Annotated in this window: 42 protein-coding genes, 1 tRNA gene and 1 riboswitch (1 of these 44 only partly in view); of the genes, 26 read left to right on the top strand and 17 right to left on the bottom strand. The window is 45.4% G+C overall.

Going from position 1 to position 57671, the window contains the following annotated elements:
• A protein-coding gene (locus BQ8014_RS15940; protein ID WP_080905222.1) for a PLP-dependent transferase crosses the window boundary here: on the bottom strand, positions 1–961 show its 5' portion. Its footprint begins 275 nt before the window's first position; only the first 961 of its 1236 coding nucleotides appear in the window; its start codon is at positions 959–961; its stop codon lies beyond the left edge, outside the window.
• Positions 962–1154: 193 nt separating this feature from the next.
• Between BQ8014_RS15940 and BQ8014_RS15935 the strand changes: the two genes are divergently transcribed.
• The 3 genes from BQ8014_RS15935 to BQ8014_RS15925 all read left to right on the top strand — a co-directional run bounded on the left by BQ8014_RS15935 (position 1155) and on the right by BQ8014_RS15925 (position 3519).
• A complete protein-coding gene (locus BQ8014_RS15935; RefSeq protein ID WP_080905221.1) occupies positions 1155–2057 on the top strand; it encodes a glycosyltransferase family protein in 903 nt (300 codons plus the stop codon).
• 90 nt (positions 2058–2147) lie between these two features.
• On the top strand, positions 2148–2822 hold the full coding sequence (locus BQ8014_RS15930; RefSeq protein ID WP_080905220.1) for a peptidylprolyl isomerase: 675 nt from the start codon (positions 2148–2150) through the stop codon (positions 2820–2822).
• An 88-nt stretch (positions 2823–2910) separates the two neighbouring features.
• Positions 2911–3519, top strand: a complete 609-nt coding sequence (locus BQ8014_RS15925; protein WP_080905219.1) for a DUF4294 domain-containing protein — start codon at positions 2911–2913, stop codon at positions 3517–3519.
• Here the strand turns inward: BQ8014_RS15925 and BQ8014_RS15920 are convergent.
• Complete coding sequence (locus BQ8014_RS15920) at positions 3511–4041, bottom strand: RNA methyltransferase (RefSeq protein ID WP_080905218.1); 531 nt, start codon at positions 4039–4041, stop codon at positions 3511–3513. The two genes, BQ8014_RS15925 and BQ8014_RS15920, sit on opposite strands and share 9 nt — an antisense overlap.
• Before the next feature lie 263 nt (positions 4042–4304).
• Positions 4305–5261, bottom strand: a complete 957-nt coding sequence (cysK, locus tag BQ8014_RS15915; RefSeq protein ID WP_080905217.1) for a cysteine synthase A — start codon at positions 5259–5261, stop codon at positions 4305–4307.
• 188 nt (positions 5262–5449) lie between these two features.
• Here cysK and BQ8014_RS15910 point away from each other — a divergent pair, with 188 nt between their 5' ends.
• The 7 genes from BQ8014_RS15910 (at position 5450) to lipB (ending at position 10391) form a co-directional block, all read left to right on the top strand.
• Positions 5450–6751, top strand: coding sequence for a phenylacetate--CoA ligase family protein (locus tag BQ8014_RS15910; RefSeq protein WP_080905216.1), 1302 nt, complete (start codon positions 5450–5452; stop codon positions 6749–6751).
• A gap of 21 nt (positions 6752–6772) precedes the next feature.
• Positions 6773–7198, top strand: a complete 426-nt coding sequence (locus BQ8014_RS15905) for an amino acid-binding protein (RefSeq protein WP_080905215.1) — start codon at positions 6773–6775, stop codon at positions 7196–7198.
• A gap of 66 nt (positions 7199–7264) precedes the next feature.
• On the top strand, positions 7265–8080 hold the full coding sequence (locus BQ8014_RS15900; protein WP_080905214.1) for an outer membrane protein assembly factor BamD: 816 nt from the start codon (positions 7265–7267) through the stop codon (positions 8078–8080).
• Positions 8081–8100: 20 nt separating this feature from the next.
• Positions 8101–8433, top strand: a complete 333-nt coding sequence (locus BQ8014_RS15895; protein ID WP_080905213.1) for a DNA-directed RNA polymerase subunit omega — start codon at positions 8101–8103, stop codon at positions 8431–8433.
• Positions 8434–8512: 79 nt separating this feature from the next.
• The gene (locus BQ8014_RS15890) at positions 8513–8974 is read left to right on the top strand and encodes a DUF4293 domain-containing protein (protein WP_080905212.1); all 462 of its coding nucleotides are present in this window, start codon (positions 8513–8515) and stop codon (positions 8972–8974) included.
• 13 nt (positions 8975–8987) lie between these two features.
• Positions 8988–9719 (top strand): monofunctional biosynthetic peptidoglycan transglycosylase, encoded by a 732-nt coding sequence (mtgA, locus tag BQ8014_RS15885; RefSeq protein ID WP_080905211.1) that lies wholly within the window; start codon positions 8988–8990, stop codon positions 9717–9719.
• 6 nt (positions 9720–9725) lie between these two features.
• A complete protein-coding gene (gene lipB / locus BQ8014_RS15880) occupies positions 9726–10391 on the top strand; it encodes a lipoyl(octanoyl) transferase LipB (protein WP_080906004.1) in 666 nt (221 codons plus the stop codon).
• Here the strand turns inward: lipB and BQ8014_RS15875 are convergent.
• The gene (locus BQ8014_RS15875; protein ID WP_234998068.1) at positions 10359–14807 is read right to left on the bottom strand and encodes a translocation/assembly module TamB domain-containing protein; all 4449 of its coding nucleotides are present in this window, start codon (positions 14805–14807) and stop codon (positions 10359–10361) included. The genes lipB and BQ8014_RS15875 overlap by 33 nt on opposite strands.
• 372 nt (positions 14808–15179) lie before the next feature.
• Positions 15180–15404: a hypothetical protein gene (locus BQ8014_RS15870; protein WP_080905209.1), complete on the bottom strand. Its 225-nt coding sequence runs from the start codon at positions 15402–15404 to the stop codon at positions 15180–15182.
• Between the two features lie 331 nt (positions 15405–15735).
• Positions 15736–15921, top strand: a riboswitch (cobalamin riboswitch).
• A gap of 140 nt (positions 15922–16061) precedes the next feature.
• Between BQ8014_RS15870 and nrdD the strand changes: the two genes are divergently transcribed.
• Positions 16062–18152, top strand: coding sequence for an anaerobic ribonucleoside-triphosphate reductase (gene nrdD / locus BQ8014_RS15865; RefSeq protein WP_080905208.1), 2091 nt, complete (start codon positions 16062–16064; stop codon positions 18150–18152).
• On the top strand, positions 18130–18597 hold the full coding sequence (gene nrdG / locus BQ8014_RS15860; RefSeq protein WP_080905207.1) for an anaerobic ribonucleoside-triphosphate reductase activating protein: 468 nt from the start codon (positions 18130–18132) through the stop codon (positions 18595–18597). Before nrdD ends, nrdG begins: the two co-directional genes overlap by 23 nt.
• A gap of 58 nt (positions 18598–18655) precedes the next feature.
• Here nrdG and BQ8014_RS15855 read toward each other — a convergent pair.
• A tRNA-Met gene (locus tag BQ8014_RS15855) sits at positions 18656–18732 on the bottom strand.
• Between the two features lie 187 nt (positions 18733–18919).
• Here BQ8014_RS15855 and BQ8014_RS15850 point away from each other — a divergent pair.
• From BQ8014_RS15850 to BQ8014_RS15805, 10 genes are all read left to right on the top strand, one after another.
• Positions 18920–19303 (top strand): START-like domain-containing protein, encoded by a 384-nt coding sequence (locus BQ8014_RS15850; protein WP_080905206.1) that lies wholly within the window; start codon positions 18920–18922, stop codon positions 19301–19303.
• A 62-nt stretch (positions 19304–19365) separates the two neighbouring features.
• On the top strand, positions 19366–21321 hold the full coding sequence (locus tag BQ8014_RS15845) for an LptF/LptG family permease (RefSeq protein WP_234998067.1): 1956 nt from the start codon (positions 19366–19368) through the stop codon (positions 21319–21321).
• 3 nt (positions 21322–21324) lie between these two features.
• Positions 21325–22542, top strand: coding sequence for a bifunctional 3,4-dihydroxy-2-butanone-4-phosphate synthase/GTP cyclohydrolase II (locus BQ8014_RS15840; RefSeq protein ID WP_080905205.1), 1218 nt, complete (start codon positions 21325–21327; stop codon positions 22540–22542).
• 79 nt (positions 22543–22621) lie between these two features.
• Entirely contained in the window at positions 22622–23815 is a 1194-nt protein-coding gene (locus BQ8014_RS15835; RefSeq protein WP_080905204.1) for a pyridoxal phosphate-dependent aminotransferase, read from the top strand.
• Positions 23816–24187: 372 nt separating this feature from the next.
• Positions 24188–24397, top strand: a complete 210-nt coding sequence (locus BQ8014_RS15830; protein ID WP_080905203.1) for a hypothetical protein — start codon at positions 24188–24190, stop codon at positions 24395–24397.
• A gap of 163 nt (positions 24398–24560) precedes the next feature.
• On the top strand, positions 24561–24767 hold the full coding sequence (locus tag BQ8014_RS15825; protein WP_080905202.1) for a helix-turn-helix transcriptional regulator: 207 nt from the start codon (positions 24561–24563) through the stop codon (positions 24765–24767).
• A gap of 2 nt (positions 24768–24769) precedes the next feature.
• On the top strand, positions 24770–29659 hold the full coding sequence (locus tag BQ8014_RS15820; RefSeq protein ID WP_080905201.1) for a DEAD/DEAH box helicase: 4890 nt from the start codon (positions 24770–24772) through the stop codon (positions 29657–29659).
• A 36-nt stretch (positions 29660–29695) separates the two neighbouring features.
• Positions 29696–32536, top strand: a complete 2841-nt coding sequence (locus BQ8014_RS15815; RefSeq protein ID WP_080905200.1) for an HsdM family class I SAM-dependent methyltransferase — start codon at positions 29696–29698, stop codon at positions 32534–32536.
• Between the two features lie 2 nt (positions 32537–32538).
• Positions 32539–33228: a hypothetical protein gene (locus BQ8014_RS15810; protein WP_080905199.1), complete on the top strand. Its 690-nt coding sequence runs from the start codon at positions 32539–32541 to the stop codon at positions 33226–33228.
• A gap of 18 nt (positions 33229–33246) precedes the next feature.
• Complete coding sequence (locus BQ8014_RS15805; RefSeq protein WP_080905198.1) at positions 33247–34275, top strand: virulence RhuM family protein; 1029 nt, start codon at positions 33247–33249, stop codon at positions 34273–34275.
• 281 nt (positions 34276–34556) lie between these two features.
• On the opposite strand, the gene cysI is transcribed toward BQ8014_RS15805, so the two are convergent.
• The 4 genes from cysI to BQ8014_RS15785 form a co-directional block, all read right to left on the bottom strand.
• Positions 34557–36254, bottom strand: coding sequence for an assimilatory sulfite reductase (NADPH) hemoprotein subunit (gene cysI, locus BQ8014_RS15800; RefSeq protein WP_080905197.1), 1698 nt, complete (start codon positions 36252–36254; stop codon positions 34557–34559).
• A gap of 13 nt (positions 36255–36267) precedes the next feature.
• Positions 36268–38058 carry an NADPH-dependent assimilatory sulfite reductase flavoprotein subunit gene (gene cysJ / locus BQ8014_RS15795; protein ID WP_080905196.1) on the bottom strand — a complete coding sequence of 597 codons (1791 nt, stop codon included), beginning with the start codon at positions 38056–38058 and terminating at the stop codon, positions 36268–36270.
• 490 nt (positions 38059–38548) lie between these two features.
• Positions 38549–40465 carry a membrane protein insertase YidC gene (gene yidC, locus BQ8014_RS15790; protein WP_080905195.1) on the bottom strand — a complete coding sequence of 639 codons (1917 nt, stop codon included), beginning with the start codon at positions 40463–40465 and terminating at the stop codon, positions 38549–38551.
• Positions 40458–42092, bottom strand: coding sequence for a CTP synthase (locus BQ8014_RS15785; RefSeq protein ID WP_080905194.1), 1635 nt, complete (start codon positions 42090–42092; stop codon positions 40458–40460). Before BQ8014_RS15785 ends, yidC begins: the two co-directional genes overlap by 8 nt.
• A gap of 178 nt (positions 42093–42270) precedes the next feature.
• On the opposite strand from BQ8014_RS15785, the gene BQ8014_RS15775 reads away from it, so the two are divergent.
• The 4 genes from BQ8014_RS15775 (at position 42271) to BQ8014_RS15760 (ending at position 48371) form a co-directional block, all read left to right on the top strand.
• Positions 42271–43830, top strand: a complete 1560-nt coding sequence (locus BQ8014_RS15775; RefSeq protein ID WP_234998066.1) for a DUF3078 domain-containing protein — start codon at positions 42271–42273, stop codon at positions 43828–43830.
• 42 nt (positions 43831–43872) lie between these two features.
• Positions 43873–44907: a UDP-glucose 4-epimerase GalE gene (gene galE / locus BQ8014_RS15770; protein WP_080905191.1), complete on the top strand. Its 1035-nt coding sequence runs from the start codon at positions 43873–43875 to the stop codon at positions 44905–44907.
• 220 nt (positions 44908–45127) lie between these two features.
• Entirely contained in the window at positions 45128–46912 is a 1785-nt protein-coding gene (locus BQ8014_RS15765; protein ID WP_080905190.1) for an oxaloacetate decarboxylase, read from the top strand.
• A gap of 190 nt (positions 46913–47102) precedes the next feature.
• On the top strand, positions 47103–48371 hold the full coding sequence (locus BQ8014_RS15760; RefSeq protein ID WP_080905189.1) for an MFS transporter: 1269 nt from the start codon (positions 47103–47105) through the stop codon (positions 48369–48371).
• Positions 48372–48379: 8 nt separating this feature from the next.
• On the opposite strand, the gene BQ8014_RS15755 is transcribed toward BQ8014_RS15760, so the two are convergent.
• The 7 genes from BQ8014_RS15755 to BQ8014_RS15725 form a co-directional block, all read right to left on the bottom strand.
• On the bottom strand, positions 48380–51250 hold the full coding sequence (locus BQ8014_RS15755; RefSeq protein ID WP_080905188.1) for a PD-(D/E)XK nuclease family protein: 2871 nt from the start codon (positions 51248–51250) through the stop codon (positions 48380–48382).
• Between the two features lie 6 nt (positions 51251–51256).
• Positions 51257–52150: an RluA family pseudouridine synthase gene (locus BQ8014_RS15750; protein WP_080905187.1), complete on the bottom strand. Its 894-nt coding sequence runs from the start codon at positions 52148–52150 to the stop codon at positions 51257–51259.
• A gap of 62 nt (positions 52151–52212) precedes the next feature.
• Positions 52213–53298, bottom strand: a complete 1086-nt coding sequence (gene gcvT, locus BQ8014_RS15745) for a glycine cleavage system aminomethyltransferase GcvT (RefSeq protein WP_080905186.1) — start codon at positions 53296–53298, stop codon at positions 52213–52215.
• A gap of 207 nt (positions 53299–53505) precedes the next feature.
• Positions 53506–54399, bottom strand: coding sequence for an RluA family pseudouridine synthase (locus BQ8014_RS15740; protein ID WP_080905187.1), 894 nt, complete (start codon positions 54397–54399; stop codon positions 53506–53508).
• A gap of 62 nt (positions 54400–54461) precedes the next feature.
• Positions 54462–55547 carry a glycine cleavage system aminomethyltransferase GcvT gene (gene gcvT, locus BQ8014_RS15735; protein WP_080905186.1) on the bottom strand — a complete coding sequence of 362 codons (1086 nt, stop codon included), beginning with the start codon at positions 55545–55547 and terminating at the stop codon, positions 54462–54464.
• Between the two features lie 17 nt (positions 55548–55564).
• Positions 55565–56791, bottom strand: coding sequence for a peptidase T (gene pepT / locus BQ8014_RS15730; RefSeq protein ID WP_080905185.1), 1227 nt, complete (start codon positions 56789–56791; stop codon positions 55565–55567).
• 82 nt (positions 56792–56873) lie between these two features.
• On the bottom strand, positions 56874–57671 hold a 798-nt coding region (locus tag BQ8014_RS15725; protein ID WP_080905184.1), incomplete at its 5' end, for an NAD(P)H-hydrate dehydratase.

Raw genomic sequence — 57671 nt, 5'->3', positions numbered from 1 at the left:
CCAGGCTCAATTCGTAAAAAGGATTGTCCTTCAGTCCGGTATAATTGACTGAAAGGATGCCCGGAAGGGATTGTAATCGTTCGGCCAGTTCCAGGCTGGTTTTTGCCTGCCGCTCGAACCGGAGTTCCATCGTTTCCAGTCCCAATGTTTGCATATAGGCGACCTGCGGCGTCATATAGGCGCCGATGTTGCGATGTATTTCTTTGGTCAGGCGCAGGGTAAAGGCTCTTTTGCCGAACTGGTTATTCCAGAAAGCCAATGCTTTGGCCTTACTCCAGTCGAAAGTTCCGTAATCGATAAGCAATCCTCCGATGCTTGTAGCACCCCCGGAAATGTATTTTGTGCTGGAAACGATTTCGATATGGACACCGAACTTTTTCGCGTCGAACACCGAGAAGGGGACGATAGTCGTATCGGCGATTAAGGGTACTCCGGCCGCTTCAGCCACTTCGCTTAACTGTTTCAAGTCCGCTATTTCCATTTGCGGATTGGTGATTACTTCCAGAAAGATAGCGCAGGTATTTTCATCTACCGCCTTCCGTACTTCTTCTATTTGGGTCAGGTCGCAAAAGCGAGATTCCACACCGAACCCCTTCAGGGTCGTACTGATCAACGAATAAGTGTTTCCGAAAAGATGCGAAGAAGTAACGATATTGCCTCCGGCGCGGGAAACGGTCATCAATGCGTTGGTAATGGCTGCCATACCGGAGTTCAAAGCAGTTACGCTTAATGCACCGGTAATCGCCCGTACGCGATCCTCAAAATAAGTAACCGTCGGATTGCTGATGCGGGAATAGGTCGGGTCGGACGTAATCCCGCAAAAAGCTTCCTCCATTTCCTCCGCTGTCTGAAACTCATAGGCTGCCGTATTATAGACAGGCATGGAGAGCGACGAATAAGCATCCGGCTTTTCAAACGGCGTATGGAGTACTTTTGCTTCAAAACTAATTTCTTCTTCCATTTTTTTATAAATATTCTGAATTGAATAACAAAAGTAACATTCATTTGTCACTTATGAAAGAAATAAAAAGTTTTTCGTGATTTGTCATAATACGGTGTCATCTTCTTTTTGGCGCAAGTTATGGGTACTTGTTAAAAACTTCCTATCTTTGCCCACACAGATCAACATGCTCTTTTATTAATAATAAAAAAATATGAAGCCTACCTTATTTGTATTAGCCGCCGGAATGGGAAGCCGTTATGGTGGTTTAAAGCAACTTGACGGTCTCGGTCCGAATGGGGAGACCATTATGGATTATTCCATTTTCGATGCTATTCGCGGCGGATTCGGGAAAGTTGTTTTCGTGATCCGCAAAGATTTTGAACAAGATTTCCGCGAAAAGATTCTGAGCAAGTATGAAAATCATATACCGGTGGAAGTCGTCTTCCAGGCGCTTACCGATTTGCCGGACGGTTTTACCTGCCCGGAAGGACGGACAAAACCATGGGGTACCAATCATGCCGTACTGATGGGGAAAAGTGTAATCCATGAACCTTTTGCTGTTATTAATGCGGACGATTTTTACGGGCGCGACAGTTTTTCCGTCTTAGGAAAGGAGTTAACGACCCTGACAGGAAAGAAGAATGACTATTGCATGGTCGGCTACCGTGTGGGTAATACGTTGAGCGAAAGTGGTTCCGTAGCCCGTGGCGTCTGCAGTCAGAATGAGGAAGGATTTCTGACAACGGTCGTTGAACGTACGGCCATCGAGCGGATTAACGGGGAAATCCAATTTACTGATGAAAACGGGAAAAAGGTGGTATTGGAAGAAAATACGCCCGTATCCATGAATATGTGGGGCTTTACGCCGGATTATTTCGAACACTCTGAAGACTATTTTAAGGAATTCCTGAAGAAGAACCGGGATAATCTGAAAAGTGAATACTTCATCCCCTTGCTGGTGAACGATTTGATAACGAGAGGTATTGCTCGTGTGAAAGTGCTGGATACCACCTCCAAATGGTTTGGCGTAACTTACGCTGCCGATCGCCAAGGGGTAGTGGATAAAATCCGGGCTTTGATCGACGCCGGTGAATATCCGGAGAAACTGTTCTGATTCGAACCGGTCTATGATAAAAAAGCCTTCGCAATAAATTTCTGCGAAGGCTTTTTTCTTTATATTTACACACTTTTAATTGAAAACAGCATGAAGAAATATACGTTGATTTTGTGTATGATGCTTTTCACACTGAATGCGGTGCAAGCGTGGGGGCAAAAGGAGAAGGAAACCATGGTGTTGATCGAAACGGATAAAGGAAAAATAAAGGTGAAACTCTATAACGATACTCCTTTGCACCGGGATAATTTTATCAAACTGGTAGAGGAAGGAAAGTATGAAGGCTTATTGTTTCACCGGGTAATCAAGCAGTTTATGATCCAGGGGGGAGACATTCACTCGAAAGATGCGCAGGCAGGGCAAAAACTGGGCGAAGATGATCCGGGTTATACGATTCCGGCGGAAATCCGGTATCCTGAATATTTTCATAAGGCGGGGATGTTATGCGCCGCCCGTGAAAGCGATGATGTGAACCCGGAACGCGCTTCTTCTCCCACCCAGTTTTATATCGTAACCGGAAAATTCTATACGGCAATGGAATTGGATAAGATGGAACAGGAAACGCATCGGAAGTTCAGCCCGGAAGAGCGGCAAACCTATATGCTGGAAGGCGGTGCTCCGCATCTGGATGGAAAATATACGATCTTCGGAGAAGTAGTGAACGGAATGAAAGCGGTTGACAAAATACAATATGTGCTGACCGACGAGAACGACCGTCCATTGGAGAATATAAAGATCCGGAAGATGAGGATCGTTAAGAAGTGAAGGCGAACCTTCTTGTCCCGGGAAATTTATCATATAAAGTTTGTAAAAACGGAACGGCTGATTTATTAATCATCTATTTTTGCGGGGTATGAACAGGTATAAGTTTTGGTTGATCGTTTCTTTCCTCATCTGCTTTTTATCTTCGGGTAAAGCACAGGAAGGTATATTGACTTACTCGGCCCCTTTGCCTTATAAGCTCTATTTGCTGAATGGCAAAGATACGGTTCCGGTATTCACGCTTCCTACCGCATTTGTTTTCGGCGAATATCGTTTTAAAAGCAAGAAGCAGGAACAGCAGTATACGAAGCTGGTAAGGGATGTCAAACGTACGTTGCCTTATGCGAAAATGGTTTACGCCACCCTGATTGAGACTTACGAATATATGGAGACCTTGCCGGATGAGAAATCAAAGCAAGCACATCTCAAACGGATGGAGAAAGAATTATATAAGGAATATAAGCCCCAGTTGAAGAAACTTTCTTATTCGCAAGGAAAGCTGCTGATCAAATTGATTGACCGGGAATGTAATCAATCCAGTTACAATATTCTCAATGCTTATCTGGGCTCTTTCCGCGCCGGTTTCTGGAATCTTTTCGCAGGTGTTTTCGGTGCGAGCCTGAAAACGGAGTATGATCCCGGGAATAAAGACCGGCAGGTCGAAATGATTGTCCGGTTAGTGGAAGACGGTTCAATCTGACAGTTGCCGGAAGAAATCCCAAAGTACAATCCCGGCTGTAACCGAAACGTTAAGCGAATGTTTGGTCCCATATTGGGGGATCTCGATGCAGCGGTCGCAGGCATCGACTACTGTTTGCTGTACGCCTTTGACCTCATTTCCTAATACGACGGCATACTTTTTTGTTTTGTCCAACTCCAGAGAATCCAGCAGGGTGCTCCCTTCCGCTTGTTCGATGGCGCAGACGATATATCCTTGCTGCTGCAGCGAACGTACCGCCGGAAGCGCGTCTTCAAAATAGCGCCAGTCGACCGAGTCTTCCGCTCCTAAAGCCGTTTTATGTATTTCGGCATGAGGAGGACAGGCGGTAATCCCACAGAGAAAGATAGACTCGATGCGGAAAGCATCGGCGGTACGGAAGACCGATCCGACATTATTCAGGCTTCGCACATGATCGAGAACGACCACCAGGGGCGTCTTCTTGCTTTTTTTATAAGATTCCGGCGTCAGCCGGTTGAGTTCGGTTATTTTCAGTTTTCGCATTTATTCAATCAATTAACTCTAAAGAATCAGGTTCAACTCCTTCCGCATAATGTATGGTATAATTCATGATCCGGAAGAAAGGAGGCTGTCCAAAAAACCCTGACTTGTACGGAAAAAATCCAGTGCACTGAATTTTATAAATGAGTACACTGGATTTCATAAATGAGTATACTGGATTTTATAAATGAGTATACTGGATTTTCTGGGCGGCGCAGTGCTTTTTAGACAGCTCCCTTTTTCATTCTATTTATTGTTTTATTGGCTTAGTTTTCTTCCAATGGGTATTCGTCGAAAGCATAGAGAACAGTAGATAAATAACGCTCGCCGGTATCCGGAAGAAGTGCGACGATGGTTTTGCCTTTGTTCTCCGGGCGTTTGGCTATTTCCGTAGCGGCGTAAACAGCGGCTCCGGAAGAAATGCCGACTAACAGGCCTTCGCGGTGAGCCAGTTCCCGGCTCGTACGGATGGCATCATCGTTTTTCACCTGGAAGATTTCGTCTATAACGGAGGAATCATATGTCTTCGGAACAAAGCCGGCGCCGATCCCTTGGATTTTATGCGGTCCTGGCTTGCCTCCGGACAATACGGGTGAATCTGCCGGTTCTACCGCTATGATTTTTACATCCGGATTATATCCTTTCAAGACGCTGCCTACTCCGCTGATTGTTCCTCCCGTTCCAACTCCGGCAATGAAGATGTCTATTTTTCCATCGGTATCCCGCCAGACTTCCTCTGCGGTTGTCTTTTTGTGGATTGCCGGATTGGCCGGATTCTCAAATTGCTGCAAAATAAGCGAGTTCGGTATTTCTTCTTTTAAAGCAACGGCCTTTGCGATCGCACCCTTCATCCCGTCTGATCCCGGAGTAAGGACGAGCTTGGCGCCCAATGCTTTTAACAAATTCCGGCGTTCTATACTCATAGTTTCAGGCATCGTCAGGATTAATTTGTATCCTTTGGCGGCTGCAACAAAAGCCAAACCTACACCGGTGTTTCCACTGGTCGGTTCGATCAACGTTTCGCCCGGTTTTAACTTACCGGAAGCTTCCGCATCTTCAATCATTGCGAGGGCGATGCGGTCTTTTACACTACCGGCCGGGTTGAAATATTCGAGCTTTCCGATGACTTTCGCTCCTAATCCTTTACTTTTGTTGTAATTGGACAACTCCAATAGTGGAGTGTTCCCTATTAATTCAGTTAATTTCTTTACAATTTTTGCCATGGCATTAATGTTTTTGACTGTTTTATTCTCATACGGACAAAAGTATGTTTTTTCTGCTATTTACCCAATACCATAATCAGGGTATTTTAATAAATCGCCGCAGAAAATAAACATCCCCGGTTTTATTGGTTATACTGTATCTTTTTGTAGCTTTGTGTTCCGTAAACTATTAGCCATCGAAAAACAAAATGATCTGGAACGAAACAATAGAATGTATGCCTCGCGAGGATATGCGGAAGCTGCAGAGTATACGATTGAGACAAGTCGTTGAAAGGGTATATCATAACACGCCGTTTTATCGCCGGAAGATGCAGGAACTGGGCCTTACGCCCGAGGATATCCAATCCATTGACGATATCGCAAAATTGCCCTTTACGGTCAAACAGGATCTGCGCGACAACTATCCTTTCGGGCTGATGGCGGTGCCGATGTCCGAAATTGTGCGGTTGCACGCTTCTTCGGGAACTACCGGGAAGCCGATTGTCGTAGGTTATACGCGTAAAGATCTATCTATTTGGAAAGAAGCGGTAGCGCGTTGCCTTTATGCCTATGGGATCAGCAAACAGGATTTGGTGCAGGTATCCTATGGCTACGGGCTGTTTACGGGAGGGCTGGGCCTGCATGCAGGCGTCGAGCAGATCGGCGGTACAGTGATTCCGATGAGCAGTGGCAATACGCAGAAACAGATCCAGTTGATGCATGATTTTGGCGCCAAAGCATTGGCCTGCACGCCTTCCTATGCCCTGTTCCTGGCGGAGGCCATCAAGGATTCCGGAATCCCGCGGGAGAACTTTCAGTTGAAAGTCGGAATCTTCGGAGCCGAACCCTGGACGGAGAATATGCGGAAGGAGATCGAAGAAAAATTGGGAATCAAGGCTTATGATATCTACGGGCTGACGGAAATTACCGGGCCGGGAGTAGGCTGCGAATGTGAATATCAGGGCGGGACTCATTTGTGGGAGGATCATTTTTATCCCGAGATCATCGATCCTGAGACCTTGCAGCCGGTAGAGCCCGGGCATCCCGGTGAACTGGTCTTTACCACGTTGACAAAAGAGGGGATGCCGATGATCCGTTATCGTACGCGTGATCTGACAGCTCTTCATTACGAAAAATGCGCTTGCGGGCGTACGGCGGTGCGTATGGACCGCATTTTGGGACGAAGCGATGATATGCTGATCATCCGTGGAGTAAATGTGTTCCCTTCGCAAGTGGAGGCTGTGATCCTCGAATTGGAAGAATTCGAACCGCATTATTTGATAGTGGTCGACCGTGTGAATAATACGGATACCTTTGAGGTGCAAGTGGAAGTACGTTCCGAGTTTTATACGGACGAAATGGGGAAACTGCTGGCGATGCAAAAGAAAATTGCCGACCGCATGCAGAGTGTTATCGGGCTGCGGCCGACCGTCAAGTTGGTCGAGCCCCGAAGTATCGAGCGTAGCCAGGGAAAGGCGAAACGGGTGATTGATAAACGTAAATTTGTTTAATCCAAGAAAACGATTTCAGCGATGCTAATTAAACAATTATCTATTTTTTTAGAAAACAAGAAAGGGCGCTTCACGGAAGTAGCCAAGCTGTTAGGCGAGGCGGGGGTGAATATGACGGCGTTTACGGTTTCGGAAAATTCCGATTTCGGCATTCTTCGCCTGATTGTTTCGGACACGGATGAGGCGATCCGGGTTTTACGCGACAAAATGTATGCCGTGAATGTGACGGATGTCGTTTGCATCCAATGCCCGAACCAGCCGGGCGCTTTGGGAAAGATCATGGAACTGATTACCCGCGCGGGCCTGTTCCTTGAATATATGTATGCCTTTTCACAGGGGGAGGTGGCGCATGTTATTCTCCGGCCGGAAGATGTAGACGCCTGCCTGGAAGTCTTGAAAGCAAATAAAATAGAACTTCTGGCGGCCAGCGAGCTGTATAAGTTGTAATTATTAACGTTTTCATGCTATTACTTAAGAATGGAAATATTACCTTTGTCCGCTAAAAGGGGTTGAATGAAAAAGATTGTTTTTTTATGGATGATGAGCTTGGTCTTGCTGACGTTCTCTGCTTGCGGGGAGTACAACAAGATCTTGAAGAGTACGGACTATGAGCAAAAATATTCTTATGCAAAGAAATATTTCAATGCGAAGCAATATACGAAATCGGCTACCTTACTGGAGGAACTGGTGACAATCTTTAAGGGAACGAAGAATGCGGAGGAGTCGTTATACCTATTGGCCCAAAGTTATTACGGGCAGAAAGATTATCAAACGGCTTCCCAGTATTTCAATACCTATTATACGACCTATCCGAAAGGGGAATACACGGAGTTAGCCCGTTTCTATTCCGGCTACGGATTGTATCTGGATTCTCCGGACCCGAGGCTGGATCAAAAGCAGACCTACGAGGCCATCAATCAGATGCAACTCTATATGGAGTATTATCCCCAGAGCGAACGGGCCAAACAGGCGCAGGATATTTTGTTCGAACTTCAGGAAAAGTTGGCTTATAAGGAGTTTATGGCCGCCCGCTTATATTATAATTTAGGAACTTATATGGGAAATAACTATCTTTCCTGTGTAATTGCCGTTCAGAATGCGTTGAAGGATTATCCCTATTCGAAATACCGGGAAGACTTCATGGTATTGATGATCCGTTCGAAATATGAGTTAGCTCTGGTCAGTGTAGAGGAACGTTTGCAAGGGCGTTACCGGGAGGTCGTGGACGAATATTTCAATTATATGAATGAGTTTCCGGAAGGCAAATACGTGAAGGAAATACAGCGTTATTACGAATACGCCAATTCCCATATTACAAGTGCATACTAATTTAATTTATAGATAAAAAGATGGATTACAAAAAATCGAACGCACCGACGACTACGATTACGCGCGATATGATGAGATTCTGTGAAGATACGGGTAACATATACGAAACAGTGGTCATCATTGGGAAACGTGCCAATCAGATTAGCGTCGAAATGAAGCAGGAACTGGAAAAGAAATTGCAGGAGTTTGCCTCTTACAATGATAACCTGGAGGAAGTGTTTGAAAATAGAGAACAGATAGAAATTTCCCGTTATTACGAAAAATTGCCGAAGCCGACTTTGATTGCGGCACAGGAATATGAAGAAGGGAAAATATATTACAAGAATCCGGCCAAGGAAAAGAACAGTCTCTAAGGCAGATCAAAGAAACAATCGGGGAGGGCTGACCAGTAATGAGTCGGCCTTTCATTTATAATTCAAATGAAGAAACGATATGATACAGAGAATACAGTCCTTATACTTACTGTTAATAACGATATTAACCGTCCTTACTTTGTTTTTGCCGTTAGGGGGCGCTTTATTTAACAATGTGTCTTATGAGGCGACAGTGTTCGGCATGAAAACGCTTGCTTCTCCACCGGAGACGGTTTACAGCAGTTTGCCTCTGGCCGGCTTGACCCTTCTGATTGCTTTGATTGCATTCATAACGATATTCTTGTATAAAAACAGAAAGCGCCAGATATTGCTTTCCAATATTAATTCTTTTCTGATCGTTCTATTCTATGCCTTACTGGCTTACTACCTTTCCTCATTCAAGGAGCAGGCGGAGGAGATGCCGTTTCAGATGAAGATTGCAATCGCTTTTCCGTTGATCGACTTGGTACTTTATTATCTTGCCGTCCGCAAAATTAAAGCGGACGAAGCCTTAATACGTTCATTGAACCGCTTGAGATAAGAAAGGAATAAGCATGAAACGACTTCTCCGTTGGTGCCGGAACCTTGCGTTGTTTCTGTTTTTTTCCAGCCTCGCAATGGTCGTTATATACCGGTTTATACCGGTCTATTTCACCCCTTTGATGTTTGTACGTTTGTATGAACAGATGAGGGAAGATAAACCGTTGAAGCTATCCCATCACTGGATCCCGATGGATCTGATTCCGCAGGCCTTGGCGCAGGCGGTTGTCGCTTCTGAAGACAACCGTTTCCTGGAACATAGCGGTTTCGATCTGAAAGAAATTAAAAAAGCGCGCAAGGAAGCCAGACAAGGCCGCCGGGTGAGAGGGGCGAGCACGATCTCCCAACAGACAGCCAAGAACGTGTTTTTGCTGCCGCATAAAAGTTATCTGCGGAAAGGGTTTGAAGCTTATTTTACTTTTTTGATTGAACTCCTTTGGAGTAAAGAGCGAATCATGGAAGTCTATTTGAATTCCATAGAGATGGGAGACGGCATTTACGGCGCGGAGGCGGTGGCGCTCGCCCATTTCAACAAGTCGGCCTACCGGCTTACACGTTCGGAATGTGCTTTGATTGCCGCCACTTTGCCGAATCCCCGACGATTTAATTCGGCGCGTCCGTCCCGGTATATGCTACAGCGGCAAGGCGCCATTCTTTCATTGATGCGAAAGTTGGAGACAGTCGACATGGGGTATAATTCTCCGAGCCGGGAGAAAATCCAAAAACAAAACAGAAGGGAAAAGTAAATGGAAATGGAAAAATTTCGTTTTATCGATTTAGACAAGATAGGCTATCCTGAAGCCTTGGCCATCCAGACAACAGCCTTTGAAGAATTGCTGCAGGCAAAGGCGAGCGGGCAGGCCGGTGAAAACCGCTTGTATTTTTGCGAGCACCCGCCCGTATTTACTTTGGGCAAGAGCGGGAATGAATCGAATCTTTTAGTCCCGGAATCCTTACTGGCTGAACACGGCATTTCGTATTACCATATTAACAGGGGAGGGGATATCACTTATCATGGCCCGGGCCAAATCACAGGATATCCTGTTTTTGATCTGGAGACTTTCCATTGCGGATTAAAGCAATATATCCATTTATTGGAGGAAGTGATAATCCGCTTTCTTGCCGGATACGGCATTGCCGGCGAACGTTTGCCGGGGGCGACCGGTGTGTGGCTGGATACGATGATTCCGGGGAAGGAACGTAAGATTTGCGCCATCGGGGTAAAGAGCAGCCGGTTTGTGACGATGCACGGATTTGCCTTAAATATCAATACGGACCTGAAATATTATTCCCTGATTCATCCTTGCGGTTTTGTGGATAAGGGAGTCACGTCGTTGGCTAACGAACTGGGGAATCTCCAGGATATGAGTTTGGCGAAAGAGCGGTTACTTTCCTCCTTCCGAACCGTCTTTCTTTAATGGGATCGAATCTTTCTTTCCGTTCGGAATCGTATCGGGCGGCAAAGCAAAAACCGGGATTGACTTTTTCCATTGGAATAAATCGGAGAAATCCGTAAAATCTTTCCGATACATAATACCGATTCCCTGTTTAGTCAGGGCGGTCTGCTTGTAACGGTACATATCATTAGCGTGATTGTAGGCTTTCAGGCGGATATCTCCCCTGCGAGTCAGCTTGTATTCCATATCGAATTCACCGATGAAGGCATTTTGCTGGAATGTATTGTTCTTATAACCGATGTTTCCGTTGATCAGAAGACGGTTATCCAATAGTTGGCTGGAAAGCAGCATTTCTACTTCGGTATCCGTAACGCCATCCTGGCTGGCGCGTATGTTGGTCCCGATTTGTACTTTATCCGTAAAGCTGCTTAGAATCTCAGAGAGTTGGGAAGATACGGCCGACGAGGCCACGGCGCTGAATTCGCTGGAACGGGTTGTGTTCTTGGAATAGTCCGGCGTATAGAATTTATTAAGAACCAATAGATAGACTATCTGGCGTGTCATCATATCTTCCGTATCGACATAGGCTTTTACTTTTTGCTCCAGTTCTTCGGTCGAGCTGGGAAGTTCCAGATTAAACGAAATCGAAGGATTTTGCAATCTTCCTTCGATCAACAGCACACAGTTCACCGGAATATTGGTACGGGCGCTTTCAATCAGAAGGGATTGGTCGAGATCGCCCAGATTGGCTGTCACATTATAGATCGCATTGATATTCAGATTGGCATCATTGGGATCGCCATGGAAATTGATTGTACTGCCCTCCCTTATCTTAAAATCCTTGTGGATGATTTGCTGCATGCTGAAATCATAGTTCCCGCTTTGGATGGTCAGTCCTCCGAACATCGCCAGATTCGATCTGGTCCCGTATTGTATTTGCAGATTCCCGCTTCCGTTACCGATAATTTTATCGCCCGAAGCCGGATCCATCATGAATTCGATCTGAGCGTCCGGCGTAACATCCAGGTTGAAGTTCATCCGGATTTCCGTACTCGTGTCGAGCCGCGGACCGGGAGAGCTATTGGTTGTGGAATCATTCGAAGCCAGTCGCATCGTATCCTTATTGACAAACTGGATGAAATCATATTCTTCAGCCGTCGTAGCATCCATAAAGTTCAGATAAATTTTTGTATTGGGGTTGCTTTGCATGGAAACATCGAGATCGACGAGCTTTTCATTTCCCTTGATGACCGCCGAGCCGCTTCCGTAAGCTTTCCCGTGTATCTGCGGATTCTTCTTTTCGGTTACGTCGTAGAGTAACATTTGATTTGCCAGGACGTTTATATGAAAAGAAAGGTCCTCAAAGTTGTGATGGTTGACCGTCAAGTCGGCGGTTCCCTTGTTCCCTTCGCTGTCGTATAGGGTCAGGTTGCTTGCCCGGATGGAAGAAGGAGTCATGTGGATCGAGTCCGAGAAGGTGTAATAAGTCCCTGTAAAGTCGATGCCGAAGCCACCTTCCCTGATATAAGCGTCCCCTTCGACAGTCAGGTCGCTGAACGGGCCGAACAGATGCACTTTTCCGGAGCCATTTCCCTGTATGTTTTTTGCCACGGTCTGCACAAAAGGTTGCAGGAAGGCAATGTTGATGTCGTTTGCGTCGAAATAAAGGGAAAGCCCTTCCTTCTCACCTACCGGGAAGATATAACCGTTGACATCGGTCCATGTCGTATCGTTCTTATAGATACTTCCCAGCATCAGGATCCCTTGTTGTTCGTTGTCCCATTCGCTGAACAGGTTCAGGCGTCCTACTTCCACTTGGTTAAATGAAAAGTGTTCGACCTCCAGGTCCGTATTAATAATCCGGCTATGGTAAAGATCATTCAGATGGAATGTCCCCGTAGCCCGTCCGCCGAAAGCCAAGGCCTTGATATTGATGATGTCGAAGATATAACTTAGTTCTATATCTTTCAATTCGACGCTCATTGTTTCGTATGCATTATCCGAGACCACCCCGTCGATACGTAGATGCTGGTCTTTTCGCGAGATGTAGAAGTTGTCTATTCGGACATTTCCTTTTGTGATGGTGATGGAAGCCGGTTCGACCTTCCATATCGAATCGTTTACAATGAGCGAACCTTCGTTCATGGTGATTTCCGTCCTGAGGAAAGGACGCTGCTTCTCGTTTTCTTCCTTAACGAAAACGGCAGACGCCGACAATTCTCCCTTGTACAAACTTTTTTGGCTATTTTCCCAACTTAACAGCGTATTGATCTTGTCATTGGCTGCGTCTCCCTTGATTTCAAAATAATTCCTTACGCCCTTATTGTTGATTTGGGTCATCCGGAGTTGAAGGGTTGCTTTGTCGTCCCTGTTTTCGGCGATGAAATAACCGGATTCAAAATCCGATTTGCCCAGTCTGTATTTCGGAAGGAAGCCTTCAAAGCGGAAGCGGTCAATTTTGTCATTATATTCCCCTACCAAGCGGAATCCATTGAGGATCGTAACCGGAAGCTGAAGGGCATTACTCAGCGCTTCCGTGTTTTGTATGGTCAGGGATAAGTTAAAGTTGTTTTCCTCATTCGCTTTTTTCTTCTCTTTTCCTTGCTTGGTTTCAATCAGGGAAGGCAAGAAATGTTTAGTCGTCCGTAGTAGGCTGGAAGTCAGCCCGGAAAACGAATAGGCGCCGGTTATCTCACCGTTCAGAAGTTGAGAATGAATCGACAAACCCCGGTTTCCCGAATGTCCTGAAGCCTCGACCAGCAGCCTGTCCAGTTCGAAATTACCGGAAGCGGTATGGAAGGACAAACTATCCATCCGGATGCTTCCTTCCAGGTTGTCAATATTGTTTCCTGTAAAGTCTGCTTGCAGAGAAAATGCAAGCTCCGTCTCCTTATCCTTATTCAGAAGATGCAGTTTATCCGGACGGAAATGGCGGACCCTTGCGCTGAAATTGAAGGCCGGATTCTTGTGTTGCGTGTTGAACATGCCTTCGGCATACAACTGTACGTTTTCGTCGTTTACCTCCAATATGCCGTCGAATTCATTCTTATTGAAATCACCGGAGATCTGGATATTTTTATATTCATAACCTTTGTATTCCAGCTTGCTGATCGCTGCTTTGGCATATCCGGAGAAATTTCCTCCCGAGGGGCGCTTTACGTCTAATTCGATGGAAAACCGTACTTTCCCATAAGGATTGCCTTCCTTGAACAGGCGATCTACCTGAAGTTCCGTAGAGGCAATCTTCCCTTTCAGAGCCAACGCTATATTCCGGGCTTTGTCACGGCCGATACTCAGGTCGGTCTGAACCGAACCGATGGCGGACTTTAGCTCCCCGTAAGCAATCAAATTATCTAACAATCCGGAGATCTCTCCTTTGAAATCCAAATCCCCCAGCCGGCTGACTTCTTCCGGCAGTTTGATCGGCTTTTCCCCGAAGTTCTTAAGGATCCGGGCCAAGCCTTCCTCCGTGATATGAAGCCGACTGACCTCCCCGTGGAGGTAGGTGCGTTGAGGGGTCGTAACATCTTTCAGATGCGTATTGCCGGTCAAGGCGATTTTCTCATTATCGTAGTTTACCTTTAAATTACGCACGTGGATATCATTGATTGTACCCGAAGCATGCGCCGAAAGGTCGATCCGGTCGGTGAAATACCTGAACGCCGGAACCAGGGCGCTCAAATCCTGCAGGTAAATCTGCGACGGACTGACCTCCAAATCGATCGGAGCAGCATTGAAAAGTTGGCTGAGGCTGTCTATACCTGCCGTCTTAATCCCGGCATGCATTATCTTGAAAGAGGTTTTCGGCAGGAGAAGTTCCAGGTTTTTTACTGTTACGGATTCTTTATTTCCAGCCATCTGGGCGGATAAATTCCTGATCTTTAGTCCGGAGCTTTCTTCCAGGCTGAGGCGGTTTATACTGGCGTTCAGGCTGTCCGCCGTAAAGGCTTTCAGTGACATCTTCGCCGTAATATTTTTTACATCGACGTGCCGGGCATTGAATTTGCCCGGCGTCGCCGGTTCGCTTGCGATGTCATAATGGAAATGTCCCCTTCGTAAAAGGATGGAATTGAATCGTAGTTCGATATTCGGGTTCTTTTTTGTGCTGTCTTTGGAAGCAAAAGCGTCGAGCAGGAACTGGAGGTTCAGCGGACTTTGGGGATCGGCTTTCCGGAGGTGGACGGAGAAACCGAACAAACGGACGGTCGTAAATACCATTTTCCGTTTGAACAAAGGCAGCAATTTGAAACCGGCGGATATATGGCTCGCTTCCAACATAGGCATTCCGGACTGATCTTCCAGATAAATGTCTTCTAAAACCAACCGGTTTATCCATCCGATGTTAACATGTCCTATCTTTACAGGTACGCCCAGGAGGTTCGATAATTCCACCGTTGCTCGTTCAGCTATTTTTTCCTGTACAGACGGAATCTGCAATAAGATTTTAGGACATGCGTAGACTATCCAAAAGAGAGTAAATAAAAAGATTACTATGTATTTAAGTCCTCTGATATGATTCTTGTTTTATTTGTATGCAAAACTAAACATAATCGGCATAGATTGGTTGAATTAACCTTTAAAAGAAGTTAGTAGCTAATTGTTTCCGGTCAGGCACCGGCCAAAGGCATGATTCCTTCTTTCCAAACCATATGCAAAGTTAGGACTAAAACAGAAAGGATGAGGCGAACGATTGGTTGGTGCATTTGCCTAAGGCAAGGCATCCGCGCAAAGAGTTTGTTCTCGAACTGAAATAAACGGAAAAAGCCGGTCTCACTAATGAGAGCCGGCTTTTTAGTTGTTAAGGACAGGTCATTTCTTTTTTGACAGGCTATCCTTCTTGGCGGAAAAGGTTGCTGCATGATGTTTCACAGCCTTCGCGTCTTTTTTAACTTCTTCTTTGGTTGGTTCAACTTTAGCTTTTACTTCGGTTTTAGCTTTGGCCGGGGTTGCTTTCTTTGTAACATCCTGAGCCATTACAGCGCTTGAAGCAATAAGAGCGGAAATCATTAAACAGGAAAGAATCAACTTTTTCATACTGTTTTTTCCATTTGAAAGTTAAACATTTTGTTTAGAAAAACGATGCAAATATAGAGGCGACTTTCTTCTATTATTCTCCGGAGGTGTTAATAATACGAAAAATGAAATCTTTATTTTTAATAAGATGTGAATGGGTAAAAATGAAGCTGAAAATGAAGTTAAAAATTAATACTGAATTATTTTATAATGGTATTTTTGGAAAACTTTTTGATATTAATTATTTTTTATATCGTTGTATTCCAGTTGTTAATAAAAATAATTGGAAAATATTTATTGAAAAATATAGAAAATATTTTCCCAAGTAGAATACTTTATTGCAAAAATCCATTACATTTGTTGCCGATATGGTTCCGGTAATTCCGGATCAAAAGGGAATCCTGTGAAAGTCAGGGACTATCCCCGTAGCTGTAAGTTTCGCTGAAGGGCATGCTTCTCTTTTACCACTGGCCGGAAGGCTGGGAAGGTGCATTGCTTGAAACAAGTCAGAAGACCTGCCATGTCAAACGGAATCCGGTGCTTTCGGGTGAAAGGCGAAAGGATAGCTTTTACTTCACGCCTTTTTTTATGCTTGAAACCAAAAGCTCTTCTTCTTCCTCTTATTCGACCGAATGATATTCCGACTAATAATGGCACTTTAAACAAAATTAGATAAGTATGGAATTATACATTGTCAAAAGAGATGGGAAAAAGGAGTCTTTTTCTATCGAAAAAATTAAGAAAGCGATTGCGAAAGCGTTTCTTTCGGCCGGAAGTTTTGCTGTAGAGGATGTGATAACCAATGTTTTATGCCGGGTAAACATCCGGGACGGAATCACGGTGGAAGAGATACAAAACCAGGTGGAAGTGGCTTTGATGGCCGAAGGGTACTATGCGGTAGCCAAATCCTTTATGTTGTACAGGCAAAAGCATCTGGAAGACCGGGAAGTGCGGGACAAGCTGAAGTTTCTGATCGATTACTGCAACGCCCAGAATGCGGCTTCCGGCAGTAAATATGATTCCAATGCCAACGTGGAAAATAAGAATATGGCGACCCTGATGGGAGAGCTTCCCAAATCCAATTTCATCCGCCTGAACCGCCGGTTGCTTACGGACCGGCTTAAGGAGATGTTCGGCAAGGAGGTGGCCGACCGTTATATCGAATTGTTGAACAATCATTTTATCTATAAGAATGATGAAACAAGCCTGGCCAATTATTGCGCCAGCATCACGATGTACCCGTGGTTGATCAGCGGTACCATGTCTATCGGTGGAAATTCCAAGGCGCCTACCAACCTGAAATCGTTCTGCGGAGGCTTTGTCAACATGGTATTCATGGTTTCCAGTATGTTGAGCGGTGCTTGCGCCACACCGGAATTCCTGATGTACATGAATTATTTTATCGGGCTGGAGTACGGAAATGATTATTATCAACATACCGATGAGGTGGTCGATTTGTCTAAAAGACGGCGGACATTGGACAAGATGATTACCGACTATTTCGAACAGATTGTCTATTCTATCAACCAACCTACCGGAGCAAGGAATTTCCAGGCCGTATTCTGGAATATCTCTTACTATGACCGGTATTATTTTGAAAGCCTGTTCGACAACTTTATCTTCCCCGATGGAAGCAAACCCCACTGGGAATCCTTCAGTTGGTTGCAGAAACGTTTCATGCGATGGTTCAACCGGGAGCGTACCCGCACGGTGTTGACTTTTCCGGTTGAAACGATGGCGCTTCTGACGGAAAACGGCGACGCCAAAGACCGGGAATACGGCGATTTCACCGCGCAGATGTACGCCGAAGGCCATTCCTTCTTTACCTACATCAGCGACAGCGCCGATTCGCTCAGTAGTTGCTGCCGCCTTCGCAATGAAATACAGGACAATGGTTTCAGCTATACGTTAGGAGCGGGCGGGGTGTCCACCGGTTCGAAAAGCGTATTAACCATCAATCTGAACCGTTGTGTCCAGTACGCCGCCCGGAAGGGTATGCCTTACCAGTTCTTTTTGGAAGAAGTGGTGGATCTGGTGCACAAAGTTCAGTTGGGTTATAACGAAAACCTGAAATATCTGCAGGAAAAAGGAATGCTGCCTCTCTTTGACGCCGGCTATATCAATATGAGTCGCCAATACCTTACCATCGGCGTCAACGGACTGGTGGAAGCAGCGGAATTCCTGGGCATCGAAATTTCGGATAATCCCCGTTATGTCGAGTTTGTACGGCAAGTGCTGGGACTTATCGAAACCTATAACAAGAGATACCGCACCAAGGAGGTGATGTTTAACTGTGAAATGATCCCGGCCGAAAATGTGGGCGTTAAGCATGCCAAATGGGATAAACGCGACGGATACAAGGTCAACCGCGACTGCTACAATAGTTATTTTTACATCGTAGAGGACGAATCGATGAATATTCTCGATAAAATCCGTCTTCACGGCCGTGATTATATCGAGCACCTGACCGGGGGATCCGCTTTGCACCTTAACCTGGAGGAGCATCTGGGCAAAGAACAATATCGCCAGTTGCTTCGCATCGCATCCCAGGAAGGCTGCAACTATTTTACGTTCAATGTCCCGAATACAATATGTAACGACTGCGGGCATATCGACAAGCACAATCTGAAAGAATGTCCGGTCTGCCATAGTAAAAATCTGGATTACCTGACCCGGATCATCGGATATATGAAACGCATCAGTAATTTCTCACAACCCAGGCAGCAGGAGGCCTCTCGTCGGTATTATGCTTCGGTTCGTAAATTATGATATTGTCTTTCAGGAAGTCCCGGGAGAGGTGACGCTGGCGATCAACCTCTCCAACTGTCCTTTTCGTTGCAAAGGTTGCCATAGTCCTTATTTACGCGAAAATACGGGAAATGAACTGGACGAGGAAACCCTCTCCGGCTTGCTTGAACGGTATGGGAAAGCCATCACCTGCGTCTGTTTCATGGGAGGAGATGCGACGCCCGAAAGCGTGGAACATCTTTCGTCTTTCCTCAAGAATAAAACGGATGGGCGCATCAAGACCGGATGGTATTCCGGCCGGGAGGCGCTTCCTCCGCAATGTTCCGCACGGAATTTCGATTATATCAAATTGGGAGCCTATGATGAACGTTTGGGAGGCTTGGATTCCCGGACGACCAACCAGCGTTTTTACCGCATAGAGGACGGCCGGATGATCGACGCTACCGCCTCTTTCCTTCAAAAGTAGGGCGTTTATTGAAAAAAAAGAGAAAGGCTGACAGTATATCGTAAACCTTTCTCTTTTATGGTAGCGAGACCCGGGATTGAACCGGGGACCTCATGATTATGAATCATGCGCTCTAACCAGCTGAGCTATCTCGCCATCTTTCGTTAAAGTTGTGCAAAAGTAGAGGTATTTTTTTTCTTGTGCAACAGTTCTTCTTAAAAAAACAGGCTTGCCAGGCCGCATTAGACCGTGGTTCTATTAAAAAGGTTGTTTTTTCAGCAGGCGGAATGGTTCTAATTCGATTCTTTTGAGTAACTTGTGCCCAAATAAACGTTACTGGCAGATGAAAAAAGAGAAATTTCACATCGAGTACATTTTTGATAAAGTCTCGAGGCGTAGTCTGTGGAATCATTTAACAACTCCTCCTGGCCTTTCTGCGTGGTTCGCAGATGATGTTGAAATCAATGAAAACGAGTATACTTTTTATTGGAATAAAACACAGGAAAAAGCAGAACTGGTATCAGCCAAGCCGGAAATAAGCATCCGTTATCGTTGGATAGAGGAGGAGGATCCGTCTATTTATTTCGAATTTATAATCCATACGATCGAACTGACCGGTTCGACGGCTTTGGAGATAACCGATTTCGCAGAATTGGATGAAAAGGCCGATTCGATTAGTTTGTGGGATTCACAAGTTGAAGTATTGAAACGTACCTTAGGCATTTAGTCCGGTTTTAGGCATGAACGTATCGTTTTTTCCACTACTTTTGCCCTTCCAATCAATAGGCAATGCTGAAAATTAAACGATTATATTCTTTTATGTTGCAGACTTTCCTGCCGCTGTTCGCTATGACGTTCGGGATCTGCCTGTTTATCATTTTAATGCAGTTTTTGTGGAGGTATGTGGATGAGATGGTTGGCAAAGGGCTGGAGTTGCATGTCTTGGCGGAAATGTTTTTCTACGCGGCTCTTTCGTTTGTGCCGACCGCTTTGCCGCTGGCCATCTTATTGGCTTCCCTGATGACTTTCGGCAATATCGGCGAGAGTCTGGAGCTCTTGGCGATGAAGTCTTCCGGTGTATCGCTTCTCCGGATTATGAAGCCATTGATAATCACCGTTTCGTTTATTGCCGGCGGGGCCTTCTGTTTCCAGAATTATATTATTCCGGTGTCTCAGGTTAAAATGTATACGTTGCTGTTTTCCATACGTCAGAAATCCCCTGAGTTGGAGATTCCGGTCGGTATTTTCTGCAAGGAAATTCCCGGTTATAATGTCTATATCAAGGGCAAAGACCCTAAAACCGGATTGTTGAAAGATATTATGATTTATAACTATTCCGAAGGATTTAATAATGCCTATGTTGTCAGAGCGGACTCCGGCAGGCTAAAGACTTCTGCGAATAAGCTTTATCTGATTCTTTCCCTGTTTAATGGGGAATCGTTCCAGAATCTGAATACGCGGACTTCCAACCGTTCCTCCGACGCGGTTTCCTACCAGCGGGAATCTTTCTCCTATAAAGATATTCTGATTAACTTCGATGCCAACTTCAGCCGTACAGATGAATCGCTGATGCAGTCGCAATACATTGGGAAGAACCTGGCGGACCTTCAGACTTCGCTCGATTCGATGACCGTACGGTTGGACAGTGCGCGGGCTTTGAACGCCAAAAGTATCTATGATCTTTCATATAAGCGGACTCTTACTCGTCCCGAAATAAAGAGCCCGCTTGAGAAAACTAAAAGCGATGCAGGTCTCCATGTGGACGAAGAAGAGGGCCTCCCGGACCAACCGGTTGTTGCCTTGTCCGTTCCGTTCGACAGCGCTTTCTTTGCCCTTTCGCCCGGAATGCAGTTATCCGTGTTGAACCGGGCGAAATCATCTATTGAAAGTACGCGTTCCGATTATATGTTCAAGTCGTTTTCGATTGCGGATGAGGCGAAAAAGGTAAGGCGCTACCAGACGGAGATGTATAAGAAATTTACCTTGTCCTTCGCTTGCCTGGTCTTCTTTTTTATCGGCGCTCCCTTGGGCGCTATTATCCGGAAGGGAGGATTAGGAATGCCGGTCGTAATTTCGGTCTTTCTCTTTATCTTTTATTATATCATTGATAATATAGGTTTTAAGATGGCTACGAACGGAATCTGGCAAGCTTGGCAAGGGATGTGGCTGAGTTCCGCCATACTTACGCCGCTGGGCGTATTCCTGACTTACAAGGCGACCAATGATTCTGTGATCCTGAATGCGGATACCTATCTAAATGCGTTTAAGAAACTGATTGGAAAAAGCTCAAACCGGAAAATAGAGAAGAAAGAAGTTGTTATATATAATCCGGATTATCCAGCCATCTCCGCACGCTTGCAAAAGTTGATTGCGGATAATAAAAGCTATCTGGATAGCCAAAGAAAATGGATCGGATACTTTTCTTTTTGGCAAACAAGGGGGAAAGACGATAAGGCGAAACAGATTGCAACCGAAGTGGAATCGATCGTGGAAGAATTATCCAATTCGGATCAGATACTGATTTTGAACAAACTGATGGACTATCCGGTTTTGATAGGATATGATTTGTTTTCCGAGCAGGTCACTCCTAAGCTCGGCCGTCTGTTCTCTATCTTTTTTCCTGTCGGGCTTCCGCTTTATTTGCTGGCAAATTATCGGCGTAAGCTGATGTGGCAGGATATGCAGGCCATAAGCAAGATCAACGAAGAATTACAAGAAATGATTAACAAACTAATTAATAAATAAATCATGGCAGATTATTCATTAAATACGATCGAAGAAGCAATCGGGGATTTCCGCGAAGGGAAATTCCTTATTGTCGTGGATGACGAAGATCGTGAAAATGAAGGAGACTTTATTATAGCGGCGGAGAAAATCACGCCGGAGAAAGTCAATTTTATGATGACTTATGGACGTGGCGTTTTATGTGCGCCGCTTTCAGAAGAGAAATGCGAAGCGCTGGAACTGGAGATGCAGGTCACTCATAATACTTCCTTGTTGGAAACTCCTTTCACCGTAACGGTTGATAAACTGGGGGGGGGATGTACGACGGGAGTATCCATGTTCGACCGTGCCCAGACCATTCTGGCCTTGGCCGATCCGAACACCAAACCAGGCGATCTCGGACGTCCGGGCCATGTAAGCCCTTTACGCGCCCGCTCACGCGGTGTGCTGAGGCGTTCGGGCCATACGGAAGCGGCGGTCGATCTGGCCAAACTGGCCGGCTTGCAACCCGCGGGTGCGCTGATAGAGATCATCAATGAAGACGGTACGATGGCGCGCCTTCCCGAATTAATCAAGTTGTCGAAAAAATTCGGCATTAAGATTATCGCCATCCGGGACTTGATTACCTACCGTTTGCGTACGGAGTCCATCGTGGAAGAAGGAGAAAAGGTGGATATGCCGACCGAATACGGCCATTTCAAACTGATTCCTTTCCGCCAGAAGAGCAATGGATTGGAGCATGTTGCATTGATCAAAGGAGATATCAAAAGAGACGAAGCGGTTTTGGTACGTGTCCATTCCTCTTGCGCCACCGGAGATATCTTTGGCTCCCTACGTTGCGAATGCGGTGAACAGCTTCATAAGGCGATGAAAATGATTGAAAAGGAAGGTAAAGGAGTGATTGTTTACCTGAACCAGGAAGGACGGGGAATCGGCCTGATGGAAAAGATACGGGCCTATAAATTGCAGGAAAACGGATTAGATACCGTGGATGCCAATCTGCATCTGGGACATAAGGCCGATGAACGGGACTATGGCATCGGTGCGGAGATCTTACGCAGGGTAGGGGTGTCTAAAATGCGGCTGCTGACAAACAATCCGGTCAAGCGGGTCGGCTTGGAGGCCTACGGCTTACAGGTGACGGAAAACATTCCTATCGAAATCACACCCAATCCATATAATGAATTTTATATGAAGACGAAAAAAGAGCGGATGGGGCATATCCTCCACAATATTAAATAAGGACGAACTGTTGCCGGTACGCCTATTATTATTTATTTTTGTAACGCAAATATAAAATGAACATACAAATTGTATTGAAATGACACAAGTCTCAGATCGTTTAGCTAGATTATCGCCATCAGAAACTTTGGCGATGTCACAAAAAAGCAACGAGCTTAAAGCTCAGGGTATCGATGTAATCAACTTAAGCGTGGGAGAACCGGATTTCTACACCCCCGAACACATTAAAGAGGCAGCAAAGAAAGCCGTTGATAACAACTTTTCTTTCTATTCTCCCGTGCCGGGTTACCTGGATCTCCGCAAAGCTATCGTTGAAAAACTGAAAAAGGAAAACGACCTGGACTATACAACCGACCAAATTGTTGTATCCAACGGAGCCAAGCAATCCGTGTGTAATGTATTGCTTTCCATCATAGGGCCTGGAGACGAGGTGATTGTCCCCGCTCCCTACTGGGTCAGCTATGTGGAGATGGTGAAGCTGGCCGAAGGGACGAATGTGGTGATTTCCGCCGGTATCGAACAGGATTTCAAAATTACGCCGGCACAATTGGAGGCTGCTATTACTCCGAAGGCCAAAGCCTTGATCCTTTGTTCTCCCTCTAATCCGACGGGAAGCGTCTATAGCCAAGAGGAACTGAAAGGGTTGGCGACGGTGTTAGCCAAGCATCCGGATATCATTGTGATCGCAGACGAGATTTATGAACACATTAATTATATAGGGAAACACGAAAGTATCGCCCAGTTTCCCGAAATCAAAGACCGGGTGGTGGTTGTCAACGGCGTTTCCAAAGCGTATGCGATGACCGGATGGCGTATCGGTTTTATTGCCGCTCCCTTATGGATCGCCAAGGCCACGAATAAATTGCAAGGGCAATACACTTCCGGTGCGAGTTCCATCGCCCAGAAGGCTGCAGTAGCTGCCTATACGGGTGATCAGAAGTGTGTCGAGGAGATGCGCGCCGCTTTCCTCCGCCGCCGCGACTTGGCAGTGAAGTTGTTAAAGGAAATTCCGGGATTGAAGATTAATGTTCCGCAAGGAGCCTTCTACCTGTTCCCGGAAGTGAGCGCTTATCTGGGAAAGAAAGCCGGCAATTACGAAGTGGATAATGTAGGCGATCTGGCCATGTACCTGCTGGAAGCAGCCCATGTCGCTACGGTAGGCGGAGCCGCCTTCGGTGCACCGGAATGCATCCGCTTGTCCTACGCGACATCGGACGAGAATCTGGTCGAAGCCATCAAACGAATCAAAGGGGCCCTGGCTGAATTGAAATAAGGAACGGCCGGAAAGATAAAGGCAAATTAGACAGAAGGGGAAAACGGAAAGACATCATGTCTTTTCCGTTTTCCCCTTTTTTGCTTGTTGCCTTGGAATAGAAGATAAAAAACGAAGGGAGAGAAAGAGGGTAATGGACTAATATTCAGAAATTAATGTCCGTTATTAACTTTGAGTGGAGAGTAGCTAAAATGCCGATTTCGGCATAAAAAAGCAAACGTTTCGTCTCTATAACATTACCCATTTTTGACGGAGCAAAACACAGCGTTTCAATGACCTTTAATGTCTGACTATAACGTTGTTTGTCTGAGGTTTACATTGTTCAAATAACTCACATGGAAAGTATTTTATCAACTTAAAAATGTGAGTGTTATGAACAACGAATTAAGGGTGTCTTTTTACCTGAAAAGAGAAAGCAGGCTTGGAAAAAGCAATGCAGGAGAGAATGTAGCTTATCCGATAATCGGCAAAATTATTATCGGAAATAGTATCGCCCAATTCAGCTCCAAGCTAAAAATTGAAGAACGGCTTTGGAATGTCAAATCAGGACGGGCAATCGGCAAAAGCCGTGTTTGGTGCTGATAGAAGCAGGCTTTGTATTTCAATTAATGGAACAAAAGAGGTTGTAGCTATCACAGAGCAATTTAAGCTGCGATTTTTTCAGGAAGATTTAAAAGAAAAAGATTTCGCCTGAATATCCCTTGAAATTTCCTATCTTTGGAGGCGAATTAAAAACAGTAATCCTATGAAAATGAATCGTATTAAAGAGGTTTTGCAAGAGAAAGGATTAACTCAGGTATGGCTTGCCGGAGAACTTGACAAGAGTTTCAAAATGGTTAATGCATACGCTTGTAACCGGAAACAGCCGAGCCTGGAAACGCTCTTTCGGATTGCTGATTTATTACGAATAAAGGTAAAAGATTTGATTACAGATAATAATATTAGGAAATAAATATGACCTCATTTCAAGATATTCTGAACTTATTCCGCAAGGAATCTGCTTCCGAGAGAGAAAAAGGAACTCGCTTCGAACGTTTGATTCAGCTATATCTGCGGACAGAACCATTCTATGCTTCTCGTTTTAAAAACGTTTGGCTTTGGGAGGAGTTCCTTTTCAGAAAAGATTTGGGAGGACAGGATACCGGTATTGACCTTGTGGCACAAACCACGCATGGCGCCTATTGGGCTATTCAATGCAAATGTTATCAGGAATCAGCTACAATAAATAAAGCGGAAGTTGATAGCTTTTTAACTACGGCAGGGCGTTCATTTATGGATGATTCAGGTATGACTACCCGCTTTGAGCATTGCCTATGGATTTCCACCACCAATAAATGGGGAAGTAATGCGGAGGAGGCTATTAAAAACCATACGCCGGCGGTATCCCGTATATCTTTATATCATTTGCAAAACAGCAGTGTTGAATGGGATAAATTAATGCAGGGCTTGTATGGGGAACAATCGCTTAAACCCAAACACAAACCGCTCGAACACCAAAAAGAAGCTATTGCAGAAGCTATTACGTACTATCAGGAACAAAAAGCTGATAGAGGAAAACTTATCATGGCTTGCGGAACAGGCAAAACTTTCACTTCACTTAAAATCGCAGAAAAAATAACGAATGGAGAAGGACTTGTCCTGTTTTTAGTTCCTTCTATTGCCTTGCTCGGGCAAACACTCGAAGAATGGCTTTACAATGCGGAATATCCAATCAGTCCTATATGTATTTGTTCAGATCCGGAAGTGAGTAAGCGGAAAAACAAAAATGAAGATACCGACAGTTTTAGCGTAGTTGATTTGGCTCTGCCTGCTTCTACCGATACAGATGTTATTATAAAGCAGTTGGAACAATCTACTTCCGATTCCGGAATAACGGTTGTTTTTAGTACTTATCAGTCCATTGGTGTTATTAGCAAAGCCCAAAAGGCTTATCAAAAGAAAATAGGTAGCAACAAAGGTATTTTTGACCTCATTGTTTGCGATGAGGCACACCGAACAACTGGAGTAACGCTTTCCAATGAAGACGAATCAGCATTTGTAAAAGTTCACAATAACGATTTTATTCAGGCAAAGAAAAGAATGTATATGACCGCTACGCCTCGTCTTTACCATGACGATGCAAAGAAAAAAGCGGTGGATAATAATATGGTTCTTTGTTCAATGGATGACGTATCTATTTATGGCGAAGAGTTTTATCATATCGGATTCGGCACCGCTGTGAGCAAGGGGCTTTTATCTGATTATAAAGTATTGATTCTGACCGTCAATGAGAATGATATGACTGCTTCGGCTCAAAGGATGGTAGCATGCGGAGAAACCGAAATTCCTGCCGATGACGTCAATAAGTTGATTGGTTGTGTAAATGCGCTTAGCAAAGAAATTGTCGGTGATGAAGGAACCGTAAAAAATAGCGACCCGGAACCGATGTGTACGGCTGTAGCTTTTTGCCAAAATATTAAAGTCTCAAAGCAGATAACCAACACCTTTAATCAGATGAATGACCTTTATTACAAAGAACTTTCTGACGAGCAACAACAAAAGATGGTTGTTGTGGAAAGCGACCATATTGATGGAACAATGGCAGCTACCACTCGCGGACAGAAGCTATCTTGGCTAAAATCTGTCCCGAAAGCCTCCATGCAATGCCGCATTCTGACCAATGTTCGTTGTTTAAGTGAAGGAGTAGATGTCCCTTCGTTGGATGCGGTTATGTTTCTTTCTGCACGAAACTCGCAAGTCGATGTTGTTCAGTCTGTAGGTCGTGTAATGCGCCGTGCGCCGGGTAAGAAATATGGATATATCATTATTCCGGTAGTAGTACCTTCTGATGTGCAAGGAGAAAAAGCATTAAGCAATAACACGGATTATGCTGTCGTTTGGACTGTTCTGAATGCCCTTCGTGCTCATGATGACCGTTTTAAGGCAACAATCAATAAGATAGAACTGAATAAACACAAGCCTGAAAGTATTATTATTGGAGGTGCTTCACATGGACGAGATGACAATGATGGCACCGAAACGGTTGGTGTTTCCGGTGGCGAAGTTGCTTTGCAGATGGCTATTCAGTTTGACAATATGCAATCGTTACTCTATGCTAAGTTAGTCGAAAAAGTCGGTGAGCGACGTTATTGGGAACAATGGGCACGGGATGTTGCCGATATTGCTGTACGCCAGATAGAGAACATTAAAGAGCTTGTTGAGAAAGATAAAAAGCATAAACAGGCTTTTGAAAAGTTTTTGAAAGGGCTTCACAAAAATATCAACCCCTCGGTTTCGGAAGACGATGCGATTGAAATGTTGGCGCAACACCTGATTACCCAACCTGTATTTGAAGCGTTATTCGAAAATTATTCGTTTGTAAAAAACAATCCCATCTCCCAATCTATGGAGAAAATGCTCGCGCTATTGGAAGAGAATAAGGACGAAAAAGATACGGAAACACTACAAAAATTCTACGATTCCGTGCGCGAGCGGGCAAAAGACATAGACAATGCCGAAGCAAAGCAAAAGATTATTGTTGAATTATACGATAAGTTCTTTCGCACAGCTTTCCCGAAAATGGTTGAACGTTTGGGAATTGTTTATACCCCCGTTGAGATAGTTGACTACATTATTCATTCGGTTGATGCGGTGTTGCGAAAAGAGTTCGACCGTACATTGAGCGATGAGAATCTGCATATCCTTGACCCGTTTACGGGTACAGGTACTTTTGTTACTCGCTTGCTGCAAAGCGGATTGATTAAACCCGAAGACCTGAAACGCAAGTATGGCAAAGAGATTCATGCTAATGAAATTGTTTTGCTGGCTTACTATATTGCTTCGGTAAATATCGAAAATGTTTTTCATGATTTGCAAAATAAAGATTCGGAAACTTATGTGCCATTTAATGGAATCTGTTTAACCGATACATTCCAACTGGGCGAGACCAAAGAAAGCGAAGACTTATTTAGTGAAATGTTTCCACAAAACTCTCGTCGAGTGCAAGAACAGCAAAAAGCACCATTGCGAGTGATTATGGGCAATCCGCCATATTCTATCGGACAGAAATCCGCTAACGATAATGCACAAAACCAAAGTTACTCCAAATTAGAAAAGCGAATAGAAGAAACGTATGCAAAAGGGAGTAGCGCAACTTCTGTTAAAGCATTGTATGATGCATATATTAAAGCCTTTCGTTGGAGTAGCGACCGTCTTGACCCGAAAAACGGAGGTGTAATTTGTTTTGTTAGTAATGGGGCATGGATTGATGGGAATGGAATGGATAGCTTTCGTCATTGTCTGGAAAAAGAGTTTTCTTCTGTTTATGTATTCAATCTTAGAGGAAATCAACGAACAAGTGGTGAAATTTCACGTAAAGAAGGTGGTAAAATATTTGGTTCAGGTAGTCGTACTCCCATTAGCATAACATTGTTGGTGAAAAAGCCTGAACAGAAAGGTAAAGCAAAAATATACTATCACGATATAGGTGACTACTTAAGTCGCGAAGAAAAATTGGATATTGTAAAAAAGAAGGAGAGTGTCGCTAATTCAGCAATGCAATGGCAAACATTATCTCCAAACGAGCATAATGATTGGATTAATCATAGGAATACTAAATTTGGTGATTTTACCTCCTTAGCTCCTGATAAGAAATTCGATGCTAATACGAGATCAATTTTTACTACATACTCTCTTGGTATTGCAACTGCAGCTGACACTTGGTTGTATAATTATTCCCAACCTCTACTAAAGAGGAATTTAAAAAAAATGGAAGATTTCTACAATCAGCGACAACTAATACCTGACTCAAAAAAGAACTCAGACCATTTTGATAAAACAAAAATTAATTGGAATGATAAATTATCTAAATCATTTGAAAAAGGAGAAAAATTATCCATTGAATGTAACAATTATACTATTGGAGTATATAGACCTTTTCAGAAGCAAAATCTATACTTTGATAAGAATGTAATACAAAGAACTTATCAACAAGACAAACTTTTCCCTATTCCCGAACTAAAGAATTTAATTATTAGTGTATCTGGTTTAGGTGGAAATAAACCTTTTTCTACAATTATCTCGGATAAAATTCCAGACTTAAATAGTTTAGAAGCAGGAGCGCAATGCTTCCCTCTCTATTGGTATGAAGAAACCAAACAAGAGAAAACCTTATTTGACAGCTTGGCAGAACCGGAGAACGAGTTTTATGCCCGTCGTGATGCCATAAGCGATTTCGCATTGAATCAGGCACGCAAACAATACGGCAATAAAACCACCAAAGAAGATATTTTCTACTATGTGTATGGCTTCCTGCATAATCCGGATTATCGTACTGAGTTCGCAGCCGACCTTAAGAAGATGTTGCCACGCATACTATTTGTTGATGACTCCACTATATTTTGGAAATATGTCAAAGCTGGTCGTGAGTTAGCTGAACTGCATTTACATTATGAGAATGCAGAAAAGTATCCGGGCGTTATCGAAATGTATAACCCCATGACTGTTGCAGACACATTGAAGCAAATGGGTAGCGACGAAATGGAATATCTGAACTATCATGTTGATAAAATGCGTTTCCCGTCAAAAACAGACAAATCAAAAATTATCTACAATAGCCAAATCACAATAGAGAATATTCCTGCCGAAGCGTACGAATATGTTGTTAATGGACGTAGCGCCATTGAATGGATCATGGAATGTTATCAAATCAAGACGCATAAAGAAAGCGGCATTGTAAACAACCCTAACGACTGGGCAAGAGAGCACAACAAGCCAAGATATATCCTTGATTTATTACTGAGTATAATTACGGTGAGTGTAAGGACGGTGGAGATTGTGAAGGGACTGCCGAAAGTGGAATTGTAAGTATTAAAGTATTATTATTTGTAAAACAATAACAGTATGGACAACAAAGAATATATAGCTAATATCCAGAAGCTTGATTTTCAAATAGAGAATCAAGAGTACTCCTCCATTTATCTCGTTGATAAATTGGAAGAATATATTAGACAAGAGAATATTTCTCCATACATTATTATCGCATTAGATAAAGCAAAATTATTCGATGCTGATGCCGTTTATTTTCGTTTTTTTGATGATAATCGTCCACCATTAGCTCAGATTTATTTGTATGATAATATTCAAAAACAAAAAAACTCTGAATATTATGCTGAGAAACACCGTGAAATTTGGAGTAGTTGTGAAGTTGCCGTATTTTTTGTAATAGATAAAACAACAATAAGAATATACGACAGCAGAAAACCAATTGAAACAAATAATGACGGGAGTATTAGCTCGAAAACAATTGATTGTATAGATTTCTTATCCGATGTTAATAACGCGATTAATAAATACAGAGCACAAAACTTTAATAATGGGAGTTTTTGGGAAAATCAAATATCAGGAAATCATTTTCTTAATTCTAAAATTGCCTCTGAACGATTAGTAAATGGGTTGAGGATTGTTCGCAAGGAATTACGAAAAAGTAATTTATCTCATACTCTTATTGACCAACTGTTGATTATATGTATTCTTATAAAGTATTTGGAAGAAACAGGAGTAGATAAAAGTGGAGAAAATTATGCTCGTGCCTTTTTTCAGAAAGCAACAGGTTATGATAAATTAGAAAGTATTATAGCTCAGAATAAATTACATTGCTTATTAACCGAATTGGCAAAGCATTTTAATGGTGGAATTTTTAATATAGATGATCATTTTAAAAATGAGCTTGAAAAGTCAGACATTAGTATTTTAGCTCAATTCTTTGAAGCGGGATATAAAAATGATTTATTTGGTTGGAAAGAATACTCTTTTGAACATATTCCTATAGAGTTGATTAGTAATTTTTATGAAGAATTTATTCCTAAAACAGGGATAAATAATAAAAAAGATACAGGTGCGGTTTATACTCCAAGTTTTGTAGTTAATTTGTTGATTGACGAAAATTTACCGTTAAACAATTTAGAAGAGAATGTAAAGCTTATGGATCCTGCTTGTGGTTCGGGTATTTTTCTTGTTACTGCTTATAAACGGCTTGTACAGCGTTGGCGAATTAAAAATATTACTCAAGATAAATTAGCAGATACTAATCCCCAAATATTGAAAGATATTCTTTCGAAAAACATATTCGGAGTCGATGTAAATCCTAATTCGATAAATTTATCAATGTTTAGTTTGCAATTAGCATTATGTTCTATGCTAACGCCAAAACAGATATGGACAGAACTTCAATTTGTTGATTTGCAAAACGATGAAAATCTTGTACAAAAAGATTTTTTTGAATATCTAATACATGATAATACTTGCTGTGATTACGATTTGATCATAGGAAATCCTCCGTTTAATCAAAGAAAATTAAACGAAAAAACGTATGAATACTATATAGAGTTATTACACAATAAATTTCCGATAAAATTTAAAAATCCTAAAAAAGAATTTGCATTACTTTTTCTTGAAAAAGCAATGCACCTTCTTGAAGAAAGAAAAGGGAAGCTATGCTTGATCCTTCCCTCAGGCTCATTATTATATACCGATAATTCTTTGATTTTTAGGAAGAATCTATTCTCGACTTATAATATTACACAAATCATTGATTTTACTTTTCTTCGTAGAGTCTTATTTGAAGCCACTGTTGCCTCATTAGTTATTTTTGTTGATTGCAACCAACCAACAGAAGCTCCTATATTGCATATCACAGCAAAACGCACGAAACAAAGTAAAGAACGGTTTTATTTTGAGTTTGACCATTATGATTTTTATCAAGTTCCGAAGAATTTGGCTGTTGACAAATTGAATGTATGGAAATGCAATTTATTAGGAGGTTTCAGAGTTTGCGATATTATTGATAATTTAAATAGAATTAAACCGAACTTTGAAACTTGGTGTGGTTCGAATGGAATAACGGTTTTGGGTAAAGTTCTTAAAGATGATTTGTTCGATGGAGTTGAGAAAAAAACAATCGAATTATCATTGTTTGATAAAGAAGTTTTCATACCTAAAAAGCGACTTGATTGTTGGGGGATTAAGAAAAATATTACAAGAGGAATATTTCCTACGGAAATTTTAGCGAAAGATTTCACTACGAAAAAAAAGTTTGATGGAATTGAATTTAAAGGGACTCCTGAAAAAATACAGTCGTTAAAGAATTATTTTAATGAATATTCCGATTTAATTGCATTTTATATTACGGCGATAAGTGGGCGGCAAGGAATAAGGAGTCCCTATGTGTTTGAATTAGTAGATTTGAAAAAAACACCCTACTTCCCGAATAGGAATAAAATTTCAGAATCCGACAAAATTATCATTGACGATATAATAAATTACACATTAGAAGAGTTTGGACAAGGAGAAAAATCACTAATAAACAAAAAAAATGCAAGCAAAAACGATTTAATTGATTTTGCTCGCATTTATTCCGAGAATCTTAATAGATACTATTCTTCTGATGGAAAACAGTATAAGTTGATTAACTTAATACAAGGAGATGCTTATTTTGTTTGCGAATTAAAATATACAGATGAAAAAGTATCTAAAATACCTTTTGAGAAGCGAGAAAACTCATTAGTTAATTTATTGACAGAATGGAATCCGTCAAAAAGCGCAAAAATTCATAAAATCATACGATATTATGATAATGAAAATAAAATCATACGAATAATCAAGCCGAAACAATTGCGATTTTGGTTGAAAAGCAAAGCATTGAGAGATGCGGACGAAACATTTGATGATATTCTAACACATTAATTATGCAGATAATTTCAAATAATACAGGTATTCCTCCATCTTCTCTACCCATTTATGAAAATTTATTTGGTTTCATTGAGTGTAGCTTGCCTGATTTTACTCCATTGAGTAAAACAAACAAAGGGAAACAAGTTGACGAAGAAGATGATATTACCGAAGATTTGGTGAGTTTTTTTGAAGATAAAATTGAAACATTAAATTTGGATGAAAACAAAACATTCAAATTTACTAATCAGAGCAAGCAAGGTAGAAATAAAACTGATATAGGTGTCCGGCTGGGACGCAAATATCTTGCGAGCAACCGTCCGCTTTGCTGTTGGATTGAAGCCAAGCGCTTACCCACGCCTGATTCAGGGAGAACACGTGATGAAAGGGAATATGTTTTTGTTGATAAGACAAAGAATAAATTCAAAGGGAATGGTGGAATTCAGCGATTTAAAGAAGGGAAACATGCTTCAACCTTACCTTTTTCTATAATGATTGGTTATATTCAGTCCGATGATGCATCCTATTGGATAGAGCAAATAAACGGTTGGATAATTAATCTTGTAAATGAGCTCCCAGCATTTTGGAATACAAATGATTGCTTACGAGAGCAAATATCTGACAAGTGCAATAGGTATGTATCTTTACATGAACGAGAGAATAATTTAGGGAAAATTGAGATACACCACTTTTGGATAAATGTTTGATTTTTGAAATATGTAATCATGTCCAACGATAAAATTCAACCAACTAACAGCCAATTTATCCTGTATCAGGACGACAATGGAGTAACTAATGTCAATGTCCGTTTTGACGGTCAGGATGTTTGGCTTTCGCAACAGCAAATAGCTATGTTGTTTGATACTACGCAACAGAATATTAGCTTGCATATTAACGGCATTTTAGAAGAAGGCGAGTTGTCAAAAGAAGCAACTCACAAGTATTTCTTGTTAGTTCGTCAGGAGGGTAGTCGGTCGGTAAAAAGACAGATTGAGCATTATAATTTAGACATGATTATCGCTATTGGCTATCGAGTGAAATCACAAGTGGCAACACGGTTCAGGCAATGGGCAACACAACGGCTGCATGAATATATCCAAAAAGGGTTTACTCTTGACGATGAGCGATTAAAGGGTAACGGTAACCGCTATTTTCGCGAGTTACTCCAACGAATTAGGGATATTCGTTCGAGTGAACGCAATCTGTACCAACAAGTAACAGACATTTATGCCACGGCTCTAGATTATGACCCAAGAGCCGATATTACCCGTCAGTTTTTTGCCACCGTGCAAAATAAAATGCACTACGCCGCCCATCAACATACGGCAGCGGAAGTAATCTATCAGAGAGTAGATGCCGATAAGCCAATGGTGGGTATGACCAACTTCAAAGGGGATTATATAACCCGGGATGATGTCAAAATTGCAAAGAACTACCTGTCGGAAAAAGAATTGCAGGTCTTAAATTTATTGGTCTCCCAGTATTTTGATTTTGCCGAATTGCAAGCTATTGAGCAACATTCAATGACCATGCAGCAGTGGATAGAGAAGCTGGACGACGTGCTGTCAGTAGGCAATCGTCCATTGCTTAGCAATGCAGGGACGATTTCGCATAAACAGGCTATTGAAAAGGCTACGCAAGAGTTTGAAGAATATCGTCGTAAGGAAATGCTGCAATACGAAAGTGATTTCGATAGAGCAGTTAAAGAATTGAAATCTCAGACAGATGACAATAATGGCAATGCATCGGAATAGATTATGTGTAATTTTAAAAATAGTTTTATCTTTGCCTCAAGCTAATCAACTTGCTCAAAGCGAGGCAAATTGATGAAGTTATCTCATTACTTATCTGTTACCTATTCTGAATTACATCCAAGATAAAAGGCTGATTCAGAAAGAAATAATTCAAAGGCATTGTTTAGTTTCTATATCGTTACCCTTTGTTTATCTTCCTTTCGATAATTGTCTGTTATTCAATAGATAATTATCATTTCTTCTATTGTTGCCTTGGGATCGATTATGTCGCAAGCCTTTTCTCATTCATAAAAATCTTTCGCCGGGTTGATGACCGGCTTTACGATTCCCTTCCGGATCGTATAGTCTCCAAACCCTTCGTCCTCGCGCCTTTCCTGCGCCCAAGCTCCGATTAAGGAGTCTAAAATCGCCAGGATCTCTACATCGGTGATGTTCTCTTTGTACATGCGGGGAATGCGGGTTCCTATCCGGTTCCCTCCTAAATATAGATTATACCTGCCGATCGCCTTGCCGACCAACGCTACCTCGGCCAGCATCGCGCGGCTGCATCCGTTGGGGCATCCGCTGACGCGTAAGACGATAAATTCCCGGCTGACGTTATGTTTGCTCATGATGGCTTCGATCCGAGTCGTGAATTGGGGCAGAAAACGTTCTGATTCCGCCATCGCCAACGGGCAAGTCGGAAACGCAACGCAAGCCATCGAGTTCTTACGCTGCGGGGTGACCTGCTCATCGAACAAACCGTGTTCCTTCGCCAATGCATCGATCTTCTTCTTGTTTCGTTCCGATACCCGGGCTACAATCAGATTCTGATTGGCCGTAAGACGAAAATCGCCTTTATGTATTTTTGCGATCTCCGCTACGCCGGTCTTTAACGTTCTTCCCGGATAATCCAGCAAACGCCCGTTCTCAATGAATAAAGTCAGATGCCATAGGTTATCGATCCCCTTGATCCAACCGAAACGGTCGCCGCGTTCCGTAAACCGGTAGGGCCTGAGCGGTTGGAACCGGACACCGGCGCGCTTTTCGACTTCGGCTTTGAATACGTCGACTCCTACCCGTTCAAGGGTATAGCGGGTCTTTGCATTCTTCCGGTTCGACCGGTTTCCCCAGTCCCTCTGTACTTTTACTACCTGCTCCGCAATCGCCAGTGTGTCTTTCGGTTCAATGAATCCGAATTCGTATGCTTTTGCCGGATAGGTGCTTTGATCTCCATAGGTAGTAGACAGGCCTCCGCCGACTAAGACATTGAACCCTGCCAATATCCCGTCTTGTTCGATGGCGACAAAACTAAGGTCATTCGCATGAACATCGATGTCGTTTTGGGGAGGAATGGCGATGGCTGTTTTAAACTTTCGCGGTAAATAGGTTTCACCTAAGATGGGTTCTTCCTCCGGACCCGTTATTTTCTCCCCGTCAAGCCATATTTCGAGATAGGCGTGAGTCCGGGGCAGAAGATGTTCCGATATCTTTTTCGCATATTCATAGGCTTGTCGATGCACTTCCGATTCCACCGGATTAGGAGTACACAAGACATTCCGGTTTACGTCGCCGGCCGTAGCGATCGAGTCGAGCCCGATGCCATGCAACATCTGGTGCATATCTTTTAGCTTCGGCTTGAATACTCCGTGGAACTGGAACGTTTGCCGCGTTGTAAGGCGAATGCTTCCGTAATAAGTCTGTTCACTTGCGAACCTGTCTATCTTAAGCCACTGCTCGGGAGTGATGATTCCCCCCGGGAGACGGCAGCGCAACATCATGTTTATCAAAGGTTCCAGTTTTTCCTCCGTCCTTTCGGCTCTCAGATCCCTGTCATCTTGTTGATACATCCCATGGAAACGGATCAGTTGGAAGTTGTCTCCGTTAAATCCGCCGGTCAGCTCGTCTTTCAGATCTTCCGCAATCGTTCCGCGCAATAAATTACTCTCTTTTTTTATCCTTTCGTTGTCCGAAAGGGGGGCTGTATTTTCTGTGCTCATATTCTTTGGCTTATTAATAGATGTCACGTTGGTAATGTTTGTCGGAGCGAAGATCGTTCAGGTAGGATTCCGCCTCTTCGCCATCCATTTTCCCGTATTGCTTAATGATATCCAACAAAGCGGATTCTACGTCCCTGGCCATCCGGTTTGCATCCCCGCAAACATAAAGGTGCGCTCCGTTACTGATCCATTCCCATATTTCAGCGCCTTGTTCGCGAAGTTTGTCCTGCACATAGATTTTGCGCTCCTGATCCCTGGACCAAGCAAAGTTGACGCGCGATAACAAACCCGAGTTGTGATACAGTTGCCACTCCGATTGATAGAGAAAATCGGAAGTGAAATGCGGGTTTCCGAAGAACAGCCAATTCCTGCCTGCGGCCGCCTCCGCTTCCCGCTGCTGTATGAATGCCCTGAAGGGGGCGATGCCCGTTCCGGGGCCTATCATTATGATCGACGCCTCCGGATCCTCCGGCAATCTGAAATTATCATTTTGCTCGATAAAAACGCTGACCTCGTCTTCTTCGGCCAACGAACTTAAATATCCGGAAGCTCCCCCTTTCCTTTCCCTCGAATTGCTTATATAATCGATGACGCCGACCGTCATATGGACTTCTTCGCCTACTTCGTCCTGTGAGGAGGCTATCGAATAATACCTCGGCGTGAGCGGCCTGAGCAATCCCAGGAATTGGGCGGGCGTCAGTTTCGCCGGATACTGGCGGAACAAATCGACCAGCGGATTCTTTCCAACATATTCAACCGCCGCCGGCTTGTCCGAAACAATCGGATCCAGTGCTTTGTCCGGTAGGAACGCCGCATATTTTTCAAGGATCACGGTCGTGTTTTGCGTCAACTCGTAATGCTCCCGCAAGGCGTCGAACAGCGTCATTTCCCGCTCTTGTACCGTGACTAAAGTATCTTTGGGGAAGTCGAACAATTCAAGTATTTCCTCGATAAGCCGGGCGTCGTTTTTGTACCAGACCCCTAAGGAGTCTCCCGGCCGGTAGCGTAGGCCGGAGCCCGTCAGGTCGAGTTCGATATGTCGTACATCCTTCTCCGAATCGCGTGAAGTGATTTTTTGGTTGGTGATGACCTTCGCCTTAAACGGATTTTCCTTACCGTATTTATTTTCAATCACAGGCGTCAATGGCTTGCCCGCAGAAGGGCGGATCGACTTTTGAGGAATATTTTTTTTGACGTATTCGACGACCGCATTTCGCCACGCATCGGCCTTTTCCTGAAACGAGATATCCGCATCCTCCCGATTCAGTATACGGGAGGCGCCCAATTCGGACAGGCGGGAATCGAAATCTTTTCCGGCCTTGCAGAAATTCTGATAGGACGAATCCCCCAAACCGAATACGGCAAATTTCAGATTTGGCAGCCTGGGCGCTTTTTTAGAAAAAAGATATTTATAAAGGGGCAAGGCTTCTTCCGGCGCTTCCCCCTCGCCTTGGGTCGAGGTAACGATAAAAACCAGTTTCTCTTGTGCGATCTGCTTGTATTTGTACTCTCCCGCCTTTTGCAGGTTGACCGGATAGCCTTCCTCCTTCAGGGATTGCTCCAATCGTTCGGCTATTTTCCTTGCATTTCCGGTCTGCGAAGCCGAGATGATTGTCGTTTTCGGGTTGGCCGGAGTGGAAAGCGATTCCTGTTCCGCACCTTCTCCGGACGTATGCTGTAATCCCCATAAATACCCTGACAACCAAGCTAATTGTTGGGGTGTACTGTCTTTAATCATCGCTTTTAAATGAGCCAATTGCTCGTCAGTCAAGGGGATGGATGGCAAATTTGGATTTATGTTCATGTGAAATTATATGATAACCTATATGTATAATATGTATAATCATGAGTAAAATTATAGATTTTATTTATATTTCGGCATACCCTGAATAGGGTATTTTGTATCTATTCCATTGAATTACTGATCAAATATATTTATGACGTATGTCAAAAAGATCAATTCAAATTCGTTTTTAAGGCTATTGGTTTTGCTGTTATGGCATGCTGATTTTAAATGAAATGTACTGACAAGCTAATTTTCACCCGCCGTATGAAGATCTTTTACTGGCCAGTGAAAGATCTTTCTCCGGTCAGTAAAAGATCTTTTGCCGGCCAGTGAAAATTAGTTTCTCTACATGCAAATAGACAATCGTCTATGCCGGATGATTCAATCGGGTATTCCTTTTTCTTAAAAAAAGACTATACCCGATCATGTGAGTGTTGTTTCCGGCCGGCGTTAACGGACATTCAAAAAAAAGGAGATAAGCCTCAATAACTTATCCCCTTTTCCCTATTTATTTTTTGCCCCGGTTCTGCTGTTGTTGCTGGCGCAGGCGTTCTCCCTGGAGTTTTTGCGCCTCTTCCAGCCGCTTCATAAAGGAAGATTTCTTTTGCGGGCGCTTTTTATTTTCCTGGAGTTTAGCCAACAACTTCTCTTCGTTGATAGAGAAGCGGAAAATCATCGTCTGGATGATTGTTATCAAGGTGGAGACCAGGAAATAATAGCTTAATCCGGAGGAGTTCTGGTTGAAGATGAACAAGAACATCAACGGCATGAGGTACATCATGGCCTTCATCCCCGGCATTTGCTGTTGTCCCGTGTCTGTTAATGACATATTATACTTGGTGTAGGCGATATTGACGATGGTCATCAGTAGACAGAAAAGGCTGACGTGATTTCCGTAGAAAGTGGATAGCAAAGGAATATGCGTATTCCAACTGACAATCGCATCGAATGTCGACAGGTCTTCCGCCCATAAAAATCCCTGCTGGCGCAGTTCGATAGCCGTCGGGAATAGCCAGTATAAGGCGATCAAGATCGGCATCTGGAGCAACATAGGCAGGCATCCGGCCATTGGACTGGCTCCGGCGCGGCTGTACAGATCCATTATTTCTTTCTGGCGGTCCAACGCCTGTTCCTGTCCAGGATACTTGGCGTTAATCTCTTCCACCTCCGGCCGCAGTACCCTCATTTTGGCCGAGGAGATGTAAGACTTGTAGGTCAAGGGGAACAAGCAGAATTTGACAATGAGCGTCAGCAGGAAAATAACCAGTCCGTAATTAGCGATGTGCTGCCCCAGAAAGTCAAAGATCGGGAGGATAAAATATTTGTTGATCGGGCGGAACAGCTTATATCCCAGTGGTACCAACTGTTCCATATCCAACCGTTGTTCCGATGAAAGGCCTTTGTCGTACGAGTTCAGCAGCTTGTATTTGTTCGGACCGAAGAAATAGCTGAAAGAAAGCGTATTATCTTCTGTTATATTGAACGGAACCGAGGCCAGCGTACGGAAACTCTTCAGGTATACCGTGTCTGTCTCAAGCAATTTCGAATCCAATACCGTTTTTGTAAAACCATTGTCGGAAATGAGGACGGAGGAGAAATATTTGTTCTTAAAGCCGATCCATCTGACCTGGTTGTTCAATTCCTTCCCGTCGTTTTTTGTTTCGTTCAGGTGTTCCACTTCGTCTCCGACCGGTTTGTAATATAATCCGGTGTATTGGTCTTCATACTTGCGGCCTTTTTCCAACTGGCGCATCTTTTGCGTCCAGGTCAGATTGAGAGAACGGGTGGTAGGAGCCAGCAGACCGTTAAGTCCCAAAGCGGAAATCGTATATTTAACGCGGTAATCATTGGGAGGCAGTGTGTAATTAAAGTCGATATGGCCACTTTCTCCTACCTTCAGGCGCATTACGGCCGTGTTGGGATCCGCTCCTTTCAGCAGGGAGAAATAAAGATCGGATGTATTGACGACCCGGTTCGTAGCAGTGATCAGAGACAGGTTGAAGTCTGTATCCTCTCCGTCGAACAATACCAACGGTTGGCCGTTATACGTTTGATATCCTTTTATCTTGGCCGAGTAAACCCGTCCTCCTTTTGTACTTAATGTGATTTTTACTTTTTCGTTCTCGAGTACAGTAAACTCCTCGTCTCCCTCCGCCGCATTGGCAAAGATGCCATAGGTGTTTTGCAGGAAGACGGATTTCAAAGAGTCCGGCGATACGGCCGATGAATCTTGCGCCATTGCCGGAGCAGCCGCCTCCGCCAGCTGTTTTTCAGCTGCCTGTTGGGCGGTAGCCGCCACGTGAGCGATAGAGTCCTGATAATGCCGTTGGGCCTCGAGTTGCTTTTCTGACGGGCGATTTAACCACATAAAGCCGAATAAAACGACTCCGATTAATAAGAAGCCAATGATTGTGTTTTTATCCATTACTTTTTATTGAATGCTTAGCTTGTTTATTTTCGATAGCTGCTTTTATGAAACTGAGAAACAGCGGATGGGGGTTGACAACCGTACTGCTGTATTCCGGATGGTATTGTACTCCGACAAACCATTTCAGGCGAGGGATCTCAATGACTTCTACCAGATTCGTGTCCGGATTTTCGCCGACGCATTTCATGCCCGCCGTTTCAAATCGTTCCTTATATTCATTATTAAACTCAAAACGATGGCGATGGCGTTCTTTTATGTTCTCCTTTCCGTAGGCTTCATAGACTTTGGTGCCTTTCTTCAGAGTACAGTCGTACTCTCCCAAACGCATGGTCCCGCCCATGTTCGTCACGTCTTTCTGTTCCGCCATCAAGTCGATCACCTTGTAAGGCGTATTGGATTCCATCTCCGTCGAATTTGCGTCTTTCAATCCTAAGACATTACGGGCGAACTCAATTACCATACATTGCATGCCCAGGCAAATGCCGAAGCAAGGCAGGTCGTGTTCGCGGGCATAACGGATTGCGACGAATTTGCCCTCGATGCCCCGTTGTCCGAAACCGGGAGCGACCACAATGCCGTCCAGGCCTTTTACCAACTCTTCGATATTTTCTTCCGTTACTTTTTCCGAATGAATCAACCGCAAGTCAAGTTTCCGATCGTTGTAAATGGAGGCGAGCAGCAGGGATTCGTCAATCGATTTATAGGCGTCCTGCAACTCGACATATTTGCCTACCAGTCCGATGGAAACCGTCTCCGTTGCATTCGACTTACGTTTAAGAAACTCTTTCCATCGCTTCATTTCCGGCCGGGGGCCGATTTCCAGCCCGACTTTTTTCAATACGATTTCATCCATTTTCTGTCTTTGAAGCATCAACGGCACTTCATAGATTGTCGGTACGTCGATGGATTGTATCACCGCATCTACTTCAACATTACAGAATAGCGCCACTTTATGGAGGATGTTCGCATTCAATTCATGTTCCGTACGCAGAACAAGGATATCCGGTTGGACCCCTAACTCCTGCAATTGCTTTACCGAGTGTTGGGTCGGTTTGGTCTTATATTCTTTGGCTGCAGCAATGTACGGAATATAGGTCAGATGGATGCACATGCAATTCTTTCCCATTTCCCATTTTAGCTGACGGACACTTTCCAGAAAGGGAAGCGATTCGATGTCTCCAACGGTTCCTCCGATCTCCGTAATCACAAAGTCGTATTGGTTCTTGGAGCCTAAAAGTTTTACGTTCCGTTTGATTTCATCGGTGATGTGAGGAATTACCTGAACTGTTTTGCCTAAATAATCGCCTTTCCGTTCTTTATTAATGACACTTTGGTAAATGCGACCGGTCGTCACATTATTCGCCCTGGTGGTCGGAACGTTCAGGAAACGTTCATAATGTCCCAAGTCCAGATCGGCTTCATGTCCGTCAACGGTCACGAAGCATTCTCCATGTTCATAAGGATTCAACGTCCCCGGATCAATGTTAATGTAAGGGTCGAATTTTTGAATTGTCACCTTGTACCCTCTTGCCTGAAGCAGTTTGCCTAAAGATGCGGATACAATACCTTTCCCCAATGAAGAAACGACTCCGCCAGTTACGAAGATGTATTTAGTATTTGCCACAATCGTTTTGTTTATAATTAGAAGTGGCAAAGTTAAGGAAATTCATCCATTAGCCAAGAAACTTGGATACTATAAATTTCAAATTCATCCGGAGAGTACAAAAAGACGAAATCAGATAGGAATGATTTCATTCTTTTCGACTATCTTTGCCCTTCAATGAGGAAAAAAGAAAAGAATTATGGGGAAAGCTTATATTATATTGGCAATCATTTTAATATCGTTTAATTTCAGCTTTTTTTCACAAGCACAGGAAAGCAATCACGAATCAGGCACATTAGCGGAAACAGACGAGATCGTGCAAACGACGGACACTATCCCGGAAATGGATCCCAGCGACCCGGAGCTTAACAAACTTGACGACATGCGTACCTTATATGAACAACAGAACCGCACGTTTAAGGCTTCAAACCCCCAATCCGTTAATCGCAGTTTGTTAAGACTGGTTCAAAAGCCTGAGTTGGAATTATCGCCCGAAGCCTTATATTGGGCGCGGTTCGTACGGGATGCATCGACTAAATTCGATGAGCGGATGACCTTTAAGGATACCATTTTGGTCAGCCCGTTGTATCTTCCTCTTATTGCCCGGGGACAAGTCCTTCCGAAGGACTTTAAGCTCTATGACGACGAACAGTTTTTGAAACCGGCCTACCAGTCTGCTCCGCTCTATAAGATCGATACGATCTTCAAAGATTACCAACTGCAGGAAAAAATCGAAAACATGGCTTTCCGTTATGTAGAAGATCATTATCCCGCCTTCTTCCATCATTCAATGCGCGATTTGCCGACGGATATACTTAAGCCGGATATTATCAGGAAGAATATTACCGAAGCGGCATTGCCGGAAGTCAAGGCCAATCCGAACTTCGAGGATGTCGGAGAGCCGGTCAAGTTTATTCCCGAAAGGCAATACTGGACTTCCGGTTTTGAGAGTACGGTGCAGTTTTCACAGAACTACGTGTCCCCGAACTGGTACAAGGGGGGAACCAGTAACCTGAATCTATTCAGCCGGAACTATCTAAAGTATAATTATAACAGGGATAATATCCAGTTTACCAATGAAATGGAAATCCGGGAGCAGGTCTATAATGCGCCGAAAGACTCGATCCATGATTACAAAATAGGCGATGATTTATTCCGTATCCATAGCAACCTTGGTTACAAAGCCTTTGAAAAATGGTATTATACCTTTGATACGGAGTTCAAGACGCAACTGTTCACAAGCTTCAAGGAGAATTCGGAAATTAAGCAGTCTGCTTTGTTATCTCCATTCTCGATTTACTTCGGCATCGGTATGAAATATGACCTGAACAAGACTTTTGCGAATAATAGACATAAGAAACTGACATTGACCGTCAACCTGGCTCCTGTCTCCTATACCTTTAAATATAGCATTCAAAAAGGAGAGAATTTCGATTTGGGACGTCACGGTTTTGCGAAGAAAGAGGATTCGGACGAATTTAAGAACTCATTGAGCGAATTAGGTTCGACCGTACGTATGGATTTGTCTATGACTTTTAACCGGGATGTTTCCTGGACTTCCCGTCTGGTTTACACGACGAATTACGCAAAAGCAAACTTGGAGTTTGAAAACACCCTTAATATGGCGATTAGCCGTTACTTCTCAACGCGTATCAATGTTAACTTGCGGTTTGACGATAGTGTGACAAAGACTGAAGACTGGGACAACTACTTTCAGATTAATCAATTGCTGAGCTTCGGCTTCAATTACCGATGGTGAAAGCAGAAGGAATCATTCTTATATTTAACAACGATAATAAACATGAAAAAGAAAATTTTAGTCACCGGCGGTATAGGATATATAGGATCTCATACGGTAGTCGAATTGCAGAATGCAGGCTATGAGGTGGTGATTGTCGATGACTTGTCTAATTCAACGATCGAAGTCCTTGACGGTATTGAGAAAATAACTGGTATTCGTCCTCCCTTTGTCAAACTGGATCTGAAAGACAAGGAAGGCGTAGGGAGACTTTTCGAAGCCCATGCCGGGATTAATGGAATTATTCATTTTGCAGCCAGCAAAGCCGTCGGCGAATCGGTTCAACAACCGTTGAAATATTATCGCAACAATATAGTAACTCTATTAAACTTATTGGATTTGATGCCTTCCAATGGAGTGCAAGGAATTGTCTTTTCTTCCTCCTGTACCGTTTACGGGCAGCCGGATATCCTGCCGGTTACGGAAGAAGCGCCCATCAAACCGGCCTTGTCCCCCTATGGTAATACGAAACAGATCAACGAAGAAATTATCCGGGATACCTTGCATGCCGGAGCTCCTTTCAAAAGTATTATCTTACGCTATTTCAATCCGATCGGAGCGCATCCGAGCGCTGAGATCGGCGAATTGCCTAACGGCGTTCCCCAGAACCTGATCCCTTATCTGACGCAAACAGCAATCGGTATCCGTAAGGAACTGAGTGTTTTCGGAGATGACTATAATACTCCCGACGGCTCCTGTATTCGTGATTATATTAATGTGGTAGACTTGGCCAAAGCCCACGTGGTTGCCATTGACCGTATGCTGGGAAGCAAATCCGGAGAGAATTTGGAAATCTTCAATCTCGGAACGGGTAATGGCGTTTCCGTATTGGAGTTGATCCATGGCTTTGAGAAAGCGACCGGCGTAAAAGTACCTCATAAGATCGTAGGCCGCCGCGAAGGAGACATCGAAAAGGTCTGGGCCAATCCGGAACATGCGAACAAGGTGCTCGGATGGACCGCCAAAGAAAGTCTGGAAGATACTTTGGCTTCCGCCTGGAAATGGCAATTGAAACTAAGGGAAAGAGGCATTCAATAACGAATGCCTTTTCTTTTTCTTCCCGTATTTCCCTGTTAAAAATCGGCCGGAGAGCCGATTTTTCCAAATAATCAACAAATATTCTTTTTTATGTTTCTTTGTCGGAAGGAAGTGCTATATTTGTGAGTGTCTCCTTGAGTCTTTTTTATTCGAAAAGAGTTTGGAATGAAGAGATTAAAGGACACAACCGAATACTATAAAAACACATTATTTTCATACTATGGGACGAGAAATAAAATTAAGTTTAGTCTATCGCGACATGTGGCAGTCTTCAGGGAAATACCAGCCGCGCGTCGATCAATTAGTGCAAATCGCTCCGGCAATCATCGATATGGGATGTTTTTCCCGTGTAGAGACTAATGGCGGCGCATTTGAACAAGTCAATTTGCTGTATGGCGAAAATCCGAACAAATCGGTTCGCGCATGGACGGCTCCATTTCATAAGGTAGGTATACAGACGCATATGTTGGAACGCGGGTTGAACGGGCTTCGCATGAATCCGGTGCCCAAGGATGTGCGCCGGCTGATGTTCAAGGTAAAGAAAGCGCAAGGCACGGATATCTCCCGTTCATTCTGCGGATTGAACGACCCGCGGAACCTGGAGCTTTCCGTCAAATATGCCAAAGAAGCGGGAATGATTTCGCAGGCCGTACTTTGTATCACTTCTTCCCCGATTCACACTATCGAATATTACCTGGGTTTTGCCGATAAGTTAATTGAATTCGGAGCGGACGAACTCTGTCTGAAGGATATGGCCGGTATCGGCCGCCCTGTTTTCCTGGGAAAACTGACCAAGGCCTTGAAAGAGCGGCATCCGGATATTCCAATTCAGTATCACGGGCATACCGGCCCCGGCTTTTCGGTCGCTTCCATGCTGGAAGTGGCCCGTGCGGGAGTGGATTACCTGGATGTAGCCATCGAACCGCTTGCCTGGGGAATGGTGCATCCGGATGTCATCACGATCCAGGCGATGTTGAAAGATGCCGGATTCACTGTTCCGGACATCAATATGAAGGCTTATATGGAGGCGCGTGCGCTTACCCAGTCGTTTATCGACGACTTTCTGGGCTATTTCATCGATCCATCCAATAAAGTCATGAGCTCTCTGCTCGTAGGATGCGGATTGCCCGGAGGTATGATGGGATCTATGATGGCAGACCTCAAAGGGATGCATCCGGCCGTCAACATGGCGTTGCGGAACAACGGAAAGCCCGAAGTTTCGATCGATGAGTTGGTTGTCCAGCTCTTTTCCGAAGTCGAATATGTTTGGCCGAAGCTCGGTTATCCTCCATTGGTTACGCCGTTCAGCCAGTATGTGAAGAATATCGCTTTGATGAATCTTTTCGCTCTGGCGCAAGGGCAGCCCCGTTTCTCCAATATTGATAAAGACAGTTGGAATATGATTCTGGGCAAGATGGGAAAACTCCCCGGCAAGCTGGATGACGAAATCATCCGCCTGGCCAAAGAGAAAGGCCTGGAATTCTATACCGGTAATCCGCAGGATGAATATCCCGATGCGTTGGAGGCTTACCGGAAAGAGATGGATGAGAAAGGCTGGGAATATGGGGAAGACGATGAGGAATTGTTCGAACTGGCCATGCACGACCGGCAATACCGCGACTATAAGTCCGGCATCGCCAAAGAGCGTTTCCTTGCCGACCTGGAAAAGGCCAAGGAGAAAGCAGGCACTCCGATTGTCGTCAAGCGCGAAGTCGTGGAGGTTCCCCGCTTCGATGCGGCAGCCATCCAGGCAAAACATCCGGACGCCAAGCCGGTACAGTCACCTGTCAACGGACAGATCTTGTGGCAGGTAGACGTTACGGGCGCCCCTTCGACGGCTCCGGTGGCCGGTACTCCGTTCAAGGAGGGCGATACGCTTTGTTTCATTCAGACGACTTACGGATTCGAGCCGGTGAAGACATTGGCCTCCGGCAAGATCCTTCAGATAGAAACCAAACAAGGGGAACGGGTTCGGAAGAACCAGGTACTGGCTTATCTGGAATAAAGATCTGATCATGATTCCATATTAACTTGTCCTGCATGGCGACTGATGCTCATGCAGGACATTGTTTTTATTACCGTTTTTGCTTTCATTCAGTTTATTTAGTGTTTGCTTCTCCCGAATATTCGCATAAGATCGATAAATTTGCACCTTCAAAAAAGAGGTTTTGGAAATTCGTAAGAAATAAGGCAATATGGGGTATGAACGGGTAGATGTAGACGTGAAAATTGAAGCGGTCAGGCCGAAGCTATGGACAGCGAGTTTCTGGAATGTGTGCATTTCTAATTTTCTGATGGCTTGCTCCTTCAATCTCCTGATGCCTTCCATTCCGCTATATATTACGGAAGTATTATATATTCCGCAGACGAAAACCGGTGTGATCCTGGCTTCCTACGCCCTTGCACTGATGTTCGTCCGTCCCTTTTCCGGTTACTTCGTCGACTTGCATTCCCGCAAGAAAACGCTTCTTATCGGGTTTGCCTGCTATGTTCTTGTCTTCCTGGGCTATTTCCACCTGTCGTCCCAGGCTGTCTACCGGTTCGCGCATTCGGTTTTGAACGCTCCATGGACGATATATGCCGTGACGATCGGCGTTTTTATCTTTGTCCGCTTCCTTCACGGGATTACCTGGGGCATTTCCACCGTATCGTCCAGTACGTTGGCGATCGATGTCGTTCCGTCGGCCCGCCGTGCGGAAGGAATCGGATATTATGGAACCTTTATGAATGTCGCGATGGCTATCGGTCCTTTCTTAGCTATTCATATTTACCAGACCTACGGATTCGAAAGGCTTCTGTTTTGTGCTATAGGGATGGGGCTGCTGGGCGTTTTCTCGGTATCACTGATCAAAGCGCCCGAACGTCCGAAGGGGGAGAAGGGGAAATTGTCCTTCGACCGGTTCTTCCTGACCGGCGCCTGGCCGATTTTTCTCAATCAGCTTTTACTCTGTTTTTCATGGGGGACGATCGGCCCGTTTGTTGCCCAGTACGGCAAGCAGATTGACATAAAGAACCCGGGTATCTTTTTTCTGTTCTGGGCGAGCGGAATCATGATTTCACGTGTCTTTTCCGGGAAATTAGTAGACCGGGGGTATATCCATCATGTCAACCAGGTAGCCATGGGAATCGCCGTGATCGCTTTTTGTGGCTTTGCCTTGATTCATAATATCTTTTATTTCTGCCTATCGGGACTGGCGATCGGCATCGCTTTCGGTATGATGTTCCCGGCTTTGCAGACGCTTTATATCAATATGGCGCCGAATAACCGGCGGGGAACGGCCAATTCGACCTACTTGTTGGGATTTGACCTCGGGTTGGCATTGGGGATGCTGGTCGGAGGTTATATTACCGGCATCTTCTCTTTTGAATCCTTATATCTGGTCGATTCTTCCCTTTGCCTGCTGGGCATCCTTTATTATACTGTGATTTCCCGGCCGCTTTATGAAAGAAAGCGATTGAGATAGTCATTCCTTTATTTCCCGCAAATACCTGCGAACGGGCAGTAGGCGCACGCCTTGCCGGTCGGCGTTTGGACAAAGGGCGTCGTCGCATCGAAGATCTGATCCAGGCAAGTACGCAGTCCGGCTTCAAATTCCGGGCGCAGGGACGAAAAGTCGGAGACCTGTTCCTTCTGCCGGTCGATCTGTTGGTAGACGGCCGGGTCGAAGGAAGGGGAGAAGAGCGTGCGCATATAGTAGATCGTCGGTTGAAGCGCCTGTCCTTCGCGTAATCCATCGTACATCCAGGCATACATAAAGACCTGCATGACTGCTTTGGAGCGCATTTTCTCCGAAAGGTCGAACAGGCTTCCGACCGAGGAGAAGCGAGTCATTCCCGCCCCGGTTTTATAATCCACAATTCGGAGGCGATCCTCCACCTCGTCGATCCGGTCGATGAATCCCTTTAGTTGTATGGGTGTTCCGTCCGTCAGGAGGAACTCCTTGTTCACCCGCTTTTCGGATTCGATATACCGGAAAGGCGTTTGTTTGCAGTCGTTCTCGATAATTTTCATGACATATTTACGGATCATTTCGCCGATCAGATAGTTCTGTCCCGTCAGCGGTTTGATCGTTTTCGATTGGAAGAAGACTTCGGCAAAAGCCCGTTCCAGTGTGCGGGTCAGCAAGGCCGTGTTTTTTAGGATCCCTTGCAGCAGATCGGCCGTGACCCATTGGCCGCAAAGCCGCTGGTAGAGCAACTCCATTACCTTGTGCAGGATACTTCCGAAGAGGCTGCTTTCGATGGTTTCGTTCACTTCCTCCTCTTCCCGGATATCCTCTATTACCGAAAAATAGAACTTTAGCGGACAATCCAGATAAGTATTGATTGCACTGGCGGAAAGGGCGCGTGGCCCGCCCCGATGGAACGCCTCCAGCTTGTGCCGGATCACGTCGGTTTTTTCTACCGTAATCGGCGGCACTTTCGAAGAGGATACCTGATAGACGACCAGGCGATCCCGTATCGGCAGGTGGTAGTGATAGCGCAGTTGATGCACAAAGCGGCTCACTTCGCCGGTCTGCAGCCCGTTTGTGCGGGTGTCATACAGCAGGCAGATTTGCTTGGCCCGGTAGATGAGCCGGTAGAAATGATAGGCCCAGACGCTGTCCTGGTGCTCATAAGTCGGAAGGTCGAATCCGCGGCGCAGGTTATAGGGAATAAACGAATTAGCGCCCTTTTTGGCAGGAAAGATGCCTTCGTTCATGGAGAGGATGATCAGGCGGTCGAAGTCAAGCGCCCGCGTTTCAAGCACTCCCATGATCTGTAAACCGGACAAAGGTTCGCCTTGGAAAGGAATGCTGATCGTGTCGGTTACCCGCTTCAATAAACGGAAATAGGTATCGATCGTCATCACGATCTTTTCTTGCCGGATCAATTCCCGCAGGCGGTTTACCGTCGTATAGTAATGATAAACAAACTCCTGCTCCAGGTCGTCCATCCGCTGCACTTCCTCTTCTTCGGGAGAGTCGGCCGACATCCTCCGGTTCAGCTCTTTTAACAGGGAAATCAGGTAGTCCGACAGTTCGTCGACTCCTTGCGGAGTCGCGAAAAGCAAGGATAATAAGGGCGTTTTCCCCAGTTCCGACGAATGGATATAGACCCGGTTCCGTTCCGTGATGTCCTTGGCTAACCGGGAAGCCGTTTCCGGATCGGCGGAGGAAATATACCGGTGGTTCAATACGGGCAAGACATCCCGGAAATAGAAAGCCGCTTCCCCGTCCGTATAACGCACGTTTTTCTGCAAGGCAAGGATGTATTCCATCAATGAAGCGATAGGCGTCCCCGCCAGCGGATACCCCATCGTCACGTTGATCCGCCGGATCTGTTCCGGAATCGAATGCAAGACCGGAATCAAGAGCTGCTCGTCGGGAAGGACGATCGCCGTACGCAGCGCTTCCTCTTCTTCCATGCCGGTCTCCCCGCACCATTTTTCCAGCAGGCTGTACACTTGCTTCGCTTGTCCGATCCTCGAAGGGATCTGGATCAGATCGATTTCGGGAGAGGGAAGCGGTGTTTCCCGTTCGGGCAAAGGATGGGCCGAAGGGAAAGCAGAGAGGTTATACCGGGAGAAATGGGAAGCGCGGTTCTCCGGATCCGCAGCCATCGGAGAGTCGTAGTCCCAATAGAAATCGGCAATGCCCTGCTTTTGCAGAAGATTCAGCAGCGTTTTCTCTACTTCCGAAAGGGCGTTCAGGCCGACAAATACGATTTTAGGGTAGGGGAGATCGCAGGCGCCCGTCTCCTTCAGGTGTTCCACCACTTCCCGGTAGATCATTCCCTCGTATCCTTGCCCCTCTTCCGACAAGGCCGAACGGAGGTCCGTATATAAATCGTAAAGGATCTCCCAGACGGCTAAAAACTGTTGCTGTCCGGGGTTTTCGCGTTTCGGTTGGAAAGAAGACCAGAACGAACGGATGGCTGCAATTTGTTTCTCATTCAGGAATCCGAAATCAGTTTCGATCCGCCGTAAATCCGTCACATTCGAAAACAGCATCCGGGCATTCGCCAGATATTTATCGACGTCGTCAAAGTCATTGAGCAACATCTCTCCCCAGTAAAGGAATTCGTCGAAACTTTCGGTCGAACCGCTCCGGCGGATATAAGAGCCATATAACAGGAATAACATCCGGATGCGATCGGCGGGTTGCTTGCCGCTCAGCCGGTTGAAAAGATCGTTGATCGTTAGGATTGTAGGAGAGAAGACCGGTTTGCCGGCGATCTCCGACAGGTATTTACGAAAAAACAAACCGGCGCGCCGGTTGGGGAAGACGAAAGCCAGTTGATAGACCCGGGAGCCGTACTCCCGGTAAAAAACGGATGCTACCTGGTATAAGAACGGTTTCATTCACTGTTATTTCATCAACTCCTGCATTTTCTTCGGTATAGGGGACTTGAATTCCATCCGTTCCTTAGTGCCCGGATGTATGAAGACCAGTTCGTTTGCATGCAGCGCCATCCGCTTGATCGGATTGATCTCCGAGCCATATTTCTTGTCGCCGACGATCGGGTGTCCTATCTGTTGCATCTGTACCCGTATTTGGTTCTTCCGGCCGGTCTCCAGGTCCAGTTGCAACATGGATAGCCACTCATTTGCCTTTATCGTCTTGTAGTGTGTAACCGCTTTCTGTCCGCCGTTATCGACCGGCGAAGAATGCATCACGAAATTCTTGTCTTCCCACAGCCAGCTCGTGATCGTCCCGTCGGCCGGCTCCAGGTTTCCCTCGATAATGGCGATATAGGAACGTTTCCGGATCGTGTAATCCCAAAATTTCTGCATCCGTTCCTGCACCTCCTGGTCTTTGGCAAAAACCATAAGGCCGGACGTATCCCGGTCAAGGCGGTGCAGTACGAATACCCGCGCATTCCGATCGTGCGACTTCAGGTATTCGCTGAGTATGCTGTAAGCCGTTTGCCGTTTCTCGGTATCGGTAGAGATCGATAATAATTTGGCTTCCTTGTCGACCACGATCAGGTCGGGATCCTCGTAAAGGATGGTCAAGCCCTTCAGTTTATTGGCGTTCGAGTTCGCGCTGAGTTTATGGATCGTCACTATGTCGCCTGCCTTTAGTTCTTCGTTGAATTGCGTAACGGCTTTTTCGTTTACCCGTACCACTTTATTGGCGAGCAGCGATTTGACGGCATTCCGGCTTTTCCTCACCTTTTGTTCCAATAAAAAAGCAAGTAATTCGCTTTTGGATTCTACCTTAAGCGTTTGCAATACGGCATCCTGATTTCTTCTTCTCATTCCACTTCTTAATTAAACGGCAAAGATAGGATAATTCGCGCAGGTTTTCGCCGAACTTATCCTTATTTACGGAAAGGCGCCTTCACGACTTTTGCCCGGAGGGGTTTATTCCTGACTACAATCGAAAGCTCCGTATCCGGAAGGGCGTATTCCGTAGGGACGTAGCCCAGTCCGATGCCGGCTTTCGTCAGGGGAGATATCGTGCCCGATGTTACCGTTCCGACGGTTTCTCCTTCCCCGTTCACAATCCCGTACCCGTGGCGCGGAATCCCCCGCTCCAGCAATTCGAAAGCGATTAGTTTGCGGCGGACTCCCTCCTTCTTTTGCTGTTCCAGCAATGCGCGGCCGGGGAAGTTCTTTCCTTCCGTGAATTTGGTAATCCATCCCAAGCCGGCTTCGAGCGGCGAGGTCGTGTCGTCCAGGTCATTTCCGTACAGGCAGAATCCCATTTCGAGGCGGAGGGTATCCCGCGCTCCCAATCCGACCGGGACGATGCCTTCGGGCGCTCCGGCTTCGAAAATCGCTTTCCATATCTTCGCTCCCTCTTCCGGGTAGAAGTAAAGTTCGAATCCCCCTGCGCCGGTGTAGCCGGTGTTGGAAATAATCACTTCCGGGACTCCCGCAAACTCACCGGTGGCAAAGGCGTAATAAGGAATGGCGGAAAGATCGACCGGCGTCAGCCGTTGTAATACCTGGATCGCTTTCGGTCCCTGCACCGCCAGTTGAGCCATCCGGTCGGATGCGTTCTCCAGTTCCGCTCCGGCGGCATTGTGGGTGTTACACCAGTTCCAGTCTTTTTCGATATTGGCGGCATTGACGACTAACAAGTATTTCCCATCCTCGTAATGGTAGACCAACAGGTCGTCCACGATTCCTCCCTTTTCATTTGGGAAGCAGGTATATTGCGCTTTGCCTATGGGTAGTTTGGATACGTCGTTCGTAGTGATATCCTGTAAGAATGAAAGCGCTGCCGGGCCTTTCACCCAAAACTCGCCCATGTGGGATACGTCGAACACGCCTACGCTATGGCAAACGGCCAAATGTTCGTTGATGATGCCGCTGTATTCGATCGGCATCATATATCCGGCAAATTCATGCATTTTTGCACCCAAAGCCATGTGGAAATCCGTAAAAGGTGTAGTCTTCATCTCTACTGTTTTCTTTTTTAATTATATTTTTTAGGTAATAACTCAATGATCTTGATNGACCGGTTTGCCGGCGATCTCCGACAGGTATTTACGAAAAAACAAACCGGCGCGCCGGTTGGGGAAGACGAAAGCCAGTTGATAGACCCGGGAGCCGTACTCCCGGTAAAAAACGGATGCTACCTGGTATAAGAACGGTTTCATTCACTGTTATTTCATCAACTCCTGCATTTTCTTCGGTATAGGGGACTTGAATTCCATCCGTTCCTTAGTGCCCGGATGTATGAAGACCAGTTCGTTTGCATGCAGCGCCATCCGCTTGATCGGATTGATCTCCGAGCCATATTTCTTGTCGCCGACGATCGGGTGTCCTATCTGTTGCATCTGTACCCGTATTTGGTTCTTCCGGCCGGTCTCCAGGTCCAGTTGCAACATGGATAGCCACTCATTTGCCTTTATCGTCTTGTAGTGTGTAACCGCTTTCTGTCCGCCGTTATCGACCGGCGAAGAATGCATCACGAAATTCTTGTCTTCCCACAGCCAGCTCGTGATCGTCCCGTCGGCCGGCTCCAGGTTTCCCTCGATAATGGCGATATAGGAACGTTTCCGGATCGTGTAATCCCAAAATTTCTGCATCCGTTCCTGCACCTCCTGGTCTTTGGCAAAAACCATAAGGCCGGACGTATCCCGGTCAAGGCGGTGCAGTACGAATACCCGCGCATTCCGATCGTGCGACTTCAGGTATTCGCTGAGTATGCTGTAAGCCGTTTGCCGTTTCTCGGTATCGGTAGAGATCGATAATAATTTGGCTTCCTTGTCGACCACGATCAGGTCGGGATCCTCGTAAAGGATGGTCAAGCCCTTCAGTTTATTGGCGTTCGAGTTCGCGCTGAGTTTATGGATCGTCACTATGTCGCCTGCCTTTAGTTCTTCGTTGAATTGCGTAACGGCTTTTTCGTTTACCCGTACCACTTTATTGGCGAGCAGCGATTTGACGGCATTCCGGCTTTTCCTCACCTTTTGTTCCAATAAAAAAGCAAGTAATTCGCTTTTGGATTCTACCTTAAGCGTTTGCAATACGGCATCCTGATTTCTTCTTCTCATTCCACTTCTTAATTAAACGGCAAAGATAGGATAATTCGCGCAGGTTTTCGCCGAACTTATCCTTATTTACGGAAAGGCGCCTTCACGACTTTTGCCCGGAGGGGTTTATTCCTGACTACAATCGAAAGCTCCGTATCCGGAAGGGCGTATTCCGTAGGGACGTAGCCCAGTCCGATGCCGGCTTTCGTCAGGGGAGATATCGTGCCCGATGTTACCGTTCCGACGGTTTCTCCTTCCCCGTTCACAATCCCGTACCCGTGGCGCGGAATCCCCCGCTCCAGCAATTCGAAAGCGATTAGTTTGCGGCGGACTCCCTCCTTCTTTTGCTGTTCCAGCAATGCGCGGCCGGGGAAGTTCTTTCCTTCCGTGAATTTGGTAATCCATCCCAAGCCGGCTTCGAGCGGCGAGGTCGTGTCGTCCAGGTCATTTCCGTACAGGCAGAATCCCATTTCGAGGCGGAGGGTATCCCGCGCTCCCAATCCGACCGGGACGATGCCTTCGGGCGCTCCGGCTTCGAAAATCGCTTTCCATATCTTCGCTCCCTCTTCCGGGTAGAAGTAAAGTTCGAATCCCCCTGCGCCGGTGTAGCCGGTGTTGGAAATAATCACTTCCGGGACTCCCGCAAACTCACCGGTGGCAAAGGCGTAATAAGGAATGGCGGAAAGATCGACCGGCGTCAGCCGTTGTAATACCTGGATCGCTTTCGGTCCCTGCACCGCCAGTTGAGCCATCCGGTCGGATGCGTTCTCCAGTTCCGCTCCGGCGGCATTGTGGGTGTTACACCAGTTCCAGTCTTTTTCGATATTGGCGGCATTGACGACTAACAAGTATTTCCCATCCTCGTAATGGTAGACCAACAGGTCGTCCACGATTCCTCCCTTTTCATTTGGGAAGCAGGTATATTGCGCTTTGCCTATGGGTAGTTTGGATACGTCGTTCGTAGTGATATCCTGTAAGAATGAAAGCGCTGCCGGGCCTTTCACCCAAAACTCGCCCATGTGGGATACGTCGAACACGCCTACGCTATGGCAAACGGCCAAATGTTCGTTGATGATGCCGCTGTATTCGATCGGCATCATATATCCGGCAAATTCATGCATTTTTGCACCCAAAGCCATGTGGAAATCCGTAAAAGGTGTAGTCTTCATCTCTACTGTTTTCTTTTTTAATTATATTTTTTAGGTAATAACTCAATGATCTTGATGACCGTTTCTCTGGCTTTTTCCAATGACCATACCGGCAGGTACTCGTACCGGCCGTGGAAATTCATTCCGCCGGCAAACAAGTTCGGGCAGGGTAAACCCATGAAAGACAGGCGGGCGCCGTCTGTTCCTCCCCGGATTGGCTTGACCTTCGGAGTTACTCCTGCGGTTACCATCGCCTCATAGGCCAATTCCACGATTTCCTTGCGGGGTTCCACCTTTTCACGCATGTTATAGTATTGGTCGCGCAGTTCCAGATGGGTGCTGCCCAGATGTTTTTCGTTCATCCGCTGCACCAGTGAATGGAGTAGTTCTTTCTTCTCTTCGAACAAGCTGCGGTTATGATCCCTTATAATATAGGAGAGCGTCGCTTCCTCTACCGATCCGGACATGTCTGTCAGGTGGAAGAACCCGTCATATCCGCTCGTATGCTCCGGACGGGCGTCCGTCGGCAGCCATCCGGCAAATTCGATCGCCAGCAGCGAGGCGTTCAGCATTTTGTCTTTTGCATATCCGGGGTGTACGTTCAGTCCGTTGAAACGGATCTTTGCTACGGCGGCATTGAAGTTTTCGTATTCCAGCTCGCCGATTTCCCCGCCGTCAACGGTATAAGCCCATTCGCAGCCGAACTTTGCCACATCAAAATGGTCGGCGCCTTCGCCGATCTCTTCATCCGGCGTAAAGCCGATGCGAACTTTCCCGTGTTCGATTTCCGGATGTTTCTTCAGATAATCCATCGCACTGATAATAGCTGCTACGCCGGCTTTGTCGTCTGCGCCCAAGAGGGTGTTGCCGTCGGTCACGATGATATCCTGCCCCTTATAATGGTTCAGTTCCGGAAACATCCGCGGGGATAGGACGATATTCTTTTCCTTGTTCAACACGATCTCCCCTCCCTTATAGGAAACGATGCGGGGGTTTACGTCTTTCCCCGACATATCCGGGCTTGTATCGAGGTGGGCTATAAAACCGATGGGCGGCACGCCCCTCCGTTTCGTATTGGCCGGAAGTGTCGCCGTTACATAACTGCGCTCGTCTATGGTGATCTCTTCCAGTCCGATCGCTTCCAATTCTTTCACTATTTCTTTCGCCAATACAAGTTGTCCGGGCGTGCTGGGCGTAACCTTTGTGTCCCCGTTCGATTGGGTTTCGTAGGAGACATATTTCAAAAAGCGTTCCAATACATTCATATCTTCTCTTTTTTATTTTTCCTATCTTATTAGGTGGCAATACGTGCTAAATATACGGATTTTTGATGAAAGGAAAGCGAACTTATTTGAGTTGTTTGAAAGCTTTGCCCAACATTCCGATAATATCGCCTGCGATCAGGCTTTCCTCCGAACCAGTGGCCGCCGCCAGGTCGCCGGCCGTGCCATGCAGGAAGACGCCGATGGCCGCCGCCGTTTCGGGAGGATAGCCTTGGGCCAGTAGCCCCAGGATAACTCCGGTCAGCACATCTCCGCTGCCGGCGGTAGCCATACCGGGGTTGCCCGTCGGATTAAAATAGATGTTTCCTTCGGGCGTGCAAATAGCGGTATAGGCGCCTTTCAGGACGATGCATATTTTGCGTTCCGAGGCGATGGCCTGCGCCTTCAGCAAGCGGTCGTAGGAGGTGGCGCTTTCCCCCGCGAAGCGGTCGAATTCTTTCGGATGGGGCGTCAGGATCGTGTATGGGGGGATATGGCTCCATATCTCTTTGTTGGAGGCCGCGATATTCAGCGCATCGGCATCCAGTACCAGCGGTTTCTTCACCGTTTGCAGCAGGCGGTCCAGCGCCGCCGCCGTATCCATGTGTTGGCCGAGCCCCGGGCCGGCTCCCACCGCATCGAAGGTATTCAAGTCGGGAACCGAGGTGAAAATATCCTTGTTCATATCGAGGTTGACCATCGCCTCCGGCAATGCCGTTTGCAGGATATAACCGCCGGAACGCGGTATATGGGCGGTCAGTAGCCCGGCACCGCTCCGCAGGCAGGCGCGCGCCGCCAGTACCGCCGCTCCCATCTTGCCGCTACTCCCGGCGATCAGCAGGGCGTGCCCGAAGATCCCCTTGTGGGCGAACCTGGGGCGGGG

The organism is Parabacteroides sp. Marseille-P3160, assembly GCF_900162725.1.
GTDB lineage: Bacteria > Bacteroidota > Bacteroidia > Bacteroidales > Tannerellaceae > Marseille-P3160.
This window is presented reverse-complemented; position numbering and strand designations above follow the sequence as displayed.

Excerpts from the sequence above, each read along its gene's own strand:
- BQ8014_RS15935 (WP_080905221.1), top strand. The coding sequence starts at position 1,155 with ATGAAGCCTACCTTATTTGTATTAGCCGCCGGAATGGGAAGCCGTTAT.
- BQ8014_RS15930 (WP_080905220.1), top strand. The coding sequence starts at position 2,148 with ATGAAGAAATATACGTTGATTTTGTGTATGATGCTTTTCACACTGAAT.
- BQ8014_RS15925 (WP_080905219.1), top strand. The coding sequence starts at position 2,911 with ATGAACAGGTATAAGTTTTGGTTGATCGTTTCTTTCCTCATCTGCTTT.
- BQ8014_RS15920 (WP_080905218.1), bottom strand. The coding sequence starts at position 4,041 with ATGCGAAAACTGAAAATAACCGAACTCAACCGGCTGACGCCGGAATCT.
- cysK (WP_080905217.1), bottom strand. The coding sequence starts at position 5,261 with ATGGCAAAAATTGTAAAGAAATTAACTGAATTAATAGGGAACACTCCA.
- BQ8014_RS15910 (WP_080905216.1), top strand. The coding sequence starts at position 5,450 with ATGATCTGGAACGAAACAATAGAATGTATGCCTCGCGAGGATATGCGG.
- BQ8014_RS15905 (WP_080905215.1), top strand. The coding sequence starts at position 6,773 with ATGCTAATTAAACAATTATCTATTTTTTTAGAAAACAAGAAAGGGCGC.
- BQ8014_RS15900 (WP_080905214.1), top strand. The coding sequence starts at position 7,265 with ATGAAAAAGATTGTTTTTTTATGGATGATGAGCTTGGTCTTGCTGACG.
- BQ8014_RS15895 (WP_080905213.1), top strand. The coding sequence starts at position 8,101 with ATGGATTACAAAAAATCGAACGCACCGACGACTACGATTACGCGCGAT.
- BQ8014_RS15890 (WP_080905212.1), top strand. The coding sequence starts at position 8,513 with ATGATACAGAGAATACAGTCCTTATACTTACTGTTAATAACGATATTA.
- mtgA (WP_080905211.1), top strand. The coding sequence starts at position 8,988 with ATGAAACGACTTCTCCGTTGGTGCCGGAACCTTGCGTTGTTTCTGTTT.
- lipB (WP_080906004.1), top strand. The coding sequence starts at position 9,726 with ATGGAAAAATTTCGTTTTATCGATTTAGACAAGATAGGCTATCCTGAA.
- BQ8014_RS15870 (WP_080905209.1), bottom strand. The coding sequence starts at position 15,404 with ATGAAAAAGTTGATTCTTTCCTGTTTAATGATTTCCGCTCTTATTGCT.
- nrdD (WP_080905208.1), top strand. The coding sequence starts at position 16,062 with ATGGAATTATACATTGTCAAAAGAGATGGGAAAAAGGAGTCTTTTTCT.
- nrdG (WP_080905207.1), top strand. The coding sequence starts at position 18,130 with ATGCTTCGGTTCGTAAATTATGATATTGTCTTTCAGGAAGTCCCGGGA.
- BQ8014_RS15850 (WP_080905206.1), top strand. The coding sequence starts at position 18,920 with ATGAAAAAAGAGAAATTTCACATCGAGTACATTTTTGATAAAGTCTCG.
- BQ8014_RS15845 (WP_234998067.1), top strand. The coding sequence starts at position 19,366 with ATGCTGAAAATTAAACGATTATATTCTTTTATGTTGCAGACTTTCCTG.
- BQ8014_RS15840 (WP_080905205.1), top strand. The coding sequence starts at position 21,325 with ATGGCAGATTATTCATTAAATACGATCGAAGAAGCAATCGGGGATTTC.
- BQ8014_RS15835 (WP_080905204.1), top strand. The coding sequence starts at position 22,622 with ATGACACAAGTCTCAGATCGTTTAGCTAGATTATCGCCATCAGAAACT.
- BQ8014_RS15830 (WP_080905203.1), top strand. The coding sequence starts at position 24,188 with ATGAACAACGAATTAAGGGTGTCTTTTTACCTGAAAAGAGAAAGCAGG.
- BQ8014_RS15825 (WP_080905202.1), top strand. The coding sequence starts at position 24,561 with ATGAAAATGAATCGTATTAAAGAGGTTTTGCAAGAGAAAGGATTAACT.
- BQ8014_RS15820 (WP_080905201.1), top strand. The coding sequence starts at position 24,770 with ATGACCTCATTTCAAGATATTCTGAACTTATTCCGCAAGGAATCTGCT.
- BQ8014_RS15815 (WP_080905200.1), top strand. The coding sequence starts at position 29,696 with ATGGACAACAAAGAATATATAGCTAATATCCAGAAGCTTGATTTTCAA.
- BQ8014_RS15810 (WP_080905199.1), top strand. The coding sequence starts at position 32,539 with ATGCAGATAATTTCAAATAATACAGGTATTCCTCCATCTTCTCTACCC.
- BQ8014_RS15805 (WP_080905198.1), top strand. The coding sequence starts at position 33,247 with ATGTCCAACGATAAAATTCAACCAACTAACAGCCAATTTATCCTGTAT.
- cysI (WP_080905197.1), bottom strand. The coding sequence starts at position 36,254 with ATGAGCACAGAAAATACAGCCCCCCTTTCGGACAACGAAAGGATAAAA.
- cysJ (WP_080905196.1), bottom strand. The coding sequence starts at position 38,058 with ATGAACATAAATCCAAATTTGCCATCCATCCCCTTGACTGACGAGCAA.
- yidC (WP_080905195.1), bottom strand. The coding sequence starts at position 40,465 with ATGGATAAAAACACAATCATTGGCTTCTTATTAATCGGAGTCGTTTTA.
- BQ8014_RS15775 (WP_234998066.1), top strand. The coding sequence starts at position 42,271 with ATGGGGAAAGCTTATATTATATTGGCAATCATTTTAATATCGTTTAAT.
- galE (WP_080905191.1), top strand. The coding sequence starts at position 43,873 with ATGAAAAAGAAAATTTTAGTCACCGGCGGTATAGGATATATAGGATCT.
- BQ8014_RS15765 (WP_080905190.1), top strand. The coding sequence starts at position 45,128 with ATGGGACGAGAAATAAAATTAAGTTTAGTCTATCGCGACATGTGGCAG.
- BQ8014_RS15760 (WP_080905189.1), top strand. The coding sequence starts at position 47,103 with ATGGGGTATGAACGGGTAGATGTAGACGTGAAAATTGAAGCGGTCAGG.
- BQ8014_RS15755 (WP_080905188.1), bottom strand. The coding sequence starts at position 51,250 with ATGAAACCGTTCTTATACCAGGTAGCATCCGTTTTTTACCGGGAGTAC.
- BQ8014_RS15750 (WP_080905187.1), bottom strand. The coding sequence starts at position 52,150 with ATGAGAAGAAGAAATCAGGATGCCGTATTGCAAACGCTTAAGGTAGAA.
- gcvT (WP_080905186.1), bottom strand. The coding sequence starts at position 53,298 with ATGAAGACTACACCTTTTACGGATTTCCACATGGCTTTGGGTGCAAAA.
- BQ8014_RS15740 (WP_080905187.1), bottom strand. The coding sequence starts at position 54,399 with ATGAGAAGAAGAAATCAGGATGCCGTATTGCAAACGCTTAAGGTAGAA.
- gcvT (WP_080905186.1), bottom strand. The coding sequence starts at position 55,547 with ATGAAGACTACACCTTTTACGGATTTCCACATGGCTTTGGGTGCAAAA.
- pepT (WP_080905185.1), bottom strand. The coding sequence starts at position 56,791 with ATGAATGTATTGGAACGCTTTTTGAAATATGTCTCCTACGAAACCCAA.